General features: G+C 54.2%; 45 protein-coding genes and 1 pseudogene (1 of these 46 running past the window's edge). 18 read left to right on the forward strand and 28 right to left on the reverse strand.

What is annotated here, in order from left to right:
- On the forward strand, nucleotides 1-316 hold a 316-nt coding region (locus tag BLO51_RS17680), incomplete at its 5' end, for a transposase (RefSeq protein ID WP_143006915.1).
- Between the two features lie 527 nt (nucleotides 317-843).
- On the opposite strand, the gene BLO51_RS17685 is transcribed toward BLO51_RS17680, so the two are convergent.
- Nucleotides 844-1203: a helix-turn-helix domain-containing protein gene (locus BLO51_RS17685; RefSeq protein ID WP_090674000.1), complete on the reverse strand. Its 360-nt coding sequence runs from the start codon at nucleotides 1201-1203 to the stop codon at nucleotides 844-846.
- 362 nt (nucleotides 1204-1565) lie between these two features.
- On the opposite strand from BLO51_RS17685, the gene BLO51_RS17690 reads away from it, so the two are divergent.
- Nucleotides 1566-2003, forward strand: coding sequence for a JAB domain-containing protein (locus BLO51_RS17690; protein WP_090674002.1), 438 nt, complete (start codon nucleotides 1566-1568; stop codon nucleotides 2001-2003).
- Between the two features lie 70 nt (nucleotides 2004-2073).
- Here BLO51_RS17690 and BLO51_RS17695 read toward each other — a convergent pair whose 3' ends face one another.
- The 5 genes from BLO51_RS17695 to BLO51_RS17715 are packed head-to-tail and all read right to left on the reverse strand — an operon-like array spanning nucleotide 2074 to nucleotide 19937.
- Nucleotides 2074-5952 carry a non-ribosomal peptide synthetase gene (locus BLO51_RS17695; protein WP_090674004.1) on the reverse strand — a complete coding sequence of 1293 codons (3879 nt, stop codon included), beginning with the start codon at nucleotides 5950-5952 and terminating at the stop codon, nucleotides 2074-2076.
- Between the two features lie 35 nt (nucleotides 5953-5987).
- Nucleotides 5988-10685 carry a non-ribosomal peptide synthetase gene (locus BLO51_RS17700; RefSeq protein ID WP_090674005.1) on the reverse strand — a complete coding sequence of 1566 codons (4698 nt, stop codon included), beginning with the start codon at nucleotides 10683-10685 and terminating at the stop codon, nucleotides 5988-5990.
- Nucleotides 10682-11917: a MupA/Atu3671 family FMN-dependent luciferase-like monooxygenase gene (locus BLO51_RS17705; protein WP_090674007.1), complete on the reverse strand. Its 1236-nt coding sequence runs from the start codon at nucleotides 11915-11917 to the stop codon at nucleotides 10682-10684. Before BLO51_RS17705 ends, BLO51_RS17700 begins: the two co-directional genes overlap by 4 nt.
- Before the next feature lie 12 nt (nucleotides 11918-11929).
- A complete protein-coding gene (locus tag BLO51_RS17710) occupies nucleotides 11930-16657 on the reverse strand; it encodes a type I polyketide synthase (protein ID WP_090674008.1) in 4728 nt (1575 codons plus the stop codon).
- 7 nt (nucleotides 16658-16664) lie between these two features.
- On the reverse strand, nucleotides 16665-19937 hold the full coding sequence (locus tag BLO51_RS17715) for a non-ribosomal peptide synthetase (RefSeq protein WP_090674009.1): 3273 nt from the start codon (nucleotides 19935-19937) through the stop codon (nucleotides 16665-16667).
- A gap of 521 nt (nucleotides 19938-20458) precedes the next feature.
- On the opposite strand from BLO51_RS17715, the gene BLO51_RS17720 reads away from it, so the two are divergent.
- The 5 genes from BLO51_RS17720 (at nucleotide 20459) to BLO51_RS17740 (ending at nucleotide 24435) form a co-directional block, all read left to right on the forward strand.
- On the forward strand, nucleotides 20459-21262 hold the full coding sequence (locus tag BLO51_RS17720; protein ID WP_090674011.1) for a helix-turn-helix domain-containing protein: 804 nt from the start codon (nucleotides 20459-20461) through the stop codon (nucleotides 21260-21262).
- A 100-nt stretch (nucleotides 21263-21362) separates the two neighbouring features.
- Nucleotides 21363-22325, forward strand: coding sequence for an ABC transporter substrate-binding protein (locus tag BLO51_RS17725; RefSeq protein ID WP_090674013.1), 963 nt, complete (start codon nucleotides 21363-21365; stop codon nucleotides 22323-22325).
- Between the two features lie 5 nt (nucleotides 22326-22330).
- Complete coding sequence (locus BLO51_RS17730; protein WP_090674014.1) at nucleotides 22331-23356, forward strand: FecCD family ABC transporter permease; 1026 nt, start codon at nucleotides 22331-22333, stop codon at nucleotides 23354-23356.
- Nucleotides 23353-24336 carry a FecCD family ABC transporter permease gene (locus BLO51_RS17735; RefSeq protein ID WP_090674015.1) on the forward strand — a complete coding sequence of 328 codons (984 nt, stop codon included), beginning with the start codon at nucleotides 23353-23355 and terminating at the stop codon, nucleotides 24334-24336. The genes BLO51_RS17730 and BLO51_RS17735 overlap by 4 nt, the downstream gene beginning before the upstream one ends.
- Nucleotides 24337-24339: 3 nt before the next feature.
- The gene (locus BLO51_RS17740; RefSeq protein ID WP_245719721.1) at nucleotides 24340-24435 is read left to right on the forward strand and encodes a helix-turn-helix domain-containing protein; all 96 of its coding nucleotides are present in this window, start codon (nucleotides 24340-24342) and stop codon (nucleotides 24433-24435) included.
- 266 nt (nucleotides 24436-24701) lie between these two features.
- Here the strand turns inward: BLO51_RS17740 and BLO51_RS30865 are convergent, their stop codons facing one another.
- Entirely contained in the window at nucleotides 24702-24833 is a 132-nt protein-coding gene (locus tag BLO51_RS30865) for a hypothetical protein (protein WP_281180383.1), read from the reverse strand.
- Nucleotides 24834-25057: 224 nt separating this feature from the next.
- On the reverse strand, nucleotides 25058-26668 hold the full coding sequence (locus tag BLO51_RS17745; RefSeq protein ID WP_090674017.1) for an acyl-CoA dehydrogenase family protein: 1611 nt from the start codon (nucleotides 26666-26668) through the stop codon (nucleotides 25058-25060).
- Nucleotides 26669-26858: 190 nt separating this feature from the next.
- On the opposite strand from BLO51_RS17745, the gene BLO51_RS17750 reads away from it, so the two are divergent.
- Nucleotides 26859-28367: a class I adenylate-forming enzyme family protein gene (locus BLO51_RS17750; protein ID WP_090674019.1), complete on the forward strand. Its 1509-nt coding sequence runs from the start codon at nucleotides 26859-26861 to the stop codon at nucleotides 28365-28367.
- 99 nt (nucleotides 28368-28466) lie between these two features.
- Here BLO51_RS17750 and BLO51_RS17755 read toward each other — a convergent pair whose 3' ends face one another.
- The 6 genes from BLO51_RS17755 to BLO51_RS17780 form a co-directional block, all read right to left on the reverse strand.
- Nucleotides 28467-29780: a WD40 repeat domain-containing protein gene (locus BLO51_RS17755; protein ID WP_090674021.1), complete on the reverse strand. Its 1314-nt coding sequence runs from the start codon at nucleotides 29778-29780 to the stop codon at nucleotides 28467-28469.
- Between the two features lie 59 nt (nucleotides 29781-29839).
- Nucleotides 29840-31288 carry a DUF1266 domain-containing protein gene (locus tag BLO51_RS17760; protein ID WP_090674023.1) on the reverse strand — a complete coding sequence of 483 codons (1449 nt, stop codon included), beginning with the start codon at nucleotides 31286-31288 and terminating at the stop codon, nucleotides 29840-29842.
- 301 nt (nucleotides 31289-31589) lie between these two features.
- Entirely contained in the window at nucleotides 31590-32792 is a 1203-nt protein-coding gene (locus BLO51_RS17765) for a macrolide family glycosyltransferase (protein WP_090674025.1), read from the reverse strand.
- Between the two features lie 194 nt (nucleotides 32793-32986).
- A complete protein-coding gene (locus BLO51_RS31235; protein WP_090674028.1) occupies nucleotides 32987-33451 on the reverse strand; it encodes a YiaA/YiaB family inner membrane protein in 465 nt (154 codons plus the stop codon).
- A 549-nt stretch (nucleotides 33452-34000) separates the two neighbouring features.
- Complete coding sequence (locus tag BLO51_RS17775) at nucleotides 34001-34294, reverse strand: DUF6509 family protein (protein ID WP_090674030.1); 294 nt, start codon at nucleotides 34292-34294, stop codon at nucleotides 34001-34003.
- Nucleotides 34295-34414: 120 nt separating this feature from the next.
- Nucleotides 34415-35482 carry a branched-chain amino acid aminotransferase gene (locus BLO51_RS17780; RefSeq protein ID WP_090674032.1) on the reverse strand — a complete coding sequence of 356 codons (1068 nt, stop codon included), beginning with the start codon at nucleotides 35480-35482 and terminating at the stop codon, nucleotides 34415-34417.
- Nucleotides 35483-35625: 143 nt separating this feature from the next.
- Here BLO51_RS17780 and BLO51_RS17785 point away from each other — a divergent pair, with 143 nt between their 5' ends.
- Nucleotides 35626-36516: a LysR family transcriptional regulator gene (locus BLO51_RS17785; protein ID WP_090674034.1), complete on the forward strand. Its 891-nt coding sequence runs from the start codon at nucleotides 35626-35628 to the stop codon at nucleotides 36514-36516.
- Nucleotides 36517-36612: 96 nt separating this feature from the next.
- Nucleotides 36613-37590 carry a quinone oxidoreductase family protein gene (locus tag BLO51_RS17790; protein WP_090674035.1) on the forward strand — a complete coding sequence of 326 codons (978 nt, stop codon included), beginning with the start codon at nucleotides 36613-36615 and terminating at the stop codon, nucleotides 37588-37590.
- Nucleotides 37591-37788: 198 nt separating this feature from the next.
- Here the strand turns inward: BLO51_RS17790 and BLO51_RS17795 are convergent, their stop codons facing one another.
- Complete coding sequence (locus BLO51_RS17795; RefSeq protein ID WP_090674037.1) at nucleotides 37789-38424, reverse strand: LysE family translocator; 636 nt, start codon at nucleotides 38422-38424, stop codon at nucleotides 37789-37791.
- 162 nt (nucleotides 38425-38586) lie between these two features.
- On the opposite strand from BLO51_RS17795, the gene hcp reads away from it, so the two are divergent.
- Entirely contained in the window at nucleotides 38587-39882 is a 1296-nt protein-coding gene (hcp, locus tag BLO51_RS17800; protein WP_090674039.1) for a hydroxylamine reductase, read from the forward strand.
- 318 nt (nucleotides 39883-40200) lie between these two features.
- On the opposite strand, the gene BLO51_RS17810 is transcribed toward hcp, so the two are convergent.
- The 6 genes from BLO51_RS17810 to BLO51_RS30870 form a co-directional block, all read right to left on the reverse strand.
- Nucleotides 40201-40812 (reverse strand): alpha/beta hydrolase, encoded by a 612-nt coding sequence (locus BLO51_RS17810; RefSeq protein WP_090674042.1) that lies wholly within the window; start codon nucleotides 40810-40812, stop codon nucleotides 40201-40203.
- Nucleotides 40809-41759 (reverse strand): ring-cleaving dioxygenase, encoded by a 951-nt coding sequence (locus BLO51_RS17815; protein WP_090674044.1) that lies wholly within the window; start codon nucleotides 41757-41759, stop codon nucleotides 40809-40811. The genes BLO51_RS17810 and BLO51_RS17815 overlap by 4 nt, the downstream gene beginning before the upstream one ends.
- A gap of 45 nt (nucleotides 41760-41804) precedes the next feature.
- Nucleotides 41805-42203: a DoxX family protein gene (locus tag BLO51_RS17820; RefSeq protein WP_090674083.1), complete on the reverse strand. Its 399-nt coding sequence runs from the start codon at nucleotides 42201-42203 to the stop codon at nucleotides 41805-41807.
- 330 nt (nucleotides 42204-42533) lie between these two features.
- Nucleotides 42534-43208, reverse strand: a complete 675-nt coding sequence (rpiA, locus tag BLO51_RS17825; protein WP_090674046.1) for a ribose-5-phosphate isomerase RpiA — start codon at nucleotides 43206-43208, stop codon at nucleotides 42534-42536.
- A gap of 96 nt (nucleotides 43209-43304) precedes the next feature.
- Nucleotides 43305-43904 (reverse strand): nitroreductase family protein, encoded by a 600-nt coding sequence (locus tag BLO51_RS17830; RefSeq protein ID WP_090674048.1) that lies wholly within the window; start codon nucleotides 43902-43904, stop codon nucleotides 43305-43307.
- Nucleotides 43905-43950: 46 nt separating this feature from the next.
- Nucleotides 43951-44082 (reverse strand): hypothetical protein, encoded by a 132-nt coding sequence (locus BLO51_RS30870; RefSeq protein ID WP_281180384.1) that lies wholly within the window; start codon nucleotides 44080-44082, stop codon nucleotides 43951-43953.
- Nucleotides 44083-44529: 447 nt separating this feature from the next.
- Between BLO51_RS30870 and BLO51_RS17835 the strand changes: the two genes are divergently transcribed.
- Together BLO51_RS17835 and BLO51_RS17840 are read left to right on the forward strand one after the other, a co-directional pair.
- Nucleotides 44530-46338, forward strand: coding sequence for a M3 family metallopeptidase (locus BLO51_RS17835; RefSeq protein ID WP_167670248.1), 1809 nt, complete (start codon nucleotides 44530-44532; stop codon nucleotides 46336-46338).
- Between the two features lie 492 nt (nucleotides 46339-46830).
- A complete protein-coding gene (locus BLO51_RS17840) occupies nucleotides 46831-47814 on the forward strand; it encodes an endonuclease/exonuclease/phosphatase family protein (RefSeq protein WP_245719722.1) in 984 nt (327 codons plus the stop codon).
- A 66-nt stretch (nucleotides 47815-47880) separates the two neighbouring features.
- On the opposite strand, the gene BLO51_RS17845 is transcribed toward BLO51_RS17840, so the two are convergent.
- Both BLO51_RS17845 and BLO51_RS17850 read right to left on the reverse strand, forming a co-directional pair.
- On the reverse strand, nucleotides 47881-48516 hold the full coding sequence (locus tag BLO51_RS17845) for a hypothetical protein (RefSeq protein ID WP_090674053.1): 636 nt from the start codon (nucleotides 48514-48516) through the stop codon (nucleotides 47881-47883).
- 89 nt (nucleotides 48517-48605) lie between these two features.
- Entirely contained in the window at nucleotides 48606-49277 is a 672-nt protein-coding gene (locus BLO51_RS17850) for a hypothetical protein (RefSeq protein WP_090674055.1), read from the reverse strand.
- Nucleotides 49278-49566: 289 nt separating this feature from the next.
- Here BLO51_RS17850 and BLO51_RS28685 point away from each other — a divergent pair.
- Nucleotides 49567-49707: pseudogene (locus tag BLO51_RS28685) on the forward strand (IS1595 family transposase); the annotation flags it as partial.
- A 36-nt stretch (nucleotides 49708-49743) separates the two neighbouring features.
- On the forward strand, nucleotides 49744-50259 hold the full coding sequence (locus BLO51_RS17855) for an SMI1/KNR4 family protein (protein ID WP_090674057.1): 516 nt from the start codon (nucleotides 49744-49746) through the stop codon (nucleotides 50257-50259).
- A gap of 501 nt (nucleotides 50260-50760) precedes the next feature.
- On the opposite strand, the gene BLO51_RS30430 is transcribed toward BLO51_RS17855, so the two are convergent.
- Complete coding sequence (locus BLO51_RS30430) at nucleotides 50761-51387, reverse strand: hypothetical protein (protein ID WP_245719723.1); 627 nt, start codon at nucleotides 51385-51387, stop codon at nucleotides 50761-50763.
- Between the two features lie 21 nt (nucleotides 51388-51408).
- Between BLO51_RS30430 and BLO51_RS17865 the strand changes: the two genes are divergently transcribed.
- Together BLO51_RS17865 and BLO51_RS17870 are read left to right on the forward strand one after the other, a co-directional pair.
- A complete protein-coding gene (locus tag BLO51_RS17865) occupies nucleotides 51409-51990 on the forward strand; it encodes a DUF3238 domain-containing protein (RefSeq protein WP_090674059.1) in 582 nt (193 codons plus the stop codon).
- A gap of 53 nt (nucleotides 51991-52043) precedes the next feature.
- Nucleotides 52044-52802 (forward strand): NAD-dependent epimerase/dehydratase family protein, encoded by a 759-nt coding sequence (locus BLO51_RS17870; RefSeq protein WP_090674060.1) that lies wholly within the window; start codon nucleotides 52044-52046, stop codon nucleotides 52800-52802.
- A gap of 391 nt (nucleotides 52803-53193) precedes the next feature.
- On the opposite strand, the gene BLO51_RS17880 is transcribed toward BLO51_RS17870, so the two are convergent.
- From BLO51_RS17880 to BLO51_RS17890, 3 genes are all read right to left on the reverse strand, one after another.
- Entirely contained in the window at nucleotides 53194-53514 is a 321-nt protein-coding gene (locus tag BLO51_RS17880; protein WP_167670250.1) for a helix-turn-helix domain-containing protein, read from the reverse strand.
- Nucleotides 53515-53528: 14 nt separating this feature from the next.
- Nucleotides 53529-54023: a hypothetical protein gene (locus tag BLO51_RS17885; protein WP_143006917.1), complete on the reverse strand. Its 495-nt coding sequence runs from the start codon at nucleotides 54021-54023 to the stop codon at nucleotides 53529-53531.
- Between the two features lie 378 nt (nucleotides 54024-54401).
- A complete protein-coding gene (locus BLO51_RS17890; RefSeq protein ID WP_090674065.1) occupies nucleotides 54402-55742 on the reverse strand; it encodes an aminotransferase-like domain-containing protein in 1341 nt (446 codons plus the stop codon).
- A gap of 166 nt (nucleotides 55743-55908) precedes the next feature.
- On the opposite strand from BLO51_RS17890, the gene BLO51_RS17895 reads away from it, so the two are divergent.
- Entirely contained in the window at nucleotides 55909-56856 is a 948-nt protein-coding gene (locus BLO51_RS17895; RefSeq protein ID WP_090674066.1) for a DMT family transporter, read from the forward strand.
- Nucleotides 56857-56917: 61 nt separating this feature from the next.
- Here BLO51_RS17895 and BLO51_RS17900 read toward each other — a convergent pair whose 3' ends face one another.
- Nucleotides 56918-57671, reverse strand: the 3' portion of a protein-coding gene (locus BLO51_RS17900; RefSeq protein WP_090674068.1) for a KamA family radical SAM protein. It continues 422 nt past the right edge of the window; 754 of the gene's 1176 nt are visible here — the last part of the coding sequence; its start codon lies off the right edge, out of view; the stop codon is at nucleotides 56918-56920.

The raw sequence follows: 57671 nt of genomic DNA on the forward strand, positions 1-57671 counted from the left end.
TGACTGCACGGTGGCGGTTGAAGTCCTCTCTGGCGTCACACTGTCCGGAAGCGTTGTTTTAGCCGATAAAGCCTACGGCACCCATGACATTCGAACGTATATCGAATCCCAAGACGCAACGTTCTGCATCCCTCCAAAATCGATTACGGCAAATCCTTGGGAATGCGACTTTTACCAGTATAAAGAACGGCATGTTGTGGAATGTTTTTTCAACAAACTCAAACAATTCCGTGGGATCGCAACACGCTACGATAAACTTTCTCGAAACTTTTTGAGCTTTGCTTTTTTGGCTTCTGCCATGATTTTGTTGAAGTAGTTCCACTATGATGAGTTTTCAGACACGCCCTAAGCTGCAATGAGCATTTTCCAGTTAACTTACGAAAGCAATCGTACTTTGATAACTTGTATGAAAATTTGTTCTGAGTGGGATCAAAAGTCAAAATTTTCAACTCCTTAATCACCTATTCTTTATATAAATATCATTACTTATTGCGAACCATCAATATTACACATTTGATATGTGCATACCTAGCATCTAAGCTACCCTACTGTCATTATTAGCGTTTCTGCTTCGACCTTTACTTCCACTCTCCGCTTTACCACTATTTGTGATACGGTTCACCATGCATAATCTTAAACGCGCAATAAACCCTTTGTCCCAGAAGCCTGTTAAATCATGAAATTCTGGCAACTCCTTGTTTAAAACAAATTTCTACTAAATCTTTCACCCCGTACTCATTTGGGTTTTATCATACGTACCTTAATGCTTACTATAATCCAATAAAAATAAACTACAACAACTCCAGCCCCTAAAAGGTGTTGGATTCTCTTTACGCAAACTCCTTATTCCCTCTTACCCTGCTTCCGATAAGCAGTAAATTCAATATACTCACGGATAAACGCCTTTTCATCCTCCGAAAGCTCATGAACGGAGCCGACCGATTGGAGCTTTTTTCCCAACGAGTCGCCCTCTTTTGCGGGTCTGTCTTTACCAGTAACCAACCAATCCAAAGTGACTTTAAAATACTCCGCAACTCTAACCAGCTTATGGATGTTGGGTGTGGACCGTTCACTTTTCCAATCCCCCATATTGCCCGAGCTAATTCCCATTTCCTTCAGAAAATCACTTTTGGGAATGTTGTTGGCTTCAATCAAGTATTCAATACGTTCGACAATTTCTTTTGAGGACACGAATTTTTCCATAGATACACCCTTTTTTATAACAATCGACTCGTAAATACGAAAAAATATATTTACATTCTCGTAAATACGAGTATAATTGGAAATGTTCAGTCTTTTTCTCTCCCAATTATACCACATCTAGGTTGACTTATTAACGTGCGGGGAGGCAGCGACAAAGAAGGCCTTATAACCCCAGCCTTAGTCACAAAATCATTGAAGTAAGCGCCACCTAGACTTTAAGATACGTGACGTAATTACGAGCATCAACGCATCAGTAGCCTTTAATTCTTTTCACAGGATACAAACTGCTAACTACAATTTTCATTAGAAAGGTTGCTTGGAAAAATGAGTTTACCCACCATACTCACTCAAGGCCAAACGCGATGAAACGGCTCAACGTGATCAGCTTACGCATGGTTCGCGAATCGACATTCCCCTATAAAACCGACAAAATCCGTTGCCCCGAGGATGCGTATAAACTTGTGACCGAGTACCTAAGCGACGTCGACCGCGAATACTGTCTGCTCATCTGCCTAAGCATCAGAAACACAATAACCGCGCTCGAAGTCGTCTCCATCGGAACCCTCGATGCGGCACTCGTCACGCCGAGGGAAGTGTTCAAATCCGCCATATTGAGCAACAGCGCCAGCATTATTCTGGCCCATGCCCACCCGAGCGGAGACACGACACCGTCGCAGGAAGACTTAGAGCTGACCGAACGAGTGAAAAACGCCGGAGAAATCCTCGGCATCGAGCTGCTGGACCATATTATCGTCGCGGACGGAAAGCATTTCAGCCTACGGGAAAACGGGCTCATGTAGCCCGCGCCCCCACAAAAAGAAAACCCGCACCGGAACGAACCCCCGATGCGAGCCTTCAAGCCTGCCTGCCTTACCGCACAACCGCCGACCCCAAAATACCCTTAATAATCTCCACATTCACTTGCATATGCTCGGGTTCCAGCATCCGTTCGTGTCCCCCGACGCCCTGATAATACGCCACCCGGCCCGAAGTAGCCCCTTGCCAATTCCGGTACTGTTGATCGGCCTCATCCTTCGGCGGATGGTGAAGCTCGTCCTCCAGCTGCGAGGAATGAACGACATGCAGGTCCGCTTGGATCGTTCCGATATTATCCAGCAAATAAATATAGAAGAAATATTGTTTCAAGCGCTCCAGATCTTGTTCGTTGATGCGAAAATTTTTATAGAACTCGCGAATCGCGGGAGTGGCGATAAACCTCTCCCACATCTCTTGCAACGTGTCATCGGTCACGGGCTCGGTCCTCCGATAAGCGTCCAGCATAATGACATCGGATACGCGGTACCCAGCCGCCTCCATCGCTTTGGTCACCTCGAACGCCAGATTCCCTCCGGCGGAGTAGCCCAGGAACGTATAATCACCCTCCCTCTGCGCAGCGGAGATCAGCTTCACATAGCGCTCCATCCGGTCAGGATGATCGATGTAATCCAACGCATAGATCGTGCAGTCGTCCATCTGCTTGGCGAACTCATAATACGCGATCCCAAGACCGCCCATCGGCGCGAAGCAGAAAAGCGTTTTGCGCCGATCCTTTTTGTTCAACCGTACGATAGGCAGAGGCTCCGCCTTGCTGTTATCCATCAAAAAGGCGGCCATCCCCCGGATCGTGGACGACTCCAAAATGACGTGCAGCGGAAGCTCAGCCCGATAGTCATGCTGTACCCGCGACACGAGAAGCATCGCATGGAGCGAGCTGCCGCCCGCTTCGAAGAAATCGTCCGTGACGCCGATCTCCGGCCTCTCCAAAATCTCCCCGCACACGACCGCCAGCCGATGCTCCCACGGATTGCTCGGGACGGCCTGCGCCTGCGCCTCCAACGATTCCCGAGCCGTCACGTCGGGCTGTGGCAGCGCCCCGCGGTCGATTTTGCCATTGGACGACAGCGGCATCTCGCTGAGCTCCGTATAATGAGACGGCGCCATGAATGCCGGCAATCGCGCCGCGACAAACGCCTTAAGCTCTTCCGCAGAGACCGGGGCTGCGGAAACGTAATAGGCGCACAGCACGGTATCGCCGCTCGCCCCATCCCAGGCTGTCACCGCCGCGTCGTTCAGCCGCTCATGGCTCCGAAGCACGCTTTCGATCTCTCCGAGCTCGATGCGGTACCCCCGGATTTTGACCTGCTCGTCTTTTCTTCCCATATACTCCAGCCGCCCATCCGGCAGCCAACGGGCGAGGTCTCCGGAACGGTACATGCGCTCCCCGGGATAGAACGGATCGTCCGTGAACGACTCGGCTGTCCGCTCCGGGAGATTCAGATAGCCTCTCGCCAGACCCCTGCCCGAAATCCACAGCTCGCCCTTCATGCCAACCGGGACCAAGCCGTGGTCGTCGTTCAATACATAGACGCGGGTGTTGGGCAACGGCTTGCCGATAGATAAAGGGCGGTCCGGCACGACGTTCCGTTCCAGCGTCGTCACGATGCTGTTCTCCGTCGGACCGTATTCGTCTACCAGTTCGATATGCGGAAACCGCTCCCTGCTCCGCTTCACCAGCTTGGCGGGCAGCCGCTCCCCGCCCAACGTCGCCACCCGCAAGGAACGGGCGTCCTCCTCGCCGAGACATTCGACCAGCGCCGTATACACACTGGGCACGCAGTCGAGATGCGTCACCTGCCGGTCGCGAATATGGTCGCGGAGCGCCAGCGGATTCCGCGCTTCCCCATCCGTGGTCAGCACCACCGTCGAGCCCGACAGCAGCGGGGTAAACAAGCAGGACAGGAAGGCGTCGAACGCATACGAGTACAATTGAAGCACCCGGGCCGTCCCGTCGAACGGGTACTCCGCCCGGCGGCCTATAACCGTATTGACTGCCCCCTGATGCTCGATTAAGACGCCTTTCGGCTTTCCGGTCGTCCCGGAGGTGTAGATCACATAAGCCAGATGGCGGCTGTCGCTGAGCTCAGGCGGCTCTTCCCGGTCGGCGCGGTAAAGCTCCGGGTCCCTGAGATTGATGCATTCCCCGGCAAAAGAAATCTCCCCCAGCGGCAAAGTCGTCAGCAGCAGCTTCATGCCGCTGTCGGCGATCATATAGGCTTGCCGGTCGGCCGGATAGTCCGGCGGGATCGGGACGAAGGCCGCGCCCGCTTTCAGGATGCCAAGCATGCCTGCGATCATCTCCACGGAACGTTCCGCGCGCAGGCCGATGCGGTCGTCAGGCTGTACCCCTCTGCTCCGCAGCATATGGGCCAGTTGATTGGAACGCTCGTGCAGCTCGCGGTACGTCAGCGTGTGAGTCCCGCAGATCAAGGCCGGGTGATCCGGCGTCTTGCGGACCTGATCCGCGAAGCAGGCATGAAGCGTCCGATCCGCCTGCTCGTACCGGACCGACTGGAAAAAGCTCCCAAGCAGCTTCCGCTTATCCCCATGCGTCAGCACTTCGATCCGGCCGATGGAAATGTTTTCGTCCGCCATAATCTGATCCAGCACAACGATGAATTGCTCCTTGAGCTGCTCCATCAGCCACGGCTCATACAACGACGCGTTGAAGTTAAACTTCACGGCGGATTCCTGCGGATAGACGTAGACATTGAATTGCTGCGTCTCCTCTTTCGCGCAAAAATCCGCGAACTCGAAGCCTAAGCCGTCCTTCGACTCGACATTGTCCACGTACCTCCGGTCGAGGGGGAAATTTTCGAAGATCATCAAATGATCCAGCAGACGATGCTTCACATCGGTCGCCTGATTCATCTCCTGCAGGGGGACAAAATCGTACGCCTTCGACTCCAGCGATTGCCGCTGCACCTGCTTGAGGCATTCGGCAAAGGTCTGCCCGGGCTGCAGCCGGATACGGACAGGGATCGTATTGAGGAAGAGCCCCACCATCTCTTCGATCCCCTTCACCTCGGCAGGCCTTCCCGACACGACGGAGCCGAACACGACATCGTCGCTCTGCATGTACTGCCGGAGCACAATTGCCCATGCCGCCTGAAACACGGAATTGATCGTCGCCTGACACGCTCCGGCGAGACGCTGCAACCGGTCCAGCCGGGCTGGACCCAGCTCCGCATCGATGCTCATAAGCACAGGCTTAACGGCTGGCTTGCCTGCAGAGCCCGAAGAGGAAGTGTGGGCCTGCTTGATCACAGGAAAGCCGCCCCGGGACCGCTCCAATCCGGCCAAAACCTTTTGCCAATATGCGATCCCCGCTTCCTTATCTTGTCTCTCCAGCCACTCCAGATAATGGCTGTAAGGGGATGCTTCCACGGTCACAGGCTCCCGCTTGTCTTGCAGCAGGCGGTAATTGTCCAGCAGCTCCCGGAACACCCGGCCGAACGACCAGCCGTCCAAAATAATATGGTGATTGCACCAGATCCAGCGGTACTCTTGCGGACTTGTCCGAAACACGGCCATTCGGACGAGAAGTTCTTTGGCGAGGTCGAAGCCCTGCGCTTTGTTGGCCTGCTTCCACTGGCGCAGATACGCCTCCTGCGATTCCTTCCCCTGCTCCGATACGTCTTCGAAGTGCAGGCGGAACTTCCGTTCCTTCATCACCACCTGCAACGGACGCGGCAAATTCTCGTGGACGAATACCGTTCTCAGGATATCGTAGCGCTTCACGAGGGCATTCATGCTTTGCTCCAGCAGGGAAACGTCGAGCTCTCCTCGCAGCACCGCCTCGATCTGTACAAAAGACAGCCGGGACTCCTTATCCGAGAGCCAGAAATAATACATCCCTTCTTGCGAAGGAGCCAGCGGGTAGATTTTTTTGATTTTGTCCTTTGGATTCATAGGCAGTTCCTCCTGTAGCGCCGCAGCCGGAGAGGCTACTCGATCGTATCGACCAGATCGTGCAGCTGATCCAGCTCTTGCAGCGTCAGCCGGTTATAGCCCAAGTCGCTGGGCGTGGCTTCGGCGGCGGTTTGTTCCCCGCAGTGGCGGATGAGGTCCAGCAGGCGGTTTTGGAGCTTGTCCAGCAAAGCGGCGATCGTGTCGTGACGGTGATGCGTGCGATTATAATCCATCGCGATGTGAAGCCTCCGGTCCTGCACATAGCCCGTGATGAAGAGCGAAGCCATTCGCTCGGCTTCCGGGCTTGTCTGACGGCCGACCGGCCACGGCGACGGACCGAACCACCGATTGCGCAGATCGGTATCGATCTGACTGAGGTAGTTGAAGCAGATGTCCGGCTGCTGCGTGAACATCAAGCCCGGCACGCTTTCCCGGGGCGTGATATATTTCAACAAGCCATAGCCGATCCCGTGATTCGGCAGCTGCCGCAAATGCTCCTTGATCGATTTGATCTGGTAACCCAAATCGTCCGTGTGCTCCATCGGCAGCACGACCGGAAACTGCGACGTAAACCAGCCGACCGTGCGGGTAATGTTCATATTCTTGATGACGCTTTCCCGGCCGTGCCCTTCCAGATGGATCACGATCCGGTTCGTGTTCATCCATTCCTTCAAGGTCAGGCCCAAGGCGGTCAGCAAAATATCGTTGATTTCCGTATTGTAAGCGCGGTGGGCCTGCTTCAGCAGCCGCTCCGTTTCTTCCGGCGGCAGCGTGATCATCACTTGAGCTTCGTCCTTCACCCGGTTGCCCGGCGCCTCGAAATCCCTTGGCACAGGCACGCACGGCGTACTCTCGACGGCCGCCCAATAGTCGGCCTCGCGCAGTACTTCGCCGCTCCAGGCGTACTGCTGTACGGCTTCCGCCCAGGCTTGGAACGAATGCGTTTTGGGCGGCATGACGATGTCCCCGTTGTTCAGCGCCTGCCCGTAAGCCGCTTCCAAATCTTCCAGCACAATTCGCAACGACACCCAATCCATCACCAAGTGGTGAGCGACGAGCAGCAGATGATCGCCCTGCGGCGTCCGGAACAAGGCGGTCTTCATCAGAGGGCCGTTCGCCAGATCGATGCTCTCGTGCAGCCGATTGGCGTGCGCCAGAACGGCCGATTCCATCGAATCGCTGCCGTCCGGAGCCACGACCTCGAAACCGATCAGCGGCTGCTCCGCCGGTCCCCGGTTATAAAGCTGCTTGCGGCCCCCTTCGCCCCTCACCACGGACCGCAGCACGTCATGATGCTCGGCCAGCTTTTCCAGCGCCCGCTTCAAGGCGGTTTCGTCCAAAGCAGTCTCCGAATGCAGCATCACCGCCGAATTCCAATGGGCCGAAGAAGCGAAGTCACGGTCAAAAAACCACTGTACGATCGGCGTTTCCGCTATCGGTCCTTCCACGGCGTCCTGCGAGATCTGCACCTGCCCGTCGGTCGGCTTGAGATCGAGGCAAAGCTCTTTCAGCACCGGGGTCAAAAATATGTTCTTCATCTCAAGGTCCCAGCCTCTGCGGTACAATCTCGATGCGATCTGGATCGCCTTGATGGAATCTCCTCCCATATGGAAAAAGCTATCTTCGCGCCCAACCGTTTCTGCTCCCAGCACCTCCTGCCACACGGAAGCCATCAGCTCTTCCAGCTCGCCTTCCGGGGGAACGAACTCCGCTGCCGGGCCGCCGACCGCCGCAGGCTCCGGGAGCCTCTTCCGATCCAGTTTGCCGCTGGACGTCAGCGGAAAAGCGTCCAGCCTCACGTAATGAGCCGGAATCATGTAAGCGGGCAGCCGATTCAACAGCAGCGCGCGCAGCTCCGCGGTATCCAAATCCCGATCCGCGACGTAATAGGCGCAGAGGGCTTTGCCGGATGCGGAGGCGGACGCGACCTGCCGAACCAGAACGGCGGCTTCTTTGACCGCCGAATGCCCGTTCAACGCGGCTTCGATCTCTCCCATTTCGATCCGGATGCCGTTCAGCTTCACTTGATCGTCTCGACGCCCAAGGTACTCGACGCTTCCGTCCGGCAGCCGGCAGCCGTAATCCCCCGTCCGGTACATGACCTCGCCCGGCCGGAACGGATGGTCTACGAACCGCTCGGCGGTCAGCTCCGGATTGTTGCGGTAGCCCCGGGCCAGACACGCTCCGCTGATATACATTTCCCCGCGCACGCCAACCGGCACGGGCTGCAAGCTCTCGTCCAAAATGTACATTTGCGTGTTGGCGACAGGAAGCCCGATGCAAGCGGATAGACTGTCCGTATCGAATTCGTGAGCCGTCGCGAAAATCGTCGCCTCCGTCGGGCCGTACAGGTTCAACAAACGTCTGGAATCCGACAGCCACGCGCGAATGTCGAGCGTGCACGCTTCCCCGCCCGATCCCACGGTACGCAGCGAATCGGGCAGCCGCTCCGGGGTGAGCGTAGACAACACGGACGGCGTCAGCACCATCGCCGTAATCCGCTGCTCCTCCAAAAACCGGTGCAGCGCCTCACCTCCCGCCGTCGCTTCCGGGCTGACGAGGCAGAGTGCCGCACCCGAAGCGAGCGTCGCGAAAATCTCCAATACCGACGTATCGAACGTCGTCGACGCATACTGCAGCATCCGGCTGCCTCTGGACAAGCCGAACAGCCCGATAGCCGCTTCCACCGCGTTGCAGACGCTGCGGTGCTCGATCGCTACCGACTTCGGCTTGCCCGTCGATCCCGACGTATACATCACGTAGGCCAGATCGCCTGCATCCACTTCGATGCGCGGATTGTCCGCATTTTCCTCCGAAATCGATTGCCATGCGCTGCCGTCAAGCACGAGCTTGTGACGCACCGCCGAGACCGACTCCGCCCCCGCGTCCGCCAGCTTAGGCTGAATCAGCACGACTTCGATTCCCGAATCCTCGATCATGGCGCGAATCCGCTCGGCCGGATAAGCCGGATCGATGGCGACGTACGCGCCTCCAGCCTTTAGAATACCGAGCAGCCCGACGACCGTTTCAAGCGAGCGCTCCATCATCAAACCGACAGCCGCTTCCTTCCCGACTCCCTGCTTCCGCAAAGCGTGGGCGACCTGATTCGCGCGCCGGTTCAGCTCCCGGTACGTCATGGACTGGCCGCCGCTCACGACGGCCGGATCGTCCGGCGTAAGCTCGGCCTGTCTCTCGAACAGATGATGAATGCACGAATCGTCCGGGAACGGCTGCGCCGTCTCATTCCACCCGTCAATGAGCTGGTGCCGTTCTTCGTCCGACAGCATCGCAAGCTCGTGAAGGGATTGCTGCGGATTGCGCACGATGCTGTGCAGCAGAGCTTCCCAGTGCCGGCTCATGCGCTCGAACGTCTCCCGGCGGAATAGATCCGGGGAATATTCGAGAAAGCCATCCAGCCCGTCTTCCGTTTCGGTTAAGCCGATGGTGACGTCGTACTTGGCCGTCTCCCCGTCGATCATCTCAATATCCGCTTCCAGCTCGGGGAGCGCGAACTTCTCCTCCGGCACGTCCACATACACGAATACCGCCTGCACCAACGGGTTGCGGCTCGGGTCGATCGGAACCCGCAGCTCGTCCAGCAGCAGACCGACCGGCAGCTCCTGATGCTTGTAGACCTCTCTGGCGGTATCGCGCACCTGCCGCAGCAGGTCGATAAAGCTCATTTCTCCCGACATGTGCGAACGCAGCGTACCCATGGTCAGAAAGTACCCCATCACTTTTTCCATCTCGATCCGGCTGCGGTTGGCGAGCGGGGTGCCGACCAGAATGTCGGCTTGCCCGGTATACCGGTAGAGCAGCGCCTTGAACGCCGCCATCACGATCATGAAGGCAGAAGCGTTTTCCCGCTTGGCGATCGCCTTCAGTCCGTCCAAAGTCTCCTTCGACGACCGAAGGAAGACGCGCGCTCCCCGGTAAGTTATCGCGGGCGGCCGGGGGAAGTCCGTATGGATGTCGAGGACATACTCGCAATCCTTCAGCTGCTCCTTCCAGAAGGCAAGCAGCTTCTCACGGGTCTCGCCCTGCAAGTAATTCCGCTGCCATTCGGCATAATCCGCGTACTGGATCGGCAGCTCCGGGAGCTCGGCCGGAACGCCTGCAAGCGCCGCCTTGTAATGCGCCATCAGCTCTTCGAAGAAGATCGAGAAAGTGAGCCGGTCGATGACAATGTGATGGATGGTCAAAACGAGCGTCGATTCCGTATCCGACAGCGTAAACAGTTTGAAGCGGATCAGCGGCCCTTTTTCCAGATCGAACAATTGCTGGACCTCTTCGCGCATAAGCTGCTGAGCGACGGCTTCCCGCTCCTCCTTGGGAATATCCTGCAGGTCCACCACGGGGACGCTGACGCGGAGCTCAGGCAGCACGGACTGCACGGGATCGACGCGCCCGAATACGGTCCGCCAAGCCTCGTGGCGCTTGACGATTTCGTTGATGCCGTACTCCAGCGCCCCATGATGCAGCTTTCCTCTCAAACGGGCGGCCCCGTACACGTTGTACGCGTGCGATTCGGGGTGCATCCGGTGAAAGAACCAGAGCCGCTCCTGATCGAAGGAAAGCGGGCTCAGGCCCGTATGGTTCCGCCGGGGGATGGCTGCGGCTGCCGGATTCGGGGTTAGCTGCTGCGCGTTCAAGTTTTGTTGCTTGAGCCGCTTTTCGAACAGCGCCCGCTGCTCCGGCGTCAGCGATTGGATACGATCGGTCAGATTCTTCATGGGATCAGCTCCTTGTCATAGGCGAATTTCCGCTGCAAATCGGATAATAATGCCAAGCTTTCCATCACCGTCTCCCGGTCCACGCCAAAATCGATCAGGCAGGCAATCTCCCCAACGCCGATATCGCGGAGCGTCTCCACCAGCTTCGCGCACTTGTCCGGCGTTCCGAGCAGGGAGCTTTCGCGGTAGTACTTATCGAAGGCGCGGGACACGATCGTCTCGAAGTCCGCGTCGGTCATGCCGTCGTAGTCGGCGAGAATTTGCCTTTGCTGGCTTAAAAATGTCTTGAGATATTCCTTCAGCGGCCGCTCCACCTTGGCCCGGACTGCTTCGTCGTTCTCCCCGAGGCAGGTATGGAGCATGACCGCGACCTTTTTCGTCTGCGGATCGTAGCCATGCCGGAGCAGCGATTCGCGGTACCGCTCGATCTTGCCCTCCAGCTCCGCAAAGCCGTTCCCGAGGATGCCGGTCAGGATGCCCGCTCCGATTCCGGCGGCCTGACGGTACGTCTCCTCGTTCCCGTTCGTGGCGATCCACAGGTTCAGCTCGCTTTGGATCGGCCGGGGCAGCGTCTTGATTCGGTGCACCGTTCCGCTGGCGTCGGTAAAAGGAACCGCCTCCCCGCTCCATAGTGCCCGAACCTGTTCGACCGACTTGAACAGCTCTTCCTTGCGATGGACATAATAGTCCGGGTCCTGCACCGGCGCGAGGATAAAATCGGCGGGATGCCAGCCCGTGGCAAAAGCAACCGACACGCGGCCGTCCGACAGGTTGTCCACGACCGACCATTCCTCCACGAACCGGACCGGGTGGTGCAGCGGGAGCACCACACTTCCCGCCCGCAGCTCGACCCGCTCCGTGACCACCGCCAGCGCCGCGCTGAGCACCGAAGGATTCGGGTAAAGCCCGCCGAACTCCTCGAAATGCCGCTCCGGCGTCCACACCGCCTTGAACCCGTGCCGATCCGCAAACGCCGCGCATTCCATCAGCAGCCCGTATTTGTGATGGTCCGTAGTCGAGCCGTCGCCGGAGAAGAAAAACAGACTGAAATCCATGGCCGCCTCGCTGCGCCTGCGCTTCGGGACAAAAGCCGCTTCCTCCGCACCCTGCCCCTGTCCGGACTTCGCCCTTGCGGTATCCGGCGCCGCTATCCCTTGCTGCTTGAGACGCCGCTCCAGCAGCGCCCGTTGCTCCGGCGTCAGCGCCGCCAGCCGCTCGTGAATGCCGCTCATTTCCTCATCTCCTTATCCCTCGCGGCTTAATAGCTGCATCAGCTCGTCCTGCGGCAAATTTTCGATTTCGCTGAGCAAGCGTTCGATTTCGTCCAGCTCCTCCGGCTTGACCTGCGTCTGCGCAATCGACTCGGCCAGCTCGGCAATCGTCGGCGATTGGAAAATAACATCCATCGGGATGTCACCATGAAACGCTTGCCGCAGCCGGGCAACAAGCTGGATCGAAAGCAGCGAATTGCCGCCCAAATCAAAGAAACTCTGCTGTCTGCCGATGCCCGGAATCCCGAACAGCGTCTCCCAGATCGCCGCAATCTTTTGCTCCGCCTCGGTTTGCGGCGGTTCTTGAGACGATTCGCCATCTAGATAAACCGCATCTGCCCGGCTATTTCGGCTATCCGAAGCAGCGTGGCCCGCGGCGTTCAGCCATCCGTTGCCCGCCGCATCGTGAATGCTTTGCGTGGACACGACGGCTTGGGACAGGCCGCTGGCCGCAATGCGCCGGATCGCCTCCAGCCCTTCCGCTCCGATAATTCCGAATACCGCCTGCATTTGGAGCATATGCTCCTTGACGTCCTCCGGGAGCTCCGTCTGCTTCCGAACCCAGACATCGTCCTGCCACATACCCCAGTTGACGGCGATGGTTCGGCCTCCGGCGGCCGCACGCCACTTGGCGAACGCATCGACAAAATGATGGGACGCGCACTGATCCATCAGTCCGACGCCGCCGGTGAACGAGATCGTGCGCGAGAACACGATCATCAGCTCCAGCGGATGGGAGCGAAGCAGCGATTCCAAGATGAGCAGCCCCAGCGCCTGAGGCGCAACGACCCGTTCGGACCGCTCCCGGTCGCTGAACTGGATCAAGCCTGAGCCGTACGGCTCCTGGGCGAACAGCACGCCGTGAATCGCCCCGAACCGCCGCTCCGCTTGCCGCACAATGTCCCGCAGCCCGGCTTCATCCGTCAGATCCGCGCTGGCGTAGAGCAGAGGCGTTCCGTTTTGCTCCAACGCACGGATGCGCTTGATGATCTTGGCTGTATCGTCCGACTCCCCGCTATGCAGCAAGTCATGCTCCCACTCGCGGGCGTCCGGGAACGACGCATCCCCGATCAGCACGAAAGAAACCTTCGCCGTCCGGGCGATTTCCTCGCACAGCCGCAAGCCAATTTCGCTCGTTGCCCCCGTCACCAGATACACGCCTCCATCGCGGAAGGCGGCGTCCGCAGGACCGGCTTCCGGCAGCTTGACCGCTTCGTAGAGTTGCGTGAAGCGCTGCATCCCCCGGTACGCAACGACAAAGTCCTCTCCCCCGTGCTCGATCTCCTGAAGCAACTGCCGGGTCAAGCGCCCGGAGAAAGCCGAAGCGAGATCGGCCAAGCTCACGTCGATGGCGCGCGTTCGAATCTGCGCGTACTCTTGTGGAATGACTCGCAGCGCCCCGAGCAAGGTCGCCCGCTCCGGGCTCCGTACCTGCTCGTTGGCGACCCATTGCAGGCTGCCGGTCAGCGCGATCAGCTCCGTCGGCTTCGCCGCCGCCTGCATGCCGATTGCTTGGGCCAAATACATCAAGCTGTACAGCCCAAGCTGCTGCGACCGGGCGTAACGCTGTGCAATGGGGACAGAAACATCCCCCTCCTCCGGTTCGGCGACGTTCCAGAGGTGAACAACGGTATCCGGGAAGCGCTGCTGTGCCGCCAAAGCATGGAGCAGCTCCTCATAGGACCGGCCTTGTGCAGGATGGACTGTAAAGACATCCTCCTCCACTTGCCGGAATCCGCCGCCTTCGAGCACGGCGACGACTTCGTGTCCCTCGCTTTTCAAGCCCTCGCTCAAGGCATCGGCCAGCCCATACCGGTCATGGAACAGCAGATACGTCCGCTTGTGCGGCGTTGCGGCTCCAGAGGCCGGTCGCTGCGGAGGCAGGAACGTTTGTTTCCATACCGGAGCATAAAACCAGTCGGCCATGTCCGCCTGGCGCTCCTGTCCGACGGCTGCGGCCGCATCGGCAGAAGCGGCGGGGACGGCTCGAATCTTTTTCTCCAAATAATAGCGGTAACGCTCGAAAGGATATGTCGGCAAAGGCACGCGCCGGCGCGCTTTCCCTTCATGCCATGCGGCGCAATCGATATCAGCGCCTGCGAACCACAGCTCGCCCAGCGCCTGAAGGACGCTGGCGTACGCGGATTTGCCCGCTGCCGCCGGGGGCAGCGCGTTGACGGCCAACGCCCCGGATGTCGCGCTCCGGGCGGTTTGCTGCCGGACCAGCGAGGTCAAAGACTGCCCCGGGCCAATCTCCAGAAAGGCTGCTCGCCCTGATTCCGACAGCAGGCGAATTCCGTCTGCGAAGCGGACGGTGTCCCGCAAATGCCGGACCCAATACATCGGGTCCGTCGCTTGCCCGGCCGTAATCCACGTCCCGGTCACATTCGAGACGTACGGAAGCTGCGGCGCGTGCAGCGCGATCCCCCGCATGACCCCGGCGAACCGTTCGAGCATCGGCTCCATCATCGCCGAATGGTAAGCGTGCGAGGTCACCAAACGTTTCGATACGGCGTTCTTGTGGCCGAGCGCCTGCTCCAGCTGTTCGATCGCCGCGAAGGGTCCCGATACCACGCAGGACGTCGGGCCGTTCACGGCGGCTACGGACAGCTCCGGGCACGTGGCGGCCAGCAGCTCCCGCACTTCCACCTCGGACAGCGCGATTGCCAGCATTGCCCCGCGATCCATCTCCTGCATCAGACTTCCGCGCGCGGCAACGGCGGTCAGCGCATCGTCTACGGCCATGACTCCCGCCAAGCAAGCGGCCACATACTCGCCGATGCTGTGGCCAATCATCGCCTGCGGACGAACGCCCCAAGCCTCCAACTGCTTGGCCAAAGCATATTCGAGGACGAACAGCGCAGGCTGCGTCAGAGCGGTTTGGCGAAGCCGGGACGCCGCTTCCTCCGCTTGGGATGGCGGCGGATACAGCGCATTCCGCAGATCAAGGCCGAGAAGCGGTTGCAGCCGTTCGGCGCACCAGTCCACCTGCTCGCGATACACGGGCGCGGATTCGTACAGCTCGGCGCCCATATAGATGTGCTGCGCCCCTTGTCCGGTAAACATAAAGGTCACGCCCAGCGGCGGTACGTCGCCGCCCGCGAGCTCTTGAGCGCCCTGACCGGACGGCGGCAGGTCCGCAAGCTTCGCTTTTAATCCGTCCGCCACCGTCCCGAAATCACGGCCGACCACCGCGAGCCGCCGGGCGAACGTTTCTCTGCCTGCGGCAAGCGTATACGCCACGTCGGATAAGGGAACGTCCCGGTTCGCTTGCAAATAGCCGATCAACCGCTCCGTCTTCCGGCGCAAGGCCGTGGCCGTTTTGGCAGACAAGACGAGGACGTTCCAATCGGCGGCCCCCGTGTCCGTCTCCGGCTCCACATTGGCGAACGCGGCCCCCGCCTCCGGATACCGTACTTCCGTCAAAGGCGCTTCCTCCAGCACGACGTGCGCATTCGTGCCGCCCATGCCGAACGAGCTTACCCCGGCCCGGCGGGGACACCCGTCCGTGTTCCATTCCCTGAGCCGGTCGTTCACATAGAAAGGACTGCTCGCAAAATCGATTTTCGGATTCGGCTCCGTATAGTGCAGACTCGGCGGCAGCATTTTATTTTGCAGGCACAGCACCGTTTTGATCAGTCCGGCAATCCCGGCGGCGCCGTCGAGATGGCCGATGTTCGTTTTGACCGATCCGATGGCGCAGTATTGCTTTCGGCTCGTAGCCTCGCGGTACGCCTCCGTTAAGGCGGCCACTTCGACGGGATCGCCCAGCGCAGTGCCCGTCCCGTGAGCCTCAATATAAGTCATCGTCGCTGGGTCGATCTCCGAGACGGCCAGCGCTTCCTTGACGACCTCGGCTTGCCGTGTCACGCTGGGGGCGGTATACCCGACCTTCTGCGCCCCGTCGTTATTGACCGCCGAACCGCGGATCACGGCCAGAATCGTATCCCCGTCCAACACAGCTTCATCCAGCCGCTTCAGCAAGACGGCCCCGGCCCCGTTCCCGACCGCCGTGCCTTGGGACTTGGCGTCGAACGCGCGGCAGCGCCCGTCCGGCGACAGTATGCCCCCTTCCTGATAGTCGAAGCCTGCCGTTTGGTCCGCTTTGACCGACACGCCGCCCGCGATCGCCATATCGCATTCGTACGTGAGCAGCGCCTGACACGCCATGTGGACAGCCACCAAGGAGCTGGAGCAGGCCGTTTGCACCGCGACGCTCGGGCCGCTCAGGTTCAACTTGTACGAGACGCGGGTAGCGAGAAAGTCCGGGTAATTGCCGATGCCGATCTGGAACGGTCCGAACGATTCCACTAGCTCGTCATGGCTCAGCACATGCTGGAGATAATCCGACTGCCCGCTGCCCGCGTACACCCCGACCCGCTCGGTGCACCTCGTCGGAGGATATCCCGCCGACTCCAAGGCTTCGTAAGCGCATTCCAGAAACAACCGATGCTGCGGGTCCGTCATCTCCGCTTCCCGCGGCGTCATCCCGAAGAAGGCGGCGTCGAAGTCGGCCGCTTCCTCCAAAATCCCCGCGGCATGGACCCGGTTCTTCTCCGGCTCCTTGAAGGAGGTAATCGATTCCTGCCCGTTTCGCAGATTGGCCCAAAATTGCTCCAAATCGCCCGCCCCCGGAAAGCGTCCCGCCATCCCGATAATCGCAATTCCCCGCAGTTCTCCGTCTCTCGCAATCGCTTCCATAAGCTCTTTACCTCCTCTGTGTTCTAAGCCGTTTCTGCCTTTCTATTTCTTCCTTCCGCTGGAACGCCATACGGTTCGCGCTTTTGCTTTTGCTGCCGCTTTCGGGCACTTCCTCCAGTTCTTCCCCCTGCCTCCGGTTCAAGTGACCCGCCAACGCACGAATCGTGGGAAAACGGAACAGGTCAACGACGGTCGCGGAATCGTCCAGCGCCTCCCTGATGCGCTGATGAACACGCAGCAGCCGGAAGGAATCTCCACCCAAGTCGAAAAAGTGATCCTGAACGCCCACCCGCGACAAGCCGAGCGTCTCTTTCCATATCCGCGTCAGCACCTCTTCCGCTTGATTGAGCGGAGCTGCGCTTTCATTCGCGGCCGGCTCTTCGAAGCCGAGCTTGCTTAAAGCGGCCCGGTCTGCTTTGCCGCTCGGCGTCAGCGGCAGCCGGTCGACCACGCGGACGAAATGCGGCACCATAAACGCGGGAAGCCGTTCCTGCAAATAGGCGCGCAGTTCCGCCGTTTGCGGCTTGTCCGTCCCGTCCGCGACCGGGATCGCAAAAGCAACCAGCCGCTTGCCGCTGCCATCGTCATGAACGACGACCACGGCTTGCCGGACTTCCGGGTGCAGACCCAGCACGGTTTCGATCTCTTCCAGCTCGATGCGGTGGCCGCGAATTTTGACCTGATGGTCCGCACGCCCAATATATTCCAGACTTCCGTCCGGCAAATAGCGGGCCAAGTCTCCCGTCCGGTACAAGCGGACGGCTCCCGGCACAGGCAGGTCAAGCTCCGCCTCCACGAACCGCTCGGCCGTCAGCCCGGGACGGTTCCAATACCCGCGGGCCAGTCCCGCTCCGCCGATATACATCTCGCCAGCGACGCCGACCGGAACCGGCTTCCGGTTCTCGTCCAGCACATATACCTGCGTATTGGCAATGGGCCGCCCGATATCCGGCGGCAGCCTGCCGCCATCGAACGTTCGATCGGTTGCCCATACCGTGGCTTCCGTCGGGCCGTAGGCGTTGATAAAGCGCCGGTTGACACTCCACGCGGCAGCGATTTCGGCAGGACAAGGCTCGCCCCCCGAGATCACCGTCTCCAACGTCCGCAAGGCGCCCGCACTGCCCGGGACTTCCGACAGCATAGCGAGTACGGATGCCGGGAGTATAAACACATTGACGGCTTTTTTACCGATAAGCTCGACCAGCGGCTTGCCCGGCAGCATGGCCTCGCGGGTGTCGGCCACAAGCGTTCCCCCGCTGCATAGCACGGGGAAAATTTCCACCACGGAGGCGTCGAAGCTGCACGACGAAAACTGCAAAATCCTCGTACGGCCGGATAGCCCCAGCCTATCCTTCGTCGCATGAATGAGGTTGCCGAGTCCCCGGTGCTCGATCATGACCCCCTTCGGCTGCCCGGTGGAGCCGGAGGTATAGATGATATAAGCAAGATCGCCCTCCCCGGGGAAGGGCCAATGAACGTCCTTCAGCTCTTCAACCGCACCTCCATGCGCTTCCTTCGGCTCAACAAGAATGACCTCGCCTATCCAACCTGCGACGGTTTGTCCGATCCCCCTTTTTGTTATAAGGAATGGAGCCTGTGAATCGTTCAACATATAAGCGATCCGTTCCGCCGGATAATCCGGATCAATCGGCAAATACGCTCCTCCTGCGCGGAGAACCGCGATCATCGCAGCGATAAGCTCCGGCCCCTTGGGAAGCATCACCGCGACGACGCTTTCCGCCGCCACGCCCCGGCTCCGCAAGCCGTGCGCCAGCCGGCGCGTCCATTGCTCCAGCTCGCGATACGTCAGGCGTTCGTCCCCGAACTCGACCGCGACCGCATCGGGCGTCCGCCCGACCTGCCCGGCGAACAGCTCGGCAAACGTGCGCTGCGTTCCGAAATCCCGCTCCGTCCGGTTGAAATCGGTCAAAATCCGCCTGGCCTCGGCTTCCGATAGAAGACACAGGTCTGCCACGGCGCGCTCCGGATGGGACAGCGCATCGTCCAGCAGATTCATGTACCGCTCGCCATGCGCCGCAATTTCGTCTTCGCCGAACAGTGCCCGCTGGTATTCGAAATCCAGCCGGTACATACCGGAATCCGTATGATCCTTAACGTGAAAATGCAATTCATCCGCGATCGAGCCGCTGAAATGAATTTCGCTCGCAACGCCGATCTCGTCTTCTTTGCGGAAATTCATCACTTGAAACTCCGTCCCGATATGGTACAACGGCCCCGTGATCGGATGACGCTCCCTCGTTCGGGCCACGAGCTGGTTATAGGGGTATTTCTGGTGGCGCAGCATGCGCGTATAGGCTTTGGCAAAGGCTTGGCAATGCGATGTAAAAGCATGCTGCGGATCGACTTCGTAGCGAAAAGCAGCCACACCCGCGAACATGCCGAAGGTGTGTTTGTCCCGGGGGCTCGTCCGGTTCCCGGTTATACTGGCGAGCACGATGTCCCTTTGGCCCGTCATCCGGTACAAATAGGCGTAGAAAAGAGCAAGAAAGAAAACCGAAGGGTTGACCCCGGCCTCCCGGCAGAAGGCATCGACGCGCTCCCTCCGGCTGCCGTCAATCGCGAACCCGTAGCGGCCGCTTTCCAGGCTTCCCGTCGGATTTCCGGTTCGGGCCAAAGAAAGCGGTTCCGGCATTGTCCGGAACTTTTCGTCCCAATATTGGCGGTCCTGCGCATACCGGTCAGATTCCAGATACGCGCGCTCCCGGTCGATCGCTTCGAGATAGGAAGGCTTCTTTTGAAAATCCCGTGCCTGCCCTCGGGCCAAGCACAAATAAAGGTCTGCGATGTCGGCCCCGGCCTGCACGAGAGCGGTACCATCTCCAAGGATATGATGGCATTTGAGATACAACCATGATTCGGTGTCGGAAAGACGGAGGAGAGCAAAATCATAGAGTCGGGAAGCTTCAAGCGAGTAAGGCTGTCTGGTCGCAGCGTCGATCCACAGGCGAGCCGCCTGGCCCTGCGCCTGCTCGTTGCGGAAATCTAGCAGCGGGATATCGGGAGGATCTTCCGGGCTGATATACTGTCGGGGCATGCCGGGATCGTTCGAGGCTGAGGTTGTGATCGAGAGCCGGATGGAGTCATTTTCCAACATGAATTGGGCGATGGCTTTCTTCAACAAATCGGGAGACACATGCGTCAAAAATTGAACGGACAAACCAAAGTTCATGAAACCGGAATCGGGATGCATCTTTTGCATGAACCAGATCCGCTTCTGCGCTTGCGTCAGCGGAAATGTTCCTGAAGGCATTGCGTTCATTCCTCATCCTCCCTGTCTTCATTACCTCCATGTTCTCTGGTGTTAGATTTCATTGTAACATGATTGGAATTTATTTTCTATAAATACCTAATATTGAATTTAAACCATATTAATGAATTATTATCCTTCGAGTTAGAAATGGAAAAAAGGCCTACCAACGCATGGCGGCCTATCCATCTAACATCAACTTATTTTCGATTACTTCACTGTACTAATATTTAACCTGATGAACGAAATCATTCACGGGTCGCGATCTCAAGAGCCGCCTTCAAGAAGTCAGCTTGAGAAATCTCCCCCTTAGTCGCTTCTGGACTAATTCCTGACCCTCTTCCGGCACCGCAAGCCCTTCGATTGCCAGACTAGCCTGCGCTTGGCGCAGCGCTGCATTAAGTTGCTCCGCTTTCCATTCTCCCCCTCTTGTGTCTCCCCTGAGAAATATGTCACTATCAAGGGTAGCCGATGACCGGGCACCCGGAATGGCTTTGCACAGAAACTTTGACGGAAAGAAGGGCTGCGTCTCTATGCATTTTCAACAACTTGCCGCGATGATTCCGGTATTCGAGACTGTCGATTCCGGCACGGCTTCCCGGCTCATCGACTGCGGCCCGGACAGCCACCGGATCATCATTGTCCTCCGCGGACACGTTACTTTATCAGCCCAAGGCCATGAGCCGGTTGTCGTCACGAAGGGCTTCGCCTGCCATCCGGCGCACAGCCCTTTCGACCTCCAAGTGCCGAAGACGAAGGAGGCCGAGTATGCCGTCATCACCTACCGTGTCTTCCCAGAGAACAGCGCTTGGACGATGTATGGCCCGCTTCGGACGCACAGCGAAGTGAAGATCAAATACATGCTGGACGAGCTCATCCGCACCGCCGAGGAAATCCGCACCGACTCCGAAGAAGAGGAAGCCGTGCAGTTGTTCAGAAAACGTCTCATTCTGGAGCGGATCTTGTTTATATTTCTGTACGAAACGCACAGGAGACAAGAGGAACCGTCGTCCGACCTCGCCATCAAGGAATCCCTCTCCTATATCAACGAGCACTACATGCTGAAGCTCACGCTCCCGATGCTCGCCCAGCGGGCAGGAATGAGCGAAGGACATTACACGGTGCTGTTCAAAAAGCATACTGGGACGACAATGACCCACTATTTGCGCCGTCTCCGCATCCAGAAGGCGCAGCAGATGTTTCTGCAAACCCGTCTGCCCGCCAAAGAAATCGCGCAGCGGGTCGGCTTCGCGGACTATTTTCATTTCAGCCGCATTTTCAAACAGGAAGTGGGCTGTTCCCCAACGGCCTTTCAACGAAACCGGCCCGAAATCTAAAAATATAACATGCCCCATCCTAAAACTGGACATGGCCTAAGTACGAAGATGCGACTACAATAAACTGAGAATAATTATCATTATCATGGGGGATAGCAACATGCACCTTTGGATCAACCGCACACTGCGCACCACCTTGCTGTTCGTTTTCGTCATCGCGCTTGCCGCTTGCGGCCAACCGGCCTCGAATCAAGCCCAACCGGGCCAAACCGGCGGACAAGCCACTGCTCCGAAAGACGAGAAAATCACCGTAGAAGACGCGACCGGAACCGTCACCCTGCCGAAGAAGCCCGAACGCATCGTGACGATGGATTTCAGCTTCACCGATATGCTGGTGACGCTTGGCGTACAGCCGATCGGAATTGCCGACGACGGTACGCCCGAGCTGTTCATGGACTCCGTCAAAAGCCAGCTGAAACAATACACCTCCGTCGGGTCCCGCTATGAGCCGAATATCGAATTGATCAGCTCGCTGAAGCCCGACCTGATTATCGTCGATATCAACAAGCACAAAAATGCGCTGACCCAACTGAAAGCCATTGCGCCGATTCTCGTGCTGAACGATTTTCAAGCCGATTACGACCAAATGCTGAATAATTACATGATCGCAGCCAAAGCGGTCGGCAAGGAAGAAGAAGGGAAAAAGCGCCTGCAGGAGCATCAGACGAAAATGGAGCAGGCCAAGAAGAAAATCAGCCGCGCTACATCGACCGTACTCCCGGCTGTCGTGAACCCGAAAGGCTTCTTCGCCCACTCGGACCACTCGTACACCGGCTCCATTGTAAAAATGCTGGGCTTCACCGATCCCGTTAAGAACGACGCCGCCTATCCGCAGCTCACCTTGGAGCAGCTTGTCGAAACGAACCCGCAAGTGCTGTTCCTGATGCCTACGGATAAAGTGACGATCGTGAATCAATGGGAAAGCAATCCGTTATGGAAAAAGATTGACGCCGTCGCGAGCAACAAAGTGTTTACGGTGGAACGGCGCGACTGGTCGCTGTCACGAGGCATGCTCGGATCGGAGAAAATTGCGGAAGATATCGTGAAGCAATTGGGAGAATAACTTGCATGGATCGCACTATCCAACCGATGAAGCAGCAGAGCCGGACCCGGTTTCTGCTCTTCCTTTTTTCCATTTCGGTTCTCATCTTGGCCGCGGGATTGCTGCTCAGCTTGAAATGGGGACAAGCTCCCATCTCGTGGCGCACGCTGTATGAAGCGCTGACCTATCAAGGCCAGGACAAAAATCATCTCTATATCCAAACGCTGCGCTTGCCCCGCACACTGACGGCATGCATCGTAGGCATGCTGCTGGCGTTGGCCGGGCTGCTGACCCAGCTCGCCACGAAAAACCCGCTGGCGTCACCGCATATGTTCGGCATTAACGCCGGAGCGTCCTTGGCCGTCGTGTTCGGATTGCTGGCGGTCGCGGAGCTGTCGATTATGGGCTCGATGCTGTTCGCTTTTGCAGGAGCGGCGGCCGGGGCGCTGCTGGTCTGGTCGTTGACCGGCAACGAGCATAAGCAGTATGTCCGCTTGGCCTTGGCGGGGATTGCGGTTCATTTCCTGCTCGCGTCCCTGACGGAAGGTCTGATTATCCTGAATCAGTATTCGACAGAGAGCATGATCTTCTGGCTCGTCGGGTCGGTGAATCAAGCGGGATGGCCGGAGGTGCGCATGATCCTGCCCTTCTTCCTCGGCAGCCTGCTGCTGCTTGCCGTCATGCTCCCTTCCTTCCGCCTGCTGCTGATCGACGATGAAATTGCTGCCGGTTTAGGCCAACGGGTCGCGGTCATCAGAGGCATCGCCGTGCTGCTCGTTCTGCTCATGGCTGGATCGGCGGTCGCGGTATGCGGACCGATCGGATTCGTCTGCCTGATCGTCCCGCACATCGCCCGCGCCTTGGCTGGCAGCCGTCTGGGTGTTCTGGTACCGCTCACCGCGCTGCTTGGCGGCTCGCTGCTCGTGTATGCCGACCTGCTCAGCCGCATGATCGCGTTTCCGTTCGAATCCCCCGTAGGCATTGTCACTGCGGTGATCGGCGGTCCGTTCTTCGTGTATTTGGCCCGGCGCAAAGGAGGGACCCACCGGTGAGAAAAGGTATCGCTCTAAGCGCTGCATTACTGATCATGATCCTGTTAGCCGTGGTATCCGTCGCGGTCGGAGCCGTCTCCGTTCCCGTGCGGGATATCGGACCGAGCTTGCTATCCGCAAACGGCCCGTTTTATTTTATCGTTCATGAGGTTCGGCTGCCCCGGGTGATCGTCGGCATTCTGGCAGGGTTCGGGCTTGCGGTCAGCGGCGTCATTCTCCAAAGCTTGGTCCGCAATCCGCTCACCAGTCCCGACGTGATCGGGATTACGAAAGGAGCCGGATTGTCGGCGGCGGCGGTCATCTTCCTGTTTCCCCAATCGCCGGGGTACGTCATACCGGCAGCGGCTTTCGCTGGAGCGGTCGGGGCCTTTGTTATCCTCATGCTGCTGAGCCGCAGATTGACGTTAAGCCCCGCTTCTCTGGCTCTGGTCGGCGTAGCCGTCGGCGCCGTCTTTCAGGCCGGCATCCAGTACTTGATCGTGACCCACCCGACCAACGTCAACATGGCGCTGCTGTGGATGTCGGGCAGCCTGTGGAGCCGGGGCTGGCGGGAGGTCGTTTCCCTTCTGCCTTGGATCGCCGTTCTTCTGCCAATCGCTTGGGGGAGCTTTGCGAAGCTGAATGTGTTTCAATTGGGGGATGAGACGAGCGCTTCCCTCGGCTTAAACGTCGTTCGTCAGCGCTTCTGGCTCTTGCTGTTGGCGGTTGCTCTCGCCGGGATTTCCGTATCGGCGGTCGGAGCCATCGGGTTCGTCGGGCTGATCGCGCCGCATATGGCCCGCAGCCTTGTTGGCGGCCGGCATCAGTGGCTCATTCCGCTTGCCGCGCTTATCGGAGCCGATCTGATGCTGCTCGGCGATTGCCTTGGTCGCATCATCGTGATTCCGCGGGAAGTGCCGGTCGGCATCATGACCGCGATCATCGGCGCTCCCTATTTCGTCTATTTGCTGCGCAAAGAGCGCGTACGAAGGCTGCGGTAATACTTGTCGTTCAAAGGTTTATTCAAGCTATGCGATACCTTCCAATGCACCTTGTCCGAATTAATTGAATATGAACCTGAAGACAAAAAAGAAGCGTAAAAAAGGAGCTTCCCGGATAACAGCGGAGAAGCTCCAGACCTAGGAAGTTATACGTTGCATGACGTAAAATGCCGTGATAAAATAAAGACAACATCAATGTTGTTTCGAAGCTAACTGCATAACAACATCCAGTTCATCCGTATACTAAAAAGAGCCTTCACCGCTGCGAACGGTAAAGACTCTTAGGACCTGAAAGGCTGTGGGTCACCACGGCGCGCCAAAACAAAATTTTAGTTCAGCGAAACCCACCGTAGGCGGTCAACCTATTACGCGGTGGGTTTTCGCTTGTTACGAAACTTACGACGTGTCCAGCGATAGAGCTTACGGATACCAAGCACAAGACTTAGAACCGTCACGATCCAACGCAGCACATCATAAAGCGCCACAAGGTTGACCATCGGCGTCACCCCCTTTCGGGAGGCTGCGCCGTGGTCCGAAAACATCCACCACTATTCATAGTCCATAGTGTCGATTATAACATGCTCCCCCCTGTTCCTCTACAAAATCTTCCACATGAAGCGGAAAGTAAAACAAGGAGCTTCCCGGATAACAACCGAGAAGCTCCTTTGCGCATAAGTGCAAGCCCCTTCCTTCTAGCGTCTTCCCCTACTTTTACCTGCGATCAAATTTCCTCCAGCGCGATCGTCTGATACGCTTTGAAAAAGGAATCACAGAACGTATCCCATTCTTCAGCAGCTTCAAGCGATGCGTCACTGACTTCCCCGCATACCGGACGCTGAAGCAGGTCTGTCAGCTGCTCAGTGAATCGATTCATCGTTTCCTTAGATGCGCCTGCCAGCACGTTCCCCACGAAATCTGCTGGCGGATACCAATCTGCAACTCTCTGAATATCGCGGTAGATTTGGGTCAGCAGTAAGTTGCGCGGACCTTCCCACTGCTCATTGACAACGATATCACGGAAAATTCGCGGCAGTGAGGAGAATTCCTCCATGACCCCATGGCCGGCAAAAACGGAGATGGCATCCCGCAGAACCTCTGCCCCTTCGTTCGTCGTACAGATTTTTTGCAGTAGAACAAGCTCTCTCAAATTAAAAAGCTGCTTTCGCAGTTCAAGCGGCTGATCGACTGGAATGCCCGCGTTTAGAGGCTGATCCAGACGCAGGAATAGGCCATAGATCTTAAAGGCGCCTGCTGTCGTGCGCTGTGCGGCGTTTTCAATCCGTTGTAAGGTTCTGGCTGATAGCGGGTAATCTTTCACCTTTTTTCCAAAAACAGTGCGGAAATCGCCATAAAGGTTTGCTTCCCGGGCAGCACGCAGCATGAAACCCGCGCAGGCAATGCCAATTTCAAGGCGTGATAAAGTCAGGACAATTCCAACGGCAACTGCGACTCCTTTTCCTGCAGGACCAACCTGATAAGCCTGTGCCCCGTCATACTGAATTTCTCCTGTCGGCAGCTCTGCCGTTCCCATTTTCCATTTGATTCGATTGATTTCATAACCATTGCGCTTTTCCTTTTCTTTATCCCCTGGCAGCCATGATGGCACAATAAACGTCGAAACGGTATCGGTACCGGAAATCTTCGCCGTGACAACTGAGTAGTCCGCATGGGCTACCGAACAGAAAAATTTATTCCCGTATAAGCGATAGTTTTTGCCATCCGGCACGGCTTCCAGCACATTGGCCGGCAAATCCGATCCGCCCTGAATCTCGGTCATGAATTGGGCTCCGATTGCGAAATCCCCATTTCTTCCTTCTTTCGTATGCTGCAAGATTTCCTGCAGTTCCGGATGATCTTCATTAGGATACTGTTCAAGGAGTGCGATTAATCCCAGCGTGCATGTCAGCGGGCAGGTAACGCCAGCTTCTCCAAGCTGATGAATAAGCATGCGCTTCGCAAAGCTTTCCCAGGCCTGCATGCTGCTCGAAAAAAGGCCTTCGCCGAACACTTCTTTTTCAAGCTGCAGGGTTTCCATGGGCCGGACGATTCGGTCAATCCTATGGTTGAAAGCGTCATAGTGCAGCATATATGGGCGGACTTCAGGTCTCGCTGCCCTCTCGGCAAGGATGTTCCATTGAGACGAAACGGCCGGAGAAAAATTCAGCAGCTCATGATGTATCTGTTCATAGTGAGGGCCTGCAAATTTGTTTAGGGCTTTTTGCAAAAAAGGATCATCCTTATACCAATCCAGGTTACTGCGCCGATCCAAAAACTCGTCAAAGGTGTATGCATTCCTTCCTCCCGTCTGCTGGTTCTGGGAAGTTGCGTTCATGGAAAATCACTCCTTTTTTAGTTGACAAAATGTAATTTTCAGAATTATTATAAAATTCAGGTAACGTTAACGTCAACTAGGGAGATATAACAAATGGCTGCGGGAAGACATTTTGACTTATAAGGAAAAGTACGAAAATAGCCAGACCAAGACAGCTGAGCATCATTGATTTTTAAAGGGGTTGAGCAAAGTGGGGGCAACGATTCATGGCGTATTGGAAAGGAACGCAAGAAAGTTTCCTGATAAGGACGCCTTTATTACGGCTACGAACCGGCTTACCTACGGAGACATGAACAGAATCGCCAACAGGTTGGCAAGGTATTTGCAGGATGAAGGCGTCCAGCGCGGCGACCGGATTGCCGTGATGTCGCGAAATCATGAGCACTTCTTTTATGCTTTTTTCGCATGTATGAAAATCGGCGCCATTCCGATGCCAATGAATATCCGTTTGACCCCTACGGAATTAACGGCTATTTTTCAAAATTCGAACACAGCTGGAGTCCTGTATGAAAATGAGCATTCCGAAACGGTTGCAGCGCTAAAAGCTGGCAGCAGCTTGAAGCACTGCTTTTCCATTCCGGAAAGCGCAGAAGCATCCGCAATTTTTTCAGGCGAGAATCTGAATATGCCAATGGATTCGCGGGATGTTTGCGAAATTCTTTTCACTTCAGGTACAACCGGCACACCCAAAGGGGTCGTGTTTAACCACGACCGCATCCTCGCGATTGCTACGGCTGTTTCCGCTAATTTCAGCCTTACCCATAAAGATTCCATGCTCACGCTGATGCCGCTCTCCCACTCAGCACCTTTAAATACATTTTTCATGAGCGGTTTTTACTGTGGAGCTTCACATGTTATTGGAGATTTTACGCCAAAAGGGTTCCTGAACTGGATACACCAGGAAAAGACGACCTTCTCTTTTGCTGCACCGGTTGCTTATTTGCTTGCAGCCAAGGATGCTGACTTGTCCTCTTATGACCTATCAAGCATGCGCGTATTCGCTTACGGTGGCGGGCCGCTTGCACTCGCCTCCTATCATCAAGTTAAAAAAGCATTCCAGAATGAAAACTTCTATCAGGTTTATGGGCTGACAGAAGCAGGACCGAATGGCATCCTCTTATATCCTGAGGAACATCTGGAGAAAGCCGGAAGCATCGGCAAGCACCCTACCGTTAATATGGAAATCAGGGTCGTTCGTCCTGATGGCACCGATAGCGCTCCAAATGAATATGGCGAAATCGTATTATCCGGCGACAGCCTCATGCTTGAATATGACAATAACCCGGAGGAAACGAACGCGGCCATCAAGGAAGGCTGGCTGTACACAGGCGACATTGCCTATCGCGATGAAGATGGCTATATTTACATCGTGGACCGCAAAAAGGATATCATCATTTCCGGTGGTATGAACATTTATCCGCGTGAGGTCGAAGAAGTCCTTGCCAAGCATGACGCCGTTTTGGAATCCTGTGTCGTTGGTGTTCCTCATGAAGAGTGGGGCGAAACCGTCAAAGCGGTGCTTGTGCTTAAGGAAAATGTTACTGAGGAAGAGCTGCGCGTGTTTGCCGCCGAACATCTGGCTACGTTTAAGTGTCCGCGTATTTACTCCTTCGTAGATGAACTGCCAAGGAATGCGAGCGGGAAGATTTTGAAGCAGCAGGTGAAACGTGATTGCTCGCTGTCGCGGAGCTGTCGATGATCGGCTCGCGCGTACGAAAGCTGCGGTAATACGTTAACCCCTGCCTACCAGAGCAATGGCATGCCATGCTCTGATGAGCAGCGGGTACAACATTTCCAGCTACCAGCGCAGCGGCGCCTCGTCCTTCCAGATGATCCATCTGGCCATCTCCTGGATCGGTGCAGTGCCGATCGTATACGCATCCTTTTCTCCGCTCTGCAAATCAATGAAATGCAGCATGCCGCCGTACGTTCCCACGGCAAGCAGCGCTTCATCAGCCGACACGGCAAGACCGGTAATCGTACTGCCGACAAAATAGCGCCAAATCTCCTCACCTTCGCTGTTAATAAGGCGCAAGTAACCGTAAGCGTCGCCGAGAATTTGGCCATTCGATACTGGAGCCGCGGCGTATACCCGCATTTCTTCATTCATGCTTGGCCATTCCTTGTCGACTGTATTGTCTGTCAGCTCGGCGATTGGAACTTTAATCGTCTCCCCGTTATAGAAATGGCAGGCATTGAACCAGACCTCCCGGCTATCCAGAGAGAAGGTGCAATAATGCGGGTAACTGGATGTAGGCACGATCTCATGAACGACCCGTTCCTCGATATCGAGCAGCAAATGCTCACTGCTCTGGCTGCCGAAGGCGATCCAGCGATTGTCCGGCGAGACTGCCCCATGCACCATGGCATCACCGATATAGCGGTCTTCCTCGTCCTCCTCGTCATCTCCATATGTAGCCGGATCAGGATGGAGTAGAGTCACATGCTCCTGCTCCACAAGAAAGGTTCCCCCGCTCGATACGAGCAAGAGAGACTGTCCGTTTGCGAAAGGAACCATTTTTATAAGGCTTCTTGCAGGCATTTCAGCATCGGCGAGTGACTCGTATTGAGGTAAAATCTCTTTTATTTGCCGCTGCAGCGCAGCCCACTCATAACGAGCGGCTACGGTACCGTTGAGCTTACGATCCGGCTCGGCTAGAACACGAATCTCTTTGTCGTCTGCCAGCGCTACATATTTTCGATCAGGAGAGACGCCTGCACTGTAAATATCAGCAAAGGCCTCTATGCTAGTCGCATCCGCTACATAGATTTGCGGCTGCGCGGAATCGCTGGTTTGGAAGAGGATGCCCCCATTAGGCATGATTGCGATAGGCTCTACGCCTTGCATTTTGTCCTGATATATATCGGAAAAAGGCCAAGTGGCAGGCGGGAATTGGGAGCGCAGCTCCGCGATGTCTCCAGTCTCGTTGGCTGCCTTGATTTCTTTCATTACTTTGCCAGCCAGTTGATGGCGCTTGTCCTCTTTCGGCTCCGGCTGTTTCTGCTGCCAGTTGCTCTCCATTCCAATCCTTACAAACTCGTTCACATCCGCAGCATACCGCTTACCCTCCTGCCGCCATTGCATCGCTAACTCTTCTCGCTGTTGTGACATCTTTTTTCCTCCTTGTGATAGGCTTTCCTGTTCATAATGAATGCGCTACCTGAATCATCTCATAGTTTGTTTTTAATCTCTGAAAATATTTTCTCGATTTTTCTCAGTTCACCCGCGACCATAGCGTTAGCCGCTTTAGTAGAGGCGCTAGAAATCGCTTTACTGTACTTTGTCTGCTTAAAATCAGGAAAACACTGGCTTACAAGATGTCCATTTAATCTTATACTCAATTCATTTGAAAAACTCAGTGCAGCTTCAAAATGAAGCGGGTCCGTCCAACTCAGTCGGTCGATCTTAAGCTTCCTGAACATTTTTTTCTTTAACAGATAAATCGCTTTATTCGTAAACACTGTTCTTTCGCTATTGGTTAAAGTGCTACAGTAGAAAAAGGGAACCTCGTCTTCACCGAAACTTATACCTGATGCTTGTACAAATAACCAGAAATATCCGTCATCTTTCCCCATATCATCTTTCGCTATTTTAAAACTTCTTTCCGATTCATTCACATCCAAAAAAGGCGTTACATTGTGTTCCACGGCTTCATCAAGAATACACCGCTCGTATAATTCAACCGACTTCTTCTCCATTCCCAGTTGCTGCTGTCTATTTGCTGTATCGGCATCGTAGTATTCTTTTTTCTTCTGCTCTTTCTCCATATCTACATAGGTTTCCAAAGCCTTTTCCAAGCTCTTGAAATCACTGTCCGCCCAAATATCGGATGCCAGCAAAGGTTGGGAAGGAGCTGTGATCAGGCCATATATATCGCTTATGTACTCGGCTGAACCTTTAATAAACATGCCTCCAACAGAGCCATCGAACATCATATATTGTTTACCTAAAATGGCGCTTGATAAGAAAACTTCCCAGCTACCGTATAGATTTTCAATATACGGGCCGAAAAGCCTTAACAATTTCAAAGCTTGCTCATCGTTAATATAACCTACGTTATAGGAGCGGCCGATTAGATCGATAATTCTTGCATAATCAAAGCCGGAGAACCCTACATTTTGAGCATAGGGCAGTAAGTTTTCATACACACCAAAAAAACGATGCCATATCATCCTGGAATGATCATCATCGCCAAAAATATGTTCGAGACTTTCTTGGATCGCATTCATCATTTCCAGCTTATCTTCGGAGGACAGGCTCGTATCTATATTCTTATGATAAATACTCATCACTTCGGAAATTTGGTCTTCATTCAAATAATTTTCATGAACATAACCGGCAGACAGGTTGGTAAAGTTATCCTTGTTATCCAAATAAATTTTGATCAGTATGGATACGATAGGAGAACTTACAAATCGATTTGCATCCAACTGTTGAATAACATCGATAAGTGTTTGTTCATCTGTAATATCAAAATTGCTTTTGAGACCTGCTTTCAGAGCCATTTTCCCCAAAGTGCCGCCGCCCATGGAGACAGACAGCAATTCGTCTTTTAATTTGTTTGTTAAAGCAGGCACGATAAAGTCACTAGTATAACGATACATACTGGCAAAAATCATATAATTACTTTTCAATTTTGTTCACACTTCCCTCTTATGATATCCTTCCTCCAAAAATTACGCATGTTCCCATTCTATCAAAAATTGACCGAACGTTCAACTACTTGAGAAAGGTAATGGCGGAACGAATCGATGAGTTATTCGTTGCATGACGCAACGAAACCCACCGTAGGCGGTCAACCTATTATGCGGTGGGTTTTCGCTTGTTACGAAACTTACGACGAGTCTATTCATAGTCCATAGAGTCGCATGCTGGCCCCTGTTCCTCTACTAAACTTTCAAATTCCTTCCTTCCAGCGCCTTACCCTACGTTTACCTGCGAGACGTACTTCATGATTTCGTCCGCGGCTTGCCGGGCCCCGCCTGCCGAACGCAAAGATTCGCCCACCCGGGCCGCCGCTTCGCGATAGGAAGGCGTCTCCAGCACTCGGTTCGCCGTATCGCGCAGCAGGTCAGCCGACAGTTCGGTTTTCTCAAGCGCGACGCCCGCTCCAAGCTCGGCAACACGCTCGGCCACCCTCGGCTGATCGGCCCCTTGCGGGACCAGCACCAGCGGCAGTCCGTGAGACAAGCCTTCGTTCGTGCTGTTCATTCCCCCGTGGGTAATAAACAAACGGGCATGCTGAAGCACTTCAAGCTGAGGAACATAAGGACGGACGATAAAATTGTCCGGGATGGCGCCGAGCGACTCAATCTCGGTCTGTCGGCCGACCGACATCACGATCGTATTGCCGGAACCCCCGAACGCTTCAAAACAACTTCGGTAAAAGTCAATATCCTTGTTGAACTCCGTCCCTAGCGAAATGTAAATGACGGATTTCCCCGCGAGTTCAGGCATCTCGGGCTCTCCATGCAGACGTGCGGACACGGAAGGGCCAACATATTTGTAGCTATCGTCAAAATCTTCTCTTTTGGGCTGGAACAATCGGGAGGTATATACGATCGTCAGCGGCTCGGGGTTGAAGAACGCCTCATAAGGCGAATGGATGACGTAGCCGTAGTCGCGCCGGAGCCTGGCCGCCAATCGGTCGAAATCCTCTTGTGCCTGCTGCCCAGACGAGCCGGAAGGAACAAAGGCATCCAGACGCTCGATAAAATGCTTAAAATGCGCTGCCATCATCGCAAAAGACGAGCTGGAGTTGATCGCCGGCAGTTGCAGCAAATGGGCCATCAGCCGCCCGCCCCCAAACATGGAGTCGTGTACGATATAATCGAACGGTTTGGCTTTGGCCTCTTCCAAGACATAGGGAATAAGAGCCTCCGCCCCCTCTAGCATACCGTTGACTCTGTCGAGCGGATGGATACCGTGCTTCAAAAACCCCTCGAAGAAACGGTGAAAATCATAGGCGCGAACCTCGGCCCCTACCTTCTCCAAGCGCTCCCTGAAATATTCCGTCGTGAAATAAACAACCTCATTTCCGCGCTGAACCAGCTCCCGCACGACACTTACCGTCGGGTTCACATGTCCTTCCGCCCCGCCATTCATAAATAAAATCCGTGCCACGATTCATTCGGCCTCCTTCGCCCCCAATATTTTGGTACTATATTCCATTTTATCATTTTTTCATCTTGAATGGGAAATGCCAAAGGATTCATGTTTCGTTGCCCAGACCCGGGAAGCCGCCGCGGGTTTAACCTTGTGCTAAAGTCGGAAAAACCCGCCTATCGTGCAGGCGGGTTTAAAATATAGCTATGGAGTTATCCATTCAGATTTTGATTATCCATCATCTCTTTGTCCTCAGCGTTATCGCGGGTCACCTTTTGTACCCCGATCGCACTATAGGAAATCAGCAGCATAACGGCAATATAGTAGCCTTTTACGTTCAATTCGAACGGGGCATTAAACAAACCGATGAAAAACATAGCGAATCCGATGATCAACCCTGCGACCGCCATTCCAGTGAAAGCGGGAGTGTTGCGCATACGATGCTTAGGATTTTCGCTTCTTAGCTCCTTGTCCTCGGCATTGTCCCGGACCACCTTTTGGGTCGCGATACTTGTGATGATAATTAAGAACATACATAACAAGTAGTACCCTTTTACGTTTAATTCCCACTCCGCATTGTATATGCCGAGACAATATAAGAATATGCCTGCGGCCAGTGCGAAGTAAGAAGCTGCGGTAAAAGCTGTGGTATTACGTTTTTGATATTTTGGGTACATGGGCGGACACTCCTCTTGAGGTTACGGACGACTAGTTCGCGAATCTTTAGTTCGTCGTTAGAATTGGTTGTCTTTTACAGATATTTTAACTTACCGATTACCATGTGAAAAGGCTTATTTTCATCTAGTACTTCATTTATTTTCACTTAACGATGAATGCCCGGATTTAAAAAGCAAACGATTACATTTTCCGAATTATCCAAGGGTTGAATATAAATTGTAGAAAGCTTATGAAATCTAACAAAAATACGATCAAAAGTGGCTGACGATAAAATTTATTTCCAAATAATATCAATACCATGTTCAATAACAAAGTATTCAAGTATGAATAATAAATATTTATTGAATGATCCGTTTGATTTATGCAAAACTGAACAGGACGAAAACAAGCATTTTGACATTTTACATCTGGCTGAAGGTATATTTATGCAAGATCTTCCTGTCATTCCGATTTACTTCGCCTCGAAAAACTCGGTTCTGCCGCTCCCAAGCCTTAAACGCAAAAAAAGCGCCGACGATGTTTACGCCGCGCGCTTTTCTTGTACTTTCTTACTCCACTTTCCCGACATGCTCCTCGCAGAAAGCTTTGACCACTTCCAACTCGTCGTCTTCCAATTCAAAATCGAGCAGTTGCTCCGTCGTCCGCTCGAAAATTTCGTGCTTCACGATGCTAGCTTGGTCCTCATCCACGCCGTAAATGACGCGGACATATAACCCCTGCTCGGAGTACAGCTCGTCATCCTCTTCAACTTCGATATCCAGTATAAACTCGTACCGTTTGCCGGACAAAATGCCGAACGGGTCTTTCACCAGCGCTACGCTGTAACCGGTAATGGTGAACATGGTATCATCCTTTCTCAACCGCCGAACCTTTATTCCGAACCTTTATATTATACACGAAATTCAGAGAAAGGCTTTATGCCACCGAGAAATAAACCATGACCATTTCATTCCGTCCCGAACCTACACCTGCACCATCCAGCCGAGCTTATCTTCGAGCTTCCCGCTCTGGATGCCGGTGAGCGTCTCGTACAGCTTCGCGGACAGCTCGCCGGTCTCGCCGCCGTTGATGGTCAGCTTCTCGCCACGCCAATTCAGCTCGCCGACCGGGGAAATGACCGCTGCCGTTCCTGTACCGAACGCCTCCTCAAGCGTGCCCGCCCGGTGCGCTTCGTACAGCTCTTCGATGCTGACCGGCCGCTCCTCGACCGGAACGCCCCAGCTTTGCAGCAATTGAATCATCGAATCCCGCGTGATCCCTTTCAGAATACTGCCGTTCAGCGCCGGGGTGATGACCGTCCCGTTGACCTTGAAGAAGACGTTCATGCTCCCGACTTCTTCCACGTACTTCTTATGCACGCCGTCGAGCCACAGCACCTGCGAATACCCTTCCAGCGCGGCTTCCTCCTGCGCCTTGAGACTCGCGGCGTAGTTTCCTGCCGTCTTCGCGCTGCCGGTTCCGCCAGGGACGGCGCGGACGAATTCCGATTCGACATGAATTTTGACCGGACGGATGCCTTCGGCATAGTACGCTCCGACTGGCGACATGATGATCATGAAGATATACCGTTTCGAAGCGGCGACACCCAGTACGGGCTCCGTCGCAATGATGAACGGACGAATATACAGCGAGGTGCCCTCGACTTCCGGTACCCAATCCCGGTCCGTTTGGACCAGCTTCTTCAGGCCTTCCAGCGCCAGCTCCTCGTCCAGATGCGGAATGCTCATCCGGTCGTTCGAATGGTTCAAGCGCTTGAAGTTTTGATCCGGACGGAACACCAGAATGCGTCCGTCCGCCGTACGGTACGCTTTCAGCCCTTCGAATACCGTCTGGCCGTAATGAAACACTTTCGCGGCCGGGTCCATGGTGATCGACTGGTACGGCACGACCCGGGGAGAATGCCACCCGCCGCCTTCCTCATAATCCATCATAAACATGTGATCCGTGAATACGGTTCCAAACCCAACTCGGCTTACATCGGGCTTTTGTTTTGGAGCCTGAGTCCGCTCCACTTCGATAGTAAGGGCCATTCTTCGCATCTCCTCTTCAAAGGTTTATTCTTATTGTATCTTATTGTATTAGTTGAATGGTATCAGTTCTTCCGATATATTGAAAATATCTGTTTTATTGGAGAACGATACCTTGAAGGTATGAATGAAAGGAGCGTCCAGAGATGGACTTGCGTCAGCTGAGATACTTTTTGGCAATTGTGAAGGAAGGACAAATTACGCGCGCGGCCAAGACGCTGAATATGGAGCAGCCCCCGCTCAGCCGGCAGCTCAAGCTGATGGAGGAGGAGCTCGGGGTGACCTTGTTCGACCGGGACGGCAAGCGGCTACGGCTGACGCATGCAGGAGAGCTGCTGCGGCAGAAGGCGGAAAGCCTGCTGCATCAGTTTAATGAATCGATGCAGGAAGTGAAGGAACTGGACGAGAGCGTCCAAGGCGTGCTATCCATCGGCGCAGTCGTCTCGTGCATCTCGCTTCTGCCCCAGCGCATCGAAACGTTCCGGGAGAAGTACCCGGAGGTGACCTTCCGCATCTGGGAAGGCGATCATTTCCTCCTCGGGGAGCAATTGGAGAAACGGAGCGTCGAGCTGATCGTCGCCCGGCTCCCTTTCGAGGCTTCCTCCGAGTCGCAGTCGTATGCGGTACGGCCGCTGCCGTCCGATCCGTTCGTCGTCGTCATCCCCGGCAAGTGGCTGCCGGACCCGGCGCAGGAGACGATCCGCATGCAGGAGCTGGCGGACTTCCCGTTTCTGTCGCTCAAAACGGACCGGACGACCGGCATGCACGACCGGGTGGTCACCGAGTGCCGCCGTCACGGCTTCGAGCCGCGCATCATCTGCGAGTGCTCCAGCGTCGCGGTCATTATCGCCATGGTCGCGGCCGGACTCGGAGCAACGGTGCTGCCCAAATCCGTCATGACGGCGTTCCCTCTCCCGTCGATCCGAACGCTTCCGCTGTCCGATGCCGATTTTCAATCCGACGTGGGCATTCTATGGCTGAACAACCGCTATTTGTCCAGAGCCGCCCGCCGCTTTATCGATCATTTTCTGGAGTAGCGGTCAATTGTCTTCGTGCCACTCAACCTATAAAGGAATTTTCCGGCGGTCCGGCGAAGTCATCCTTGTCATCTGCTCACAGAGGAGGAAACAAGCATGAAAGCCATTCAGGTAACGCAATTCGGCGGTCCGGAGCACATGAGCTACACGGACGTCGATAAGCCAAGCATCGGTCCGAACCAAGTGTTTATCCGCGTAGAGACGACCAGCGTCAATTTTGCCGATATCAAGTCGAGATACGGGAAAAAGGGCGGGACCCTTCCGTTCATTCCGGGACTGGATGCGGCCGGGACGGTCGAGCAGGTCGGGTCCGAGGTCCGGCAGCTGCAGGTCGGACAGCGCGTCATCGCTTTTCCTCATCACGGCTCCTATGCCGAATATATCGCGGCGGACGAAAATCTGACGTTCGCCATCCCGGACAGCCTTAGCTTCGATACGGCGGCCGCCTGCCCGATCGTTTCGTTCCTTTCGTATAAGCTGCTCGCGGACATTGCCAGACTGGAGCCGGGCGAGACGGTCCTAATCCATGCGGCGGCAGGCGGCGTCGGCACGACGGCCATCCAGTTGGCGAAGCTCTTGGGCGCGGGAAAGGTGATCGGAACCGTCGGCAGCGAAAGCAAGGCGGGCATCGCTTTGGAGGCGGGCGCAGATCATGTGCTCTCTTACACGCAGGGGGATTTCGCTGCGCAGGTCAACGACCTGACGAACGGGGAAGGCGTAAACGTCGTTCTGGACTCGATCGCGGGCGCCGTAACGGAGCAAAGCTTGCTCTGCCTGGCTCCTTATGGCCGTTTGGTCCATTTCGGCAACTCAGGCGGCCCTGCGGGGAACATCAAGACCTCGGACCTGCATGCGAGCTGCCGTTCCGTCCTCGGGTTCAGCTTGGGCACGACCCGGAGCAAGCGTCCCCACCTGCTGCGCGGCGTCGCCGGGCGGGTGCTGCCGTACTTGGCCGACGGGCGCCTGACGATCAAGATCGGCGCACGTTTTCCTTTGGCCGAAGCCGCCCAAGCCCACGAATGGGTGGAAAGCCGCCAAAGCACGGGAAAAGTGCTACTCGACGTCAGAAGCTAATACCGTTTGCAGCTAAGCATGCCGCTGGCAGATCCAAATCACTTGATGCGCGGCGGCGCAATACTTATTTATCCACAAACTTATGAACATTTTATCCACATTATCCACAAATCACGAAAAACTGTGCTTGCCCTAACCATGAAAAAGATCGTCTTCCGTCAACCCTTGCGGCTGGAGACGATCTTTTTGTGCAATGCGTCAGTTGGAGATTTTGGCGCGGAACAAGTTGGCTCCCATCAGGATGAAGACGCCGCCAGTGATCCGGTTCAGCCATAGGCCGATCTTGAGGTTCCTCCTTAGCTTCCCCGTCGCGAACGCTGCGAGATAAGAAAGGAGACTGCTCCACAACATGCCGGTGAAAATAAACGTCGCGCCCAGAATCGCGAACGGCAACGGACTATGAGCCTGATTGTCTACAAACTGGGGAAGGAAGGCGATAAAGAACAACGCCACCTTCGGATTAGTTATATTCGTAATCATGCCCTGGACAAAAATTTTGCGCGTGCTCATCAACTCTACCGATCCAGAGTCCGGTGCAATGGCGGAGGACTTCGACACAATCATAGTAATCCCAAGATAGATCAGATAGGCGACCCCGATCATTTTGATGACCGTAAACAGCACTAGTGATTTGGCCAGAAGAAAAGATAACCCCAGTGCCGCAAGCAGCGTGTGGATAAGCGTCCCCGCCGCAATCCCCATGGTGGACCAAATACCCGCTCTTCTGCCCTGCGCCACGCTTCTGGCAATGATGTACATTGTATCCGAGCCCGGGGTCACGATAAGCAATATTCCAGCGATTACAAACAAGAAATAATGATGAATGCCAAACACGCTCGTACGCTCCTTTACGCAATAAGTAATGTAGGTTACCGCCCGCGGCGGACCCGGATGTTGCGACTTTGCCATGATTGATGTGCTTTCAATCACATTTTTCCGAGCTTCCTCGTGTTACGCTTTTGACATAGCAAACCAAACGTAACGGAGGGATTCGCGATGTTTTGTTATCAATGTGAACAGACCCCGACAGGCGGCTGTAAGGTGATCGGCGTATGCGGCAAAGATGAAACGATTGCAAGCTTGCAGGATACAATGATTTTCGCTTTGAAAGGCATTGCCGCCTATGCCACACATGCAAGACAGCTCGGCTATTCCGACCCGGAGGTCGACCGGATTACGCACGAAGCTTTGTACATGACGTTGACGAACTCCAACTTCAACCTGCAGGAGCATATCGACATGGCCATGAAGGTCGGCTCGGCGGCCGTCCGAATTATGGATGTGCTGGACCGGGCGCATACGACGCACTTCGGCATCCCGCAGCCCGTAGCCGTGCCACAGAACAGCATCGAAGGGCATGCCATCGTCGTTACCGGGCATAACCTGTACGCTTTGGAGGAGCTGCTCAAGCAGACCGAAGGAAAAGGGATCAACATCTACACGCACTCCGAGATGCTTCCCGCCCACGGTTATCCCAAGCTGAAACAGTATTCGCACTTAAAAGGCAATATCGGAAAAGCCTGGTACGACCAGCGCCGCCTGTTCGAGAAATTCCCGGGCGCCATTCTGGCAACAACGAACTGTGTCATGCCGATCAAAGGCTCCTACGCCGACCGATTCTTCTCTTACGACATTGCGGGTCTGGAAGGCGTCACCAAAATCGTCAACGACGATTTCACCCCGCTGATCGAGAAAGCCTTATCGCTGCCGGAAGCCCGGATCGAGTCGGACCAGACGCTGATGACCGGCTACCATCACGAGACCGTGATCGGCCTGGCTCCGGAGATTATTCAAGCGGTCAAAGCGGGCAAAATCAAACGCTTCTTCGTCATTGCCGGCTGCGACGCCCCGGGAAGCGGCGGCGAATATTACCGCGAGCTCGCCACCTCGCTGCCTAACGATACCGTGATCCTGACCACATCCTGCGGCAAATTCCGCTTCAACGACGTCGATTACGGCACCGTGGCCGATACAGGCATTCCGCGCTACATCGATTTAGGCCAGTGCAACAATTCCGGCTCCACGGTCAAAATCGCCCTGGCGTTGGCCGATGCCTTCGGATGCAGCGTGAACGACCTGCCAGTCAGCATCGTGCTCTCCTGGTTCGAGCAGAAGGCGGTCGCGATTCTTCTCGGCCTGTTCAGCCTCGGCATCAAAGATATCCGCATCGGCCCGAAACCGCCGGAATTCATCAATCCGGGCGTCATGAACGTGCTTGTTGACACATTCGGACTGAAGCTGATCGGCAACACTCAAGACGATATGAAGGAAATGCTGTCGCTTTCTCACTAAGAAAGCTCCGGCGGCAAAACTTTTGCTGTGGGGGATAGTTGGGCACGGGCGTCCTTGACTACCGTTCAAGGTGCACGCGCCCCTTTCCCGTTCATTCTGTCCGTCAGTATGCCCTCCAAACGACGCCTCACCGCTTGTACTCCATCCGGTATCTTCAGCTTAATTGTACCATCTTTCGCCCCCGGGCAGACAACATAAACAGGCCTTGGGTCGTCGGAAAGCAAGGTTCCCCCCTGCTTCCAGACGGCCCAAGGCCTCGCTGCTTTATGCAAACATGTACTTCCTGCGCCTTCGTTTCGTTCGTTTCGCCAATTCCGATTACAGCCCGAACTGCTTTCGGAACCAAGCCGCGGCCGCATCGGCTTCCGTCGGCGTAAGCTGGTGGCCGAACCGCTCCCAGTGGACCGTCACCGAAGCTCCCGCCCCGCTAAGCAGCCCCTCCAGCTCTTCGGTTTCACTCGCCGAGCAGATCGGATCGTTCGTCCCCGCTCCGATGAAGACCGGGATACCGGACAAATCCGGAAACGCGATGCCTCTTCGCGGAACCATAGGATGGTGCAGGATCGCGCCTTGCAGGGCGTCCCGGTAGTGAAACAGCAGACTGCCTGCGATGTTGGCTCCATTGGAATAGCCTACTGCGACGAGGCGGCTGCGGTCAAACCCGTATTGCCCGGCGGCCTGATCTAGAAACTCGCTGACTTCCCGGGTGCGGAAGATGAGGTCCTCTTCGTCGAACACGCCTTCGGCGAGCCGACGGAAAAAGCGCGGCATGCCGTTTTCCAGCACATTGCCCCGAAGGCTGAGTACGGAGGAATCCGGCGCTATACGCTTCGCCAGCGGCAGCAGATCCCGCTCGGTTCCTCCCGTACCATGGAAGAGCACCAAAGTCGGCGCTTCTTCGCGGCGGCCCTTTTCGAAGATATGCTTCATGCGCGTTTCCCCTCCAATGCTCTCACTTCAATCGGCAGCAGGTTCGCTTCGATCGCAGCGCGATGGGGCTCATACCACGCGGGCAGCATTAATTTCTCGCCCAGCGTTTCGGCGGGTTCGTCACGGGTGAAGCCCGGTGGATCGGTCGCGATCTCGAACAGGATGCCCCCAGCCTCGCGGAAATAGAGCGCGTTGAAATATTGGCGGTCGATGATGGACGTCGGGCGGTAGCCGTAGCTCTGCACTTCACTCTGCCACTGGGCATGCTGCTCGTAATCCGCCGCGCGCCAGGCGATATGATGAACGGTCCCCGCCCCGTCGCTGCCCCGGCTCACAGCCTCGAGCGGAACATCGATTATGTTGCCCAGCTCTCCGGCGGACCGGAAGCGGGCGTACTCAGCGTCTTCCGCAACCTTTTCCAAGCCGAGCAGATGCACCAGCGCGTCCGTCGTTTTATTCGGATCGGTGCTGAATAGAACGGCGCCACCGAAGCCCTTGATCGCTTTGTCGGCCGGAATCCCGCCGAACGACCATCCGCTGCTCGGTCCTTCCTCTCGTTCGACCAGCTCCAGCCGCAGCCCTTCATTGTCCTGAAATTGCAAGGACGTCTCCGAGAAGCGGTTTGCTTTGGTTACGGCAATCCCGAAGCTTGCGAGACGGTCCTCCCAATACCCGAGAGCGCCCGTAGGGACGGCATACGTCGTTATGCCGACTTGACCGCCGCCGACCCGGCCTTTGCGCGAGTTCGGCCACGGGAAGAACGTTATGATCGTTCCCGGGCTTCCCGCTTCGTTGCCGAAGTACAAATGGTATACCTCGGGAGCGTCGAAGTTGATCGTTCTCTTCACCAGACGCAGCCCCAGAATGCCTGCGTAAAAATCGACATTGCCCTGCGGATCGCTTGCAAAAGCCGTAATATGATGAATGCCGAATGTTTGTAATGTCATAGGAAATCCTCCTCTATATTTAATCATTTCATGGTCCGTGCCAAATTATTTAAGCAACGCATCCAGCGAGTAAGCGCCAGCGCCCGTCAAAGCCACGCCGATCACGACAACCATCAGCACGAGTTGGTATTCGTACCCGTTGGCGGTAGACCACAGGCCGTTTGGACCGTGCACCTTCACGATCGCGCCGAGCATGGTCGCGGCAATAAGCGCCGCAGCCAGCGGGGTAAGCAGACCGGCTGCAAAAAGGACGCCTCCGAGCAATTCCATCAACCCGGCCAGTACCGCCATGACGACGCCCGGCTTGATACCGACCGACTCCATCCACCCGCCGGTCCCTTTCGGACCGTGGCCGCCGAACCAGCCGAACAGCTTCTGCGCCCCGTGCCCGATAAACAGCAGCCCAACCACCAACCGAACCAACAGCAATCCCAAGGCCAACATCATCATCGTCCTCCATTATTTTTAATTTGTTATTCTTAATTTTAAGATATTTTAGCGTAACTTCCTTATCCTACACATGGCCCCATAGCTTCACGGCATCTCGGCGCTACGTTCACGCCTTCACGCCTCTATGTGTTTATGCCTTCATTCCAAGCAAGCCGCCTTACTTCCCAACCAACCACACGGACTACACTTTCCTAAACGTTCCACTGTCGCTCGCTACCGTTTATGCATCCTGTACTCCTCCTTGCAGATGTCTTTGATTTAATTATCTTAAATTTAAGATATATGTTTTTGTGATCCTTGTCAATAGTCAATTTAGAAAAAAAATCAGGATCTGGACTTCGTCCTGACCGTTCCGTCGGGATGCCCTACCACGATCAGATCCGCCATGTTGACGAACAATCCGTTCTCCACGACTCCGGGCAGTTTGTTCAGCTCCACGCTCAATTCGCCGGGATTCGGAATCGACCCAAACCGGCAGTCAATCACGTAATTTCCGTTATCCGTCACATAGGGAGCCCCATCCTTCATCCGCAAAACCGGTTCACAGCCCATTTGCCCCAGCTGCCTGCTTGTCATTTCCCAACCGAACGGCACCACTTCAACGGGAAGCGGAAACCGGCCCAATACGGGCACGCATTTGGAATGATCGACGACAACAATGAACCGGGATGAAAATGACGCAACCATTTTCTCCCGCAGCAAAGCTCCTCCGCCACCCTTGATCAGTTCATCCTTTGGACTGACCTCGTCCGCACCGTCCACGGTCAGATCCAATGGCGCTTGCAGCCAGGCAAGCGAAAGAAGAGGAATGCCCGCCTCGCGCGCCAGCTTTTCGGTCTGGACAGACGTCGGCACAGTCTCGATCCGCAACCCTTCCTTAACCAGCTCGCCGATTCTGAGAATGGTCCAATATACCGTCGATCCGGTGCCAAGACCGATTCTCATCCCATCGCTTATGTATTCCGCCGCTTTCTCGCCGGCCGCTTTCTTCGCATCCATATGTATTGCCCCCGATCGTGCAGACTTCCCCATGGCAGCCGGTAGACCGACAGGACATAAACCTCCACACCGGTCGGCTGCTTGTTAGCATGCTCCTTAAGTATAAATTTTAACACGCTCTTCCAACGGTTTGAACTCCTTGTCGCCAGGAGGCGCTATAGGCTTGCCGAACGGCATCTGGGCGATAAGCTCCCACGTTTCCGGTAAGCTCCATTCTGCTCTTACCTTCTTGTCGATCAGCGGATTGTAATGCTGCAGCGATGCCCCCAAGCCTTCGTTCGCCAGCGCGGTCCAGATGACATACTGGAGCATGCCCGACGATTGCTGAGACCAGGTTGGGAACCGCTCCTGATAGGTGGGGAACTGAGCTTGCAGCGCTTCGACCACGGCCATATCTTCGAAGTACAAAATTGTGCCGTAGGCGGCGCGGAACCCGTCCATGCGCTTCTGGGTCGAGGCAAACTGGTCTTCCGGCACAATCGCCTTCAACACCTGCGTCGTAATCTCCCACAGCTTATCGTGATGCTTTCCGAACAAAATAACGGCCCGGGCGCTTTGCGAGTTGAAGGAGGAAGGCGTATGCTTCACCGCTTCATAGACGATTTCCCGGATTTTATCGTCCGGAACGGTCGATTCTTTGCTTAATGTGTAAATGGTCCGCCTTTTTTGGGCCAAGGTTAGAAATTCATTTGCCACTGTTCCACATCTCCTGTCTCAGAATGGGTATTTCGCTTTACACCTTTTACAAGCTTTCCGAAAAACTATCGCCATTATTCGTTGATTTTGTCCCGATAAGCTTCATTAACCTTTCTTCCCCATCCGTGACCCGCACTCTACCATCTACAGCTGCCCCGTTTCCGTCGGCTTTCTGCATGGCTTTCTACCTCCCGCTGGAATGTAGGGCCGCGCTATCGGCTCTGTACCTGCTGCACCGAGAGTATGTCCTACTCCGACGCAGCAGGCTGGTTTTCCCATACGGTACTTATGAATCTCGCGCCGAGCGTCTTCTTTCAAGGTTTGAAGCGTAGGGGATTCCTTCGTACTTCCTGGTCATGCTTCCATGAATAATAAAGACTTTTGGGAATATATTGGTAATATAGATATTGGATGCCCTCTACTGGTAGACATGGCCTATATCTAACTACCCTTACAGCCCGTTTACATACGGGCTTTGAACACATTTTCATGCTATCGTTTTAGAAGGCAAGGACTTGAATCTAAGTTTGATGACTATTCCAATATACTGTAAACTAATATATTATATCCCAAATGAGGTGATTTCCATATGAATGGTGAAAAATCTGTCCAAGGGGATAGCTCCATGTCTGAACGCCCGACGCGTAGTCAGGCGCCTGAAGAGCTCAAGTGGGATGTTACAGGAATCTATCCGAACAACGCCGCTTGGGAAGAGCACCTTGTCCGCTTAAACGCGGATTCGCTAGCTGAATACGAGGGCCGCTTGAGGGAAAGCGCGGAGACTCTGCTCGCCTGCCTGCAATTGAGGGATGTGCTCGAAGAACAGGCCGGTCGAGTCACCTTTTATGCCCACCTGCACCAGATGGGCGACGGATCGGACCCGGCCAATCTAGCGATGGTCGGTCGGGCGAGTGCGGCCCACGGGAAAATAACTGCCGCAGCCTCGTTCATTGAGCCGGAACTGCTGGGCTTGCCCGACGGGCAGTTGGAGCGGTACGCCCAGGAGCCTGTCTTGCGGGCCTATTCTCATCAGTTAAGAGCGCTAATCCGCCGACGCCCGCATGTCCTGAGTCGGGAGGGCGAGGCGGTATTGTCAGGCCTCAGCCAAATCCTTGAGACCCCCTTCCAGATCTATCAGCAGATCGTAAACGCGGATTTGCGGTGTGAGTCGGTCGCCGACAGCCACGGCACCTCCCACGCCGTCTCAATCGACCGCTGGCTGTTTCACATCGCCTACTCATCCGATCGAGAATTCCGGCGCCGCGGGTATGCCTCCCTGATGGCCGGGTTGCGAACTCACCAGTCCACCCTGGGCGCCAACTTGATCAATCACGTCCGCAAACAAGTCGATCTCGCCCGTCTCCGCCGCTTTGGCTCCGCCGCCGAGATGCTGTTGTTCCCGGACCACCTGGATGTCGCCTTCTACCGCCGGGCGGTGGATACCTTGCTGGAGGAGGCCAGGCCCGTGGCCCGCCAGCTGCTCCGCCTGCGCAAGCGGCTGTGGGGGGTTGATCGGCTCTATCCATATGATCTAACGGCGCCTCTGCTGGATCAACCGGAGCAAACCTCCTTCGCGGAAGCAGGGGACCTGCTGCGCAGCGCGCTGGAGCCACTAGGTCAGGAGTATGTGCGGGTGGTCGACACGGCCCTGCGGGAGCGGTGGGTCGACCGGGCGGATAACCGGGGCAGGTTTCCCCTTCCCATCAGCACCAGCCAATACGGGGTTCATCCGTTCATCATGACGACTTGGACCGACAAGCTAAGCGATGTGATGCTCCTGTCGCACGAACTGGGACACACGGTCCATAGCATCCTGATTAACCGGAACCAGTCCATCGGCGACAGCGGGTACGGCGGTCTGGTTGCAGAGACCGCTTCCACAGCCAACGAATGGCTCTGCTATCAGTACCTGTCCGCCGGCAGCGACCAGGGAAAGGCGCTTGCCGCGGCCCGGTGTTTGCTGGAAGTTAGTTTCGCGAATCACTTCTCGGCCATGCTCCTGATTGAAAGGCTGCAGCAACGGCTGTTCGATCTGGTGGAGGCAGGCAAGCCGGTTGCCGTTGAGACGGTGCTGGCGCTGCACCGCGAGATCTGGCAGGACTTCTATGGCGATGAGCTGGTACTGGAAGAGGAGAACCAGATGGAGTGGGCACTGTATCCGCATCTTTACTTTGATAATTGTCTCTATCCCTACTCCTATGCCGTGGCCATGAGCGCATCGTTTGCGATAACCACGCAAATTAGGGCGGAAGGAGCATCGGCAGCAGAACGGTGGCTCACGGCCCTGAAAGCGGGAGCAACACTGCCACCGCTGGCGTTCTGGCGGACCGCCGGTGTGGAGATGGATACGGATGAGCCTCTGCGCCAGGCGGTCCGGTTTTTCGGGGGGTTGGTGGAAAAGGTTAGCACGCTCCTTGCTCAGGACCAGAAGTAAGTCCCGCCTGTGACAAGCAACAGAAACCGTCCATTCCGCAGAAAGCTGCCCAAGCAACAACAAGCGGAAGAACGGTATTCCTTTTCATGAGAGGCCTCCTTCCTGAATTTGGTTCTGTGGTAGCGCCAATTCTATCAACAAGGAGGCCTCTTTTTCAAAATTTCAAATCCCTTTTTTTTGGTTAGTCACCTCCGGAATGAGAAGCATTTCCCCCAGTTGGCCTTCCTTTAAATTTGCTACAAACCTATGCAACCACCTCATCCTCTACTTGTCTTTTTAATTTCCAGTATCGTCTGGAAGGCTGAGTCCGATATCGGCTAGTCGTGAACCGCCCCTGTCCTGCTGCGGGCCGGGACTTCAAGGCTGGTTACTTGCGCGGCAAGAATGATCATGTAGGGAGGTAACTACGATCTGATGATCAAAAAATTGTTACCATGGTTGGCCTGGATCGCGCTCCCCCCCATTGCTGCACTTGCCCTTTTTCTCATCTATATGACAGCGGTTGATTATAAGCCCCCTGCTAAAGTGGAGCTTCCAACCAACAATAACAACACCTCTACGCTGAAGCAGGGTCAGCCGTTCACTGTCACGACATTCAATCTCGGCTACGCCGGCCTTGACAAAGGACAGGACTTCTTCATGGATGGCGGAACGATGTCCCGATCCGGCAGCAAGGAACAAACAGAAGCGAACCTGCGCGCCATTACCGATTTTCTAAGCGGCGCCCGCTCCGATCTGTATATGCTGCAGGAAGTAGACGTTAATTCTTCACGCAGCAATCATATGAACCAAGTCCAGATCATTAGCGACCGTCTGCCGGAATATAGCAGCACGTTTGCCTATAACTATAAGGTGGCTTGGGTTCCCGTGCCGCTGACTCATCCGATGGGTGCGGTCCAGAGCGGACTACTGACGGTATCCATGTCCAACAGCACTTCCCATACCCGCGTCGATCTGCCAGGCAAAGAGAGTTGGCCTGTTCAGCTATTTGAGCTGGATCGCGCATTTATCGAGAGCCGCTTGCCCGTCGATAACGGCAAAGAACTCGTCTTGATCAACCTGCATTTATCGGCCTTCGACAAGGGCGGCGCCATCCGCAAACAACAGCTTGACTTCCTGGCGGACCATATTCATCAAGAAATGAAGAAGAACAACTATCTCATTCTCGGCGGAGATTGGAACCACGCCTTGCCGGGAACCGATCACAGCCGATTTCCGTCGCAGCAGAAATGGCCGCAGTGGCTGCAGCCTTTTCCCGGTACCTTCGCTCCGGCTGGCTTCCAATGGGCGGTAGATCCGGGCACGCCTTCCGTCCGCACGCTGGATACCGCGTATCGGCCAGGGATTAATTTTCTCGCTGTCATCGACGGCTTTCTTGTCTCTCCGAATGTCAAAATCGTCGATGTCACCGGACACGATCTGAACTTCGAGAACAGTGACCATAACCCGGTGACCGGGAGATTTGTTTTGAAATAAGCGAAGCAGAAGAAAAGCCAACGCCTCTGATGTTTAGAGATGCTGGCTTTTTTCGCGGTTCCCTATTTATATCGTATCTTCCACTTCGATTTTGCCTATGTACAAAAAAGAATGAGACTCTTTGACTTCAACGCTCATATCCAATTCATCTAGCGCAATAAGGCAGCTTAGTTTCTGGATGTTCTTTTCCTTCAATGTTAATTGGACCTTCTCCCACAAATCGCCAAATCCATCTAAGCTCTTAATATCAGCGATCGGGCACGGAGTCTCGCCAAAGTATTCTATAATAGCATGATCCCAGTCGCAAAACGCATGTTTTAGTTTGAAATACTTCTGAAACAGACAGTTTCCTCTTGTGTTAAGCTCAAGCGCCTGAGAAAAGCTCTCATAGCTTACGTATTCGGATACCCAGACATCCACAACATGCTTTTGTCCGGTCGTCATTTTAAAATTAACGTCCACACCGCATTTCTCCAGATAAGCTTTGATCACGGGTTTTGTTGCTTTTTCATAAAAAACCTCTTCCTCCGTATCTAACAAATATAACAGCAAATTTCCATGACCTGTATGTGTCCCGATTTTCGTTTCTTTTTCCAATTCATCTTGCAGATTCTCGTTATGATACAAAATATTCAAGAACTCATCTTTAGATAAATTTCCGTTCAAAAAGTTTACTAAAATAGACTTTGATTCCGTCATCATGCACCTCTATCCTGAAATAACTGTATTTCATCATCTGATGGTGCCGCGTAGTGGCATGGGTGTCTATTTAATCTAAACATGTTCCGCCGTTAGACCCTTCCAATATAAACGTTTGAACCAGAGAATACCAGGTTATACCCCAATCGGTACAGCTCAAAATATGGAGCCAGCGGATCACCCGCAAGATCAAAGCGATGCCACTGCAAATAATAGGAAATCCAATAATCACAGGCAATAGAGTAATAGGCCTCACTCAGAATTTGGACAGGCTCGTCCAGATTTTTATGCTCGGACACAATTTCGAATAAGGTTTCATGAAGGATCGGGTCATATTTTTCCCGGTACTGTCCAATCTCCCCTCGCGGAAGGATTACAATCTGATGGACCCCAGCCAAGTATGATGCAACCTCCACTGTCCCTTCAACATCGGCATGCTCTTCCATGAGCTGCTTCATACCCGTAATCAACTGCTCTCCATACCCTCTCAGCACGTCTTCGGATACCGAACCGGATTTGCCATTAAAATACCCGGGTACGCTGTCTCCCTTAAAATCTTCAGGGTCCAGCATATCATAAATCGGAGCAAGCCGCTTCAGATATGCCTCCCCATTCGCAAGAGGTGCAAAGATAGCTTCCACCCCTTCGCCGCTCGGCATGAAAATCTGAAAGTAGCTGTAAAACTCATCCTCCCCGATCTCCCCGTCTGTTGCTTCCTCATCAATTAAACCAAGCAAATATCGTCCATACTCCTGCTGATCCATAAATCTCCCATCCCCTCTTTCTTCGATTACTTCCCTGCCATGGCCAGTATTTTCTTGAGACTCAACAAAAGAATTGTGAACGTGGCCGAAGGGATGTATGGAATAATGTAACATAATGTTCTTGGTTTATTATAATCCACGACCCCTGTTCAATGCCATCAGCATCAACAAACAGGATTTGGTGAAACTCCAACTCTGGTAAGTTGAGACATTCGTTGATATCTGGTTCTACAGAGAGCTGGAAGTTGAATTACAAAAAAGGAAAGTAATAATAGCCATCGAATACTATAATGAGGCGATTGGTTCACATCTTAATGATTCAAACGTGCTTTGTACGGATTCGTGGCGGGCATTCAGTTCCTATGCGAAAACGAAAGGCTTAGACCATTACCGTTTCAAGTCGGATGGGAAACAACGGGTAAAAGGTGTGTAACTAACTCTGTAAAAGCATTGATTAGGTGTGAATATGGATTGGAAAAGATACACTAAAGAAGAAAGAGGTGCGAAAATGGAGAAGCATAGAATCAATGAAGTGCCCTCTCTAAATCTTGGGGTTTGTGAAGAGATGATAAACGCGGCTGCGGAACAATTGGGTGTGGCTTTTCCCGAACAATTAAAAGAGATATGGAAAATTTCAAATGGACTTGAATTACCAGGTAGCTGGCTTTTTTACCCCATTTTTGATAATTCAAATCCTCGGAAAACTTCAAACCATATCGTTTACGAAAATACTAAAGCACGTTGGGATTACATAAACGACAATCTAATTTCAATCGCCGCTGGTGATACAGGTAACCATCTGGTACTTCAAAAAACGAGTTCTGGGTTATTAAGCGCAGACGTGTACATCTGGAACCATGAAACAAATAAGATAAAAAAATGGAGCAAATCGTTAGATTTTATTAAAGAGAAAGCTCATAAGAGAATTGATAATATAAAATCCCAGATTCAAAGAGCGGCTAAAAGGAAAGCTGGGTCTTAGCCGCCATCAAGTTCACTTCAACAATCTGGAACGATAGTTCAACTGACCGCCCAAGAGGGCGGTTTTCCATTACTCAAAAAGATTTAGCATAGCCTTTCTTGAACACTCCCACCACCTGCGCTAAGGCGCTATCCTGAAATAACTGTATTTCATCATCTGATGGTGCCGCGTAGTGGCATGGGTGTCTATTTAATCAAAACATGTTTTCCGGTATGCATTCCGACATCGTCTCGCTTGTTCGATGGAGCTTACAATTTCCGCCGTTAGAACCTTTCAATATATAGGTTTGAACCAGAGAATACCAGATTATACCCCAATCGGTACAGCTCAAAACATGGGGCCAGCGGATCACCCGCAAGATCAAAGCGATGCCACTGCAAATAATAGGAAATCCAATAATGGCAGGCAATAGAGTAATAGGCCTCACTCAGAATTTCGACAGGTTCGTCCAGATTTTTATGCTCGGACACAATTTCGTCCAAGGTTTCATACAAGATCTCGTCATATTTTTCCTGCTCGCGGAAGGATTACAATCTGATGGATCTCAGCTAGGTATGACGCCGCCTCCGCTGCCCCGTCAACATCGGCATGCTCTTCCATGAGCTGCTTCATTCCCGTAATCAGCTGCTCTCCGTAACCTCTCAGCACGTCCTCGGATACCGAACCGGATTTGGCAATAAAATATCCGGGTACGCTGTCTCCCTTAAAATCTTCAGGGTCCAGCATATCATAAATCGGAGCAAGCCGCTTCAGATATACCTCCCTATTCGCAAGAGGTGCAAAAATAGCTTCCACCCCTTCGCCGCTTGGCCTGAAAATCTGAAAGTATCCGTAAAACGCATCCCTCCCGATCTCCCCGTCTGGCGCTTCCTCATCAATTAAACCAATCAAATATCGTCCATACTCCTGCTGATCCATAAATCTCCCATCTCCTCTTTCTTCGATTACTTTCCTGGCATGGCCAGTATTTTCTTGATATTCAACAAAAGAATTGTGAACGTGGCCGAAGGGATGTATGGAATAATGTTGATATCTGGTTCTACAGAGAGCTGGAAGTAAAATCATAAAAAAGGAAAGTATTAATAACCATCGAATACTATAAATAGCTTTAAATTTACTTCGAGTCATTAGAGGTGAGGAGTTTCTATTATGGCAGAATTAATCAAAATTAGAGGCAGTGTGTTTATCGGCGGGTTGCTCTATCTGCCCCCAATTCAAGACCCGTCTACAGGCATGATCTATGAATATCAGGCGGATGCAAGGGAATTCACTCCGCACGCGGTAAACACCGGGCGTTGCCGTGTGGAGCAGGAAGTCGTCATCGACTTCGTTAAGCAAAGAATTACATCTTTCGCCAATACGGGTGTCACCGTGCTCAAATTGACAGCTCCAGATGGCTCCGTCGAGTACAAACAAGGAAAATCGTCTACGGACGGTATTCGCGTTGAAGACGAAGTGTGGGACGGGGATACGGTATCGTTAACTATGCGAGCGAGTGCAAGCAACCCGCTTCGTCCTGATGCGCCGACGGTTGACTACTCTCTGCAGATTACCGCATATAAGGATGGCACCGTGCAGGTGAAGGGCCGCCATGATGGGTTTCCTTGCTTCGAGTTCTATAAACAAGTGGATTTTGGGGATTTTCAACTCCTGTACGCCCATGATTTTCGGAAGACGGGCGATACGCCAGCCACAATGGCTGGGGATATGGAATATCATTTTGAGGCATGAGAATCGGAGAAATTTCGTCTTCAAACATATCTATATAATAAGGAGAATGAAAGATGAATTCGAACAATAAGGTACTGATCACCGGCGCTGCCGGCAATATCGGCAAAGCATTTAGGCAATACGCGAAAGAGGCGGGAGCGGAATACTGTTTCCGTTTGGCCGACCGCTCTTCTGACGCTCTAAGCGCCATGGCTCAAGCCGGAGATGAAATCGTGACCTTGGACGTGACGGACCTGGACGCTTGCCAGCAAGCTTGCGCGAATGTCTCCACAGTCATTCACTTAGCGGCGGACCCGTCGCCTGAAGCGGATTTTTACTCTTCTTTGCTGGAAAACAACATTAAAGGAACGTACAACATATTTCGCGCTGCCAAGGATCAGGGCTGCAAAAGGGTCATCTTTGCCAGCAGTGCCCAGGCTGTCGAAGCGTATCCGCTAGATGTCCAGATCCATTCGCACATGCCGGTTCGCCCGAAAAATTTGTATGGCGTAAGCAAATGTTTCGGGGAAGCGCTCGCTTCTTATTTCGCCGATGTCGAGGGTCTCTCCAGCATCGTAGTCCGCATAGCCAACTTTTTGAGTGATCCGGAGGCACTTCATGGGGCAAGCGCGCGAGATTTGAGCGCATATATAAGCCCTCGCGATTTGGGGGATCTGCTGTTGCGGTGCATCGAGACGCCTTCCATCAAGTTTGCCGTCTTTCCCGGAATCTCCAACAATCGCTATAAGCGGATGGATCTCTCGGACGTTCGCGAACAGTTGAAATATCATCCAATCGACGATTCTTTCGCTATTATAGAGGGAAAAAATTAATTTAGGAGACTGTTCACATCATTGAGGCATTACTTACAGTGAAGCGAAGGTCATCCACATGCCGTATGTCATAATCAAGGGTGCCGACCTCGCATTGACGGTTGGCCCCGTACTTAATTTATTGTTTACAATACATCACAAAAAGCCTTCCTATTCCAGGACTACCTCGTGCGCGCCGACTTCGCGTGTTATATATCGCCACTCACATATAATTCCGTCGTAGTCACGACCCAAACGATCAGAATGGAAGACGGTAAGAAGGTCCTGACCACTTACTGTAGCAAGTTCGAGATCGTCTAAGTACTACCATTAGTCGACTTCATAAAAAGTTCGTATTGAACCATCTCTGTAAAATTAGAGAGAACCCCATTCATGGTTCTCTCTGCTTATATCATTTTACAAAAACTTGTTCACATCCTGCTGCATCCTCTCGGAAATTAGGATTTATGCCAGCCAGACCAAGTGCCCGGAATACTTTGTTGATCGTCTCCATTTTTATGCCTTCATGAGCTGCTTCTATCTGAGAAATACGAGCTTGGGTAGTTCTAGCAGCATTAGCAAGTTCTTTTTGACTCCAACCCAATTGAAGACGTCGAGACATAACAAGATCGCCTATAATAACTGAAAAAGAATTCAAGTATTCTCGTACTTCGGGTATCTCCTCAGCATCTTTCAAAAAATCGGCATAATCCTGTCCTAATTTCTTAGTCACAGTAAAACACCCTTTCATAAATTAATGTATTTCCCCGGGTTGATCTTGAAATCTGAAAACATGGCTTCTGTTTCATGAACAACAATATCAAAGGCAATGGAAGATTTTGATTGTTTAAGAATCGAGCGGGTAAAAACTAAAATTTGTTGTCCTTCATGTTTATGGACAAAAAATATAGCACGAAATGCTCCGTACCCTTGTCTGTTCACTCTAAGTTCAAGCAAAGGATGATGATGTACTAACTCTTTTACCGGTTTAGCAAGAGTAAAAGCGACTCCGTTATCATCGGTATCTGATAACAACTTATCAAGCGAATCTGGAATACCATGACGACTGACAAAACTCATTGCACGTGTAATACGTGGCAGAATCCATAGCGCATCTAGATCGCCTGCTTGTGCTTGAGCCCTGAGCATGTTTAAGTGGTTTAATACAGGTTGTTGTCCATGTTCATCCAATGCAAATTCGATCACTGCCATAATTATACCATGCGCGATATAAATCATCAAACAAATCCGCGCAACTCCTTGTTCAATTTACTGGAACAAGAAGCAAAATACTCCTTGTCCCTCGAGATATAATAAACTTGAATTTGAGTTTAGTCGAGCTCGAAGTTATCCATATCGATTGTTTTGTCTTCTTTAGGATTACATAGGTCTGAACGTATTCCTGTGCCTCATGTAGTGGGGAGTCGGCTGACAAGCATTCGACAGGCACTGAAATATAGTGTTGCCCCTTCTCGTATCTCTCCGCGTGAAGCCAGCCTAGCCTGTTGCAAGATGGATCTCAAAAAGTCTGGACGAACGCCCTGCGCGTCGCTGGCCGGCGTCTTCTCCTCGCTCCTGACAGGAGATTTCCCTCCCGGCAGATTACGCCGATCGAATCCTCTACCACCCGCTCCCCCGCCGCACTTCTTCGACGATGGCCCGAACCCCTTCATCGATCCGCTCCCGCTGCGCCCGCGAAATGCTGATGCGGATAAACTTTTCCCGCTCCGCATATTCCGCCAAATAAAACGGTTTGCCGGGAACGACGCTAACCTTCCTCGCCGCAATCCGCTTCACCAGACGCTCGATATTGACCGTCCGGGGCAGCTTAAACTGGACATAGACGCCCGAACGGACATCTGCCGCCTCGATCAGCCCTGCTTCGTTGTGCCGCCGCATGGCCTCGTTCAACGCGCGCATCCGCTCCTCGTACAAGCCATATATTTTGTGCTTGTGCCGCTCGTACATGCCGTTTTTGATGTAAATTTCGAGCGCCGCCTGGGAGAGCAGCGAGGTGTCAGGGTAATTTTTGTACCTATGGTACGTCTTCAACAGCCGCTCCGGCAGCACGACAGCTCCGAGCCTCAGGCCGGGAAAAATGATTTTGGAGAAGCTCTTCAAATAAACGACGTGCGAGCTCCGGTCATAAGCGTGAATCGGTTCGAACCGCTCGGCGCCGAGGTCCGCCATATAATCGTCCTCCACGACGTACACGTCGTATTTGCCGGCCAGCCGGGCGATCGCCTTCCTCTCCTCCACGTTGTACGAGGTGCCGAGCGGATTGTGGTATCTCGAGATCGTGTAAAAAAATTTAATCCCACCGCTGCGGAACCGCTCCTCCAGCTCCTGCAGATCGATCCCCTTCGCCGTCCGCGCGATGCCGCGAACCGGAACGCCCTCCGCCTCCAAAAAGCGCAAATAAAGATCGTAGCTCGGCTGCTCGACCAGAACGGTCGTCTTTCCGTTCGGAAACGGCATCTTCGCTAAAATCTCCAGCGCCTGCTGCACGCCCGAGCTGACGAGAATCCGCTCCGCCTTGGCAAATACCTGATCGCCGGCCAAATGGGAAACGAGCGTCTGGCGCAGCGTTTCCAGCCCGTGCGAATCGCCGTAAGTAAACAGATGGTATTTGTACGTATCGATGGCCTTGTTCAGGCAATGCTGGAAATCCAAATACGGAAACACGTCCAAATCCGGCGACGCCGAAGCAAAATCGATCGTTTCGCTGACCGTCTCGCTGCGCCAGTCTCCCAACTTCTCGACCACATAATAGCCGCTCTGCGGGACCGAATAGATCGCGTGGCGCTTTTCCAGCTCGGCATAGGCCCGGACAATCGTGCTGACGCTGCAGCCATACTCCTCCGTGGCGCTGCGGACGGACGGCAGCTTCCGGCCGGGACCGAAGTGCCCCTCCCGGATTTTATGCTCCATATCGGATAAAATCGAGACATACTTTTTCATCATGCGCCTCCTTGTTACCCTCATTATACACGAACCCATCCAACTGTATCGATACAGTTTGGGCAAAATGACATTGTCCGGTTCACTCATTGGCCTTACCTTAGATAGTAACGGAAGAGACGTTCACGAACGCGCTCCCGACTGTCCAGGAGAGAAGGTTGTCCCCATGAATCAAAAAGGATTAAAACTTGCTTATGTATTCTCCGTGCTGAATGCGGTGATCATCGGATTCTCGTTTCTGTTTACCAAAATCGCGCTCGAACACGCCCACCCGCTCGACACGCTGACGTTTCGTTTCGCCGCGTCGTTTGCGGTCATGTCGATCCCAGTCGCGCTGGGCTGGGTCAAGCTGACCTACCGCGGCAAGCCGCTCCAGAAGGCGCTGCTGCTGGCAACGATGTACCCGCTCGGCTTCTTCACGCTGCAAGCGTTCGGGCTGAAGCACGCCACCTCGGCCGAGGGCGGCATTCTGTACGCGTTCACCCCGGTCGTGACGATGGTGCTCGCCTCGGTATTTTTGAAGGAAGCGACGACCGTTCTGCAGAAGCTGTCGATTTTCCTGTCGGTCTTCGGCGTCATCTTCATCTTTATCATGAAAGGAAGCCGCATCGACCTGTCGAACATGACCGGGATCTTCCTGCTGTTCCTGACGTGCGTCGCCTTTGCCGGATATAGCGTGCTGGCCCGTTCACTCTCGAAGGAGTTCAGCCCTGCAGAAATCACTTATTTTATGCTCGGCGTCGGCTTCGTCGTTTTTCTGGCCGTTTCGCTTGCCAGCCACACGTCCGCCGGAACGCTTGACCAATTCGTCGCGCCGCTGGCTAGCGGGACCTTTCTCGTCTCGGTCTTTTATTTGGGCGTGGTGTCCTCGCTTGCCACTGCCCTGATGGCCAACTACATTTTGTCCAAAATCGAAGCTTCGAAAATGAGCGTGTTCAGCAATCTGGCGACCATCGTCTCAATCGCGTCCGGGGCTCTGTTTCTCGGGGAAGAGGTGACGGTATACCATCTGATCGGATCGGTCATGATTATTGCCGGGGTTATCGGAACGAACCTCTTGGGGCGGAAAAAGACGACACCGCAAGGGATTCATACGAAGCGTGCGGAAGCGTGAAGCGATATGCCAAAAACAGCCAGCCCCCTGATCTTCCAGGGGATTGGCTGTTTTCGCTAGTTTAACTTGAGACCGCCCGGCGTGCCGCAGGAATTTCAGGCAACTCGTTCACGGAAACGATGGCGTCCGTCTTCTTCTCCGGCTTATGCCAGAACCGCTCGTTCCCCGGCAAATCGTCGAACCAGGCAGCCTCCTCCGGACAATCCAACATCATAAATTTACTGTACTCCCCGTCCCGCGATTGATGGTACTTCAAATAAGCCTTGTCATTCTCGATCGCCAAAATCTCGATTTTTCCGGACGTATGGCTCATCGACAGACGTACCCTTTTTCCCAGACCGGAGGTTAAAGCTTTCGCTTGCTCGACAATAGCGTACACCCGCTTCAGGGGCAGGACAAACTCGCTGTTGCCGGCTACCGGGCGGTTGACGAAGAAATAATAAGGCGTAACGCCGGCCCAGGAAAGCTTGTCCAGAAGCTCGCCCAATACCGCGGGATCGTCGTTAATCCCCTTCAGCACCGGCGTCTGGTTCACAACGATGGCCCCGGCCTGATGCAGTGCCTCGAACCCTCTTTTTGCCTCCTCCGTAATTTCGCGGGGATGATTGATGTGCGCCATGACGTAGATGCGCTTATCCGCGGAGGAGAAGGTGCGAATGAGCTCCAGCAGCGCTTCGTCTTCGTAGATGCGCATCGGATTGAACACGGGCAGCTTGGAGCCGAGCCGGATGATCTTCACGTGCTCGATGGCCCGCAGCTTGCTTAAGATGTTGCCCAGGCGCGCCGTCGACAGGATCAGACTGTCCCCGCCGGTC

Origin of the sequence: Paenibacillus tianmuensis, from assembly GCF_900100345.1 — a bacterium.
In the GTDB taxonomy this organism is placed as follows: domain Bacteria; phylum Bacillota; class Bacilli; order Paenibacillales; family NBRC-103111; genus Paenibacillus_G; species Paenibacillus_G tianmuensis.

Coding starts and splice junctions, on each gene's coding strand:
- BLO51_RS17700 (WP_090674005.1), bottom strand. CDS start 10,685: ATGAAGAATCTGACCGATCGTATCCAATCGCTGACGCCGGAGCAGCGG.
- BLO51_RS31235 (WP_090674028.1), bottom strand. CDS start 33,451: ATGTACCCAAAATATCAAAAACGTAATACCACAGCTTTTACCGCAGCT.
- BLO51_RS17820 (WP_090674083.1), bottom strand. CDS start 42,203: ATGTTGGCCTTGGGATTGCTGTTGGTTCGGTTGGTGGTTGGGCTGCTG.
- BLO51_RS17745 (WP_090674017.1), bottom strand. CDS start 26,668: ATGAACGCAACTTCCCAGAACCAGCAGACGGGAGGAAGGAATGCATAC.
- BLO51_RS17855 (WP_090674057.1), top strand. CDS start 49,744: ATGGATTGGAAAAGATACACTAAAGAAGAAAGAGGTGCGAAAATGGAG.
- BLO51_RS17865 (WP_090674059.1), top strand. CDS start 51,409: ATGGCAGAATTAATCAAAATTAGAGGCAGTGTGTTTATCGGCGGGTTG.
- hcp (WP_090674039.1), top strand. CDS start 38,587: ATGTTTTGTTATCAATGTGAACAGACCCCGACAGGCGGCTGTAAGGTG.
- BLO51_RS17810 (WP_090674042.1), bottom strand. CDS start 40,812: ATGAAGCATATCTTCGAAAAGGGCCGCCGCGAAGAAGCGCCGACTTTG.
- BLO51_RS17815 (WP_090674044.1), bottom strand. CDS start 41,759: ATGACATTACAAACATTCGGCATTCATCATATTACGGCTTTTGCAAGC.
- BLO51_RS17895 (WP_090674066.1), top strand. CDS start 55,909: ATGAATCAAAAAGGATTAAAACTTGCTTATGTATTCTCCGTGCTGAAT.
- BLO51_RS17780 (WP_090674032.1), bottom strand. CDS start 35,482: ATGGCCCTTACTATCGAAGTGGAGCGGACTCAGGCTCCAAAACAAAAG.
- BLO51_RS17715 (WP_090674009.1), bottom strand. CDS start 19,937: ATGAACGCAATGCCTTCAGGAACATTTCCGCTGACGCAAGCGCAGAAG.
- BLO51_RS17785 (WP_090674034.1), top strand. CDS start 35,626: ATGGACTTGCGTCAGCTGAGATACTTTTTGGCAATTGTGAAGGAAGGA.
- BLO51_RS17685 (WP_090674000.1), bottom strand. CDS start 1,203: ATGGAAAAATTCGTGTCCTCAAAAGAAATTGTCGAACGTATTGAATAC.
- BLO51_RS17835 (WP_167670248.1), top strand. CDS start 44,530: ATGTCTGAACGCCCGACGCGTAGTCAGGCGCCTGAAGAGCTCAAGTGG.
- BLO51_RS17890 (WP_090674065.1), bottom strand. CDS start 55,742: ATGAAAAAGTATGTCTCGATTTTATCCGATATGGAGCATAAAATCCGG.
- BLO51_RS17850 (WP_090674055.1), bottom strand. CDS start 49,277: ATGGATCAGCAGGAGTATGGACGATATTTGCTTGGTTTAATTGATGAG.
- BLO51_RS30870 (WP_281180384.1), bottom strand. CDS start 44,082: ATGCAGAAAGCCGACGGAAACGGGGCAGCTGTAGATGGTAGAGTGCGG.
- BLO51_RS17690 (WP_090674002.1), top strand. CDS start 1,566: ATGAAACGGCTCAACGTGATCAGCTTACGCATGGTTCGCGAATCGACA.
- BLO51_RS17705 (WP_090674007.1), bottom strand. CDS start 11,917: ATGAGCGGCATTCACGAGCGGCTGGCGGCGCTGACGCCGGAGCAACGG.
- BLO51_RS17845 (WP_090674053.1), bottom strand. CDS start 48,516: ATGATGACGGAATCAAAGTCTATTTTAGTAAACTTTTTGAACGGAAAT.
- BLO51_RS17870 (WP_090674060.1), top strand. CDS start 52,044: ATGAATTCGAACAATAAGGTACTGATCACCGGCGCTGCCGGCAATATC.
- BLO51_RS17775 (WP_090674030.1), bottom strand. CDS start 34,294: ATGTTCACCATTACCGGTTACAGCGTAGCGCTGGTGAAAGACCCGTTC.
- BLO51_RS17755 (WP_090674021.1), bottom strand. CDS start 29,780: ATGTCACAACAGCGAGAAGAGTTAGCGATGCAATGGCGGCAGGAGGGT.
- BLO51_RS30430 (WP_245719723.1), bottom strand. CDS start 51,387: ATGACTCGAAGTAAATTTAAAGCTATTTATAGTATTCGATGGTTATTA.
- BLO51_RS30865 (WP_281180383.1), bottom strand. CDS start 24,833: ATGGTCAACCTTGTGGCGCTTTATGATGTGCTGCGTTGGATCGTGACG.
- BLO51_RS17790 (WP_090674035.1), top strand. CDS start 36,613: ATGAAAGCCATTCAGGTAACGCAATTCGGCGGTCCGGAGCACATGAGC.
- BLO51_RS17710 (WP_090674008.1), bottom strand. CDS start 16,657: ATGGAAGCGATTGCGAGAGACGGAGAACTGCGGGGAATTGCGATTATC.
- BLO51_RS17725 (WP_090674013.1), top strand. CDS start 21,363: ATGCACCTTTGGATCAACCGCACACTGCGCACCACCTTGCTGTTCGTT.
- rpiA (WP_090674046.1), bottom strand. CDS start 43,208: ATGGATGCGAAGAAAGCGGCCGGCGAGAAAGCGGCGGAATACATAAGC.
- BLO51_RS17760 (WP_090674023.1), bottom strand. CDS start 31,288: ATGATTTTTGCCAGTATGTATCGTTATACTAGTGACTTTATCGTGCCT.
- BLO51_RS17720 (WP_090674011.1), top strand. CDS start 20,459: ATGCATTTTCAACAACTTGCCGCGATGATTCCGGTATTCGAGACTGTC.
- BLO51_RS17730 (WP_090674014.1), top strand. CDS start 22,331: ATGGATCGCACTATCCAACCGATGAAGCAGCAGAGCCGGACCCGGTTT.
- BLO51_RS17840 (WP_245719722.1), top strand. CDS start 46,831: ATGACAGCGGTTGATTATAAGCCCCCTGCTAAAGTGGAGCTTCCAACC.
- BLO51_RS17695 (WP_090674004.1), bottom strand. CDS start 5,952: ATGAATCCAAAGGACAAAATCAAAAAAATCTACCCGCTGGCTCCTTCG.